The organism is Prevotella koreensis, from assembly GCF_003977605.1.
Lineage (GTDB): Bacteria > Bacteroidota > Bacteroidia > Bacteroidales > Bacteroidaceae > Prevotella > Prevotella koreensis.
This window is the reverse complement of the sequence record NZ_RYYU01000001.1, coordinates 937,876-984,563: the sequence shown is the minus strand read 5'-3', so window position 1 is coordinate 984,563 and position 46,688 is coordinate 937,876. Positions and strand designations below refer to the sequence as shown.

Here is a 46,688-nt window from a genome sequence, read left to right as displayed (position 1 = left end):
CTTTAACAAGGTCTTTGCAGGTTTCGCCAAGAGTGGAAAGGGTACCATGGGTTGGTGCCATGGATTCAAACTGCATCTGCTCTGCAATGATTCCGGTGAAGTGATAACATTCTGTCTTACAGGAGCAAACGCAGATGACAGGGATAGCAGAGTGTGGACGGTATTTGCAAAGGTTCTCTACGGAAAGGTATTTGCTGACAGAGGATACATCAAACAGGAACTTTTCGAGAATCTGTTCAGTCAAGGTATTCAACTTGTGCATGGACTTAAAGCAAGAATGAAGAATAAACTTATGCCTATATGGGACAAGATTATGCTAAGAAAAAGATATATCATCGAATGCATTAATGAACTTCTAAAGAACAAAGCAAACCTTGTACATTCACGACACCGTTCCATACATAACTTTATCATGAACTTATGTTCTGCACTTACGGCATATTGTTTTTTTGAGAATAAGCCGGAAGCACTGCCTGTATATGTAGAAAAATCAAGGCAGTTAGAACTGTTTAAATACTAAACTTATCCCGAACTGGCGTCTTATTTCATTGTTCTCCGCATCTAGTACCTCCAGGCGGTAGCCTATCCTCATTTGGTCAATGGCTTCGGTCAAAAGTTTTTGGACATGGAAACGGTCATTGATAAGCGTTGCACGTGGGAATGAGTTCCTAACTGTAAGCATCATGGCCGATGAGGGGTCGGTGGTAACGGTTCTGACTTTACGGCGTTGCTTGATAGGCGCTGATTTCAGAACGGATGAGACGGTATCAGACGCAATACCTCTTACAATGGCGGCCAAAGCATTCTTGCGACCATGGGCTGCCTTGTTGGTAAGTATGGTGTAAACCTCACCATTGGACAGGCATGTTTCATCAAGGCTCATGTCTGTACCAAAGTTCTCGGGAAAAAGAAGGTAGTCTTCCGAATGGGACAATTGATCCCAACTGTGATAATCACTGATTACATCCTTGTATTGTTTGCGAAATGTCTGACCATTGAGACCGTGACGCTCTGCAAGAACACAGATGCTAACAGGCGTGGTTTCAATCTCCTTCTTTTAAAAAAGCAACGAACTCCGCATTAAGACGTGTTTCATCGTGTTCAGAGAGTTCCCACTCATAACTGAATATCTCGCCACTATCCTTATCGAGCCATTTGCGCTTACGAACGTGAAGAAAAGTCGAACGGCCACGAATGGGAAAATCACGGATGGTGCGATATTCACCAAAGCCATGAGAGATAATAGAACTGTTTTTCTTATCATCACGCATTTGGACTTTCTTCTCATCAAGCCAAATATCGAAACTAACATCTGTCTTCTCAAAATTAACAACATCAAAGTTGCCGATCAGTACATCCGGAAGGATAGCACGAAGGAGTTTATCTGATTTCATGATACAAAGGTAACTCTTTATTCTTGAATATCGGCTCAACAACCGGAATTATCCGTTGAGCCCAACTTTTATAAAGGTGTGAAAGGAGATGCTATAAATATAATGTTGGCAGCGGCGGCATATAACTTCAAAAGAGCAATGAGAGTTCCTACTGAGCCCAAGAATATGGTGACTGCTTCTTTTAAAAGAGTGCCCCTGCATCGAGCGAACTCTGATACAGGGGCGGGTGAAAGGAGGAGGTGGTACCACCAGGAATCGAACCGGGGACACACGGATTTTCAGTCCGTTGCTCTACCAACTGAGCTATGGTACCATTCATGTTTCTTTTTTGCGAGTGCAAAGGTACGTTTTTTTATCATATAATCCTTATTCCTCTACTATATTTTGTTTTGTATTACCTTTTTTTAACAGATGGATATAATAGGGTGAATGGGTTTCGGTTATCGGTCATTTAAAAATATGTTCTTTTTTTTTGTTATCCCATTTTTTTCGTATAACTTTGCGGTTAAAATGAATGTTTGTTCGTAAATAAAAAGAGAAATATAAAGAATAAGGTGACACATAAAGAAGATATACAGAACGCTGTGAATGTGATGAAACAGGGGGGAGTGATACTTTATCCCACTGATACGGTGTGGGGTATTGGTTGTGATGCGACTAATGCCGAAGCCGTTGCAAAGGTATATAAAATGAAACAGCGTGACGATTCTAAGGCCATGATATGTTTGGTCGATTCGGATGTCAGGTTGCAACGCTATGTCAGGAATGTTCCTGAAGTGGCTTGGCAACTGATGGAATATGCAGAAAAACCGACAACGGTGATTCTGGACAATGCTGTCAATCTCGCCCAAAATCTTATTGCTGAGGACGGGAGCATAGCAATTAGAATAACTCATGAGGAATTTTCAAAAGAACTTTGTTTCAGATTCCAGAAACCAATAGTTTCAACGAGTGTGAATGTCAGCGGTGAGCCGGCAGCACAGAATTTCCGAGACATTGCCCCGGAATTTATAGAGGCGGCCGATTACGTATGCTTCACAAGGCGACAGGAGCATAAACCACACACACCTTCGTCAATAATAAAAATAAAGGAAGACGGAGAAGTTACAATAATAAGGAAATAGGAATCGTAACGAATGAGCGGTGCTGTATTGCAGAAGTTAGTAGAATGGCGTGGGCGACATATTAGTGACCGTCAGTTTACGCTATTGCTAAGTTTTGTAGTTGGTTTTCTTGCTGCAGTGGCAGGCTATGTTCTACATTGGATTATATCCGAGATACAGTTATTGCTAACTGCCGGATTTGATATTACTTCTTTCAACTGGATGTATCTTGTCTTGCCTGTTGTTGGAATCTATCTCACTTCGCTTTTCGTGCGTTATATCGTGCGTGACGACATCGGGCATGGCATAACGCGGATATTATACGCGATAAGTTCCAAGAAAAGCAGGATAAAAGGGCATAACTGTTGGAGTTCGGTAGTAGCGTCGGCCATTACCATAGGTTTTGGTGGTAGTGTCGGTGCCGAGGCTCCTATAGTTCTCACCGGTTCGGCAATCGGCAGTAATCTCGGTAAACTGTTCCGCATGGACAACAAAACGATGATGCTGCTTGTGGGATGTGGCGCATCTGCAGCAATAGCCGGGGTCTTCAAAGCACCGATAGCAGGCCTTGTTTTCACTCTTGAGGTATTGATGGTTGATTTGACCATGGCCTCTCTTCTCCCAATACTTATCGCGAGTGTAACAGCCACGTGCTTCACATATATTTTTACCGGTTCTGCATCGCTTTTCAATTTCTGTCTTGACGGCAATTGGATGCTCGAAAGAGTACCTGCAACAATACTTCTTGGTGTGTGTTGCGGACTTTTCAGTCTTTGGTTCATACGTGCGTCTAATATGTTTGAAGGAATATTTGAGCGTCTCGGAAAGAATCATTTGGCGCGTTTGGCACTTGGTGGAGTGGTTCTATCATTGCTGATATTCCTTTTTCCGACACTTTTCGGCGAGGGATATAGCAGCATTGACATACTGCTTAACGGAAAGACCGAGGCTGATTGGCAGACGATAATGAACAACTCATTATTCTACGGACATAGCGACATGCTTGTGCTTTATGTCGGTCTTGTGGTGTTTACCAAGGTTTTTGCAACAACTGCAACAAACGGTGGAGGAGGTTGTGGTGGTACGTTTGCACCATCATTATTCATGGGAGCGTTTGGTGGATTCCTTTTTTCACGTGTTTGGAATATGTATCAGATAGGGATTTATGTGCCGGAGAAAAACTTTACTCTTCTTGGTATGGCAGGAGTTATGACCGGCGTTATGCATGCCCCGCTTACAGGAATATTCCTTATTGCCGAACTCACGGGAGGTTACGCTATGTTCATTCCGTTGATGATAGTCTGTATATGTTCTTATCTGACAATCATTATTTTCGAACCACACAGTATATACGGCATGCGACTTGCACGTCAAGGTAAACTTATAACTCATAACACCGACCGTGCCGTGCTCACGCTGATGAGTCTTGACAGTGTGATAGAGCGTGAGGTGACAACCGTTTCGCCTGATATGGAACTTGGAAAACTTATTCATTTCATAAGTCGCAGCCGCATGAGCATAGTTCCTGTTGTGGACGAGGCCGGGCATTTGTTGGGTGAGATTGACGTTACCAAGATCAGACACATTGTGTTCCGTACAGAACTATATGGACATTTCCGCGTGTCGCAACTTATGACTGAACCTCCTGCTGTGCTTGGAGACAATGACCCTATGGACGAGGTGATGAAAAAATTCGATAGCACCGATGCCTCAATGCTACCTGTAGTAGATTCTCTCGGAAATCTGAAAGGATATGTTGAACGTGCACATATATATAGTCAGTATAGGCAAATGGTTGCAGACATGTCGGCAGAATAATCTTTACTCAATAATACTTGTTCTTGTTCCGTTCAGGAAATCTTTGGCAGACATTCTCTTTTTGCCGCTAAGTTGTACTTGTACCAGTTCGAGCATCTCTCCACCGGCCGATACCATGAGTCGTCCGTTGTGCTGAAAGAAAGTGCCTGCCGGTTTCTCTGTGGGTATGTTTGTGGTTCGCGAGTCGTATATTTTTATTGTCTGTTTACCATCATTGCCGAATTGAGCCCATGCTCCAGGTATTGGAGACAGACCGCGTATGAAATCATGAACCTGCTGTGCTCTCTTATTCCAATCTATTTTACAATTTTCTTTAAATAGTTTCGGGGCATCATGCAGTTTTCCTACACTCTCTATCATTTGTTCTTGTGGCATGCTCTCTACATAACCGTTTCCTTCTATGATTTTGTCGATAGTGTCAATAGCAATCTCGGCACCGAGTTTCATGAGATGGTTATAAACCGTTTCTACATTATCTTCCGGTCCGACTGCGATTTCTCTTTGCATAATGATTCTTCCGGTATCAATGTCGTGGTCGAGGAAGAATGTTGTTACTCCGGTTTTCTTCTCGCCGTTTATGATAGCCCAGTTAATGGGTGCTGCACCACGATATTGCGGTAACAGTGCGGCATGAACATTGAAAGTGCCGAAGCGCGGGAGTGCCCATACTGTTTCGGGGAGCATACGGAATGCTACCACCACTTGCAGGTCGGGACTGTAAGTATTAAGTTCTTTAATGAAATTCTCATCCTTCATCTTTACAGGTTGTAGCACCGGTATGCCATGTTCAGTGGCATAAACCTTTACGGCAGGCGGTTGTAGCGTGTCATGATGTCGTCCTACAGGTTTGTCCGGCTGTGTAACAACGCACACGACATTATATCCATTCTCAACCAATGCACTAAGCGTACCTACAGCAAACTCCGGTGTACCCATGAATACTATTCTAAGTTCTTCTTTCTTCATCAGTTCCTTTTTTTATGATGTAAAATCGTTGCAAAGGTACATAAAATCATTGTGAAACTAATTCTTTTCAATTATTAATTAGTATTTTTGCACTTACAATGAAAAATGGTGAATACCAAACGAATTATGGGTATAGAACAATTCTACGAAGAGTGGAATAATGATAATGAATGTATAGAAGTTCAGACAAGCGGGTCTACGGGAGAACCTAAGAAGATGATGGTGAGAAAGAGTCGGATGTTGGCTTCTGCTCGCCGTACAAATGATTTCTTTGGGCTTAATCACAACGACAGGGCATTGCTGTGCATGAGTCTTGACTATATTGCAGGTAAGATGATGGCTGTCAGAGCGATAGAACGAGGCTTGCGACTTGATATTGTTGAGCCTTGTAGCAATCCGTTGGCACGGTGTTGTGGGCGATATGATTTTATTGCTATGGTTCCGATGCAGGTGTGGAACTCGTTACGCAATGATGATACGAGGAAACGTGTTGCAGATATAGGCAATCTCCTGATAGGTGGCGGTGCAATCAATAATGATTTAGAGAAAGAGTTGTCTGCAATGCCATGTCGTGCTTGGAGTTCATACGGAATGACCGAAACACTCTCACATATAGCGTTGAGGAGGGTGGGGAAGAGTCTGTGGTATGAGCCGCTTAGGCAGGTTTCGTTATCGCTTGCCGATGATGGTTGCCTTGTTGTCACAGATGAAGCAACAGGTGCATTCAATATGAAGACCAACGATATTGCCGAGTTTTCTGCCGAAGGTAGGCAGTTCCGTATTCTCGGTCGTAAGGACAATGTTATTTGTTCGGGTGGGATAAAGATTCATGCTGAGGAGGTGGAGCGTATAATTGCAACCGCTTTCTCCCGGCCATTCATGATAACTAAGTGCCATGATGAGAAGTTTGGAGAGGCGGTTGTTATGGTGATAGAAGCCTGCGATGATGCAATTGTTGGTAAGGCTCGTACTGTTTGCACGGAGATACTTCCGAAATATTGGCAGCCTCGTCATTATATTGTTATAGAAAAGTTGCCAAGAACAGAAACGATGAAAGTGCGTAGAGGTATAGTTGTTGACTTGGATAAAAAGGAATTGTGTTATAACGATTATAAATAGGAATAATATGATTTCGTTTCAAATGATAGATATGTCTTTAATGTGTTCTATTTCCGGTCTTTCTCCTATCTGACCGACAATCGTAACTATATCAAAACGCACATTGTTATTTAAACGACGATATTTTATGTAATTACTTATAGCCTGCTTCAAGTACTGCATTTTATAATAGTTGACTGCATTTGCCGGCTCGCCAAACATTCTGTTTTGTCGTGCTTTAACCTCTACAAAAACATAAACATCATTGTCTATGGCAATGATATCTATGTCCTTTTTTCCTGATTTCCAGTCTCTTTCAATGATTACATAACCTTTCTCTTGCAAATACCTTGATGCAATCTCCTCTCCCCATTTTCCGAGTTCGTTATGTTCTGCCATACCATTGTTTGGATTATAATTACTGAAACGTTATCGGTAAAAGATTATACTATTATCCAAAAGGGTTTTCCTCTCAAAGCAAAATCGGCGAAATTGCATCACAATTTGGGCGAAATTGGTCGGCAAATTGGGCGAATTTGCATTATAAAAGAGCATGAAATGCAATGCCGTTCAGAAACTATCTGAAACTGTCTGTTAGAAGTTTTATTTCTATCTGCGGACTGATACGCTCGTAAAGAATGTTATAGACAGCATCAAGTATAGGCATGTTTACGTGCATGTGACGATTTATTTCCTTCATACACTTTGTTCCGAAATATCCCTCGGCAATCATTTCCATTTCTATCTGTGCCGACTTTACGCTATATCCTTTGCCAATCATTGAACCGAATGTGCGGTTTCGTGAGAAATTGGAATATCCCGTGACAAGCAGGTCGCCCATATATACGGAATCTATTATTGCCCTTTCGATAGGGTGAACGACATTCATGAATCGGTTCATTTCCTGAACAGCATTCGACATGAGCACAGATTGGAAGTTGTCGCCGTATTTCAGTCCGCTGCATATACCTGCGGCAATGGCATATACATTCTTCAGTACCGATGAATATTCTATACCTATTACATCGGTAGATGTCTTTGTCTTTATATAGTCGCTTGCTATTAAGTCGGCAAATGCCTTTGCCTTTTCTGTATTCACACAACCGATAGTGAGATATGACAGTCGTTCGAGAGCCACTTCCTCGGCATGCGAGGGACCGCCGATGCACGCAAGGTTCTCGTGAGGGACATCATAGACTTGATGGAAATACTCTGAACATACGAGGTTCTCATCGGGAACGATACCCTTTATTGCAGTAATCACAAACTTATCTTTAATGCGTGTCTTGAGTTTCTTCAAGTGATTTTTAAGATATGGTGAAGGAGTAACGAACACAAGGGTGTCATAATTATCCACAATCTTATTTATGTCGCTCGAGAAATCTATCTCGTCCATGTTGAAACGTACGCTGACAAGATAAGCAGGGTTATGTCCGAGTCTGCGGAAGTCCTCGATACGGTCGTCGCGTCGCATATACCAACCGATGTGGTGTGTATGTCCCACCACAATCTTTGCTATTGCCGTAGCCCAACTTCCGCCGCCTATTATCGCTATTTTACCACAGTCAAACATAGTATTCCAATTTAACAGTCCTTGATTTTAAATAGACAAATTGATGATTGAAGGATTAGCAGTTGATTGACAATTCACTATATACATTTACTTAACGCGTCGTGTATGTCGTGAATTGTCAATCGCAGGTTGTCAAATATTTGCTTTTTTAATCCACTGTTGTATTTCATCAACAGATGGCTTTTGCATATCGAGTTTGTATTTCTTCACAATGTCTCCGATTTTTTGTTGCAGACCTTGTGCTTTTTCATCCTTTATATTTGTCACGAGGTTGAATCCCGCCTTTCTGAGTACCGGTATCCATTCTGCCGTAACACCAACTTCTGCCCATTCTGCCTCATTGCTTTGAGGTATGGTCTTTTCCGGTTTCATCTGTGGGAAGAACAGAACTTCTTGAATGAATGTCTTACCGGTCATGAGCATTACAAGGCGGTCAATGCCGATTCCGATTCCTGAGGTTGGGGGCATTCCATATTGTAGTGCGCGCAAAAAGTCTTTATCGATTATCATTGCCTCATCATCACCCTTGTCTGCAAGTTTCATCTGTTCGACAAAACGTTCTTCTTGGTCGATTGGGTCGTTAAGTTCTGAGTAGGCATTGGCAAGTTCTTTACCGTTAACCATCAGTTCGAAACGTTCCGTAAGTCCGGGTTTTGAGCGATGCATTTTTGTTAGCGGTGACATTTCAACAGGGTAATCTGTTATGAAAGTCGGCTGTATGTAAGTACCTTCACAGAATTCTCCAAAAAGTTCGTCAATGAGTTTGCCCTTTCCCATGGTGTCATCAATATCAAGTCCTTTTTCCTTGCAGAATGCGCGTATTTCCTCTTCTGTCTTTCCGTTGACATCGAAACCGGTCTTCTCCTTGATAGCATCAAGTATAGGCAAACGTCTGTAAGGAGCCTTGAACGAAATTATCTTACCGTCAATTTCTCTTTCTGCCTTACCATTCACGGCAATACAAATTTTTTCGAGCAAATTCTCGGTAAAGGACATCATCCAGTTGTAGTCCTTGTATTGCACATACAGTTCCATACATGTGAACTCCGGGTTATGGTTTCTGTCCATTCCTTCATTGCGAAAGTTCTTGCCTATCTCATAGACACCTTCAAAACCGCCAACGATAAGTCGTTTCAGATACAATTCTGTTGCGATACGCATGAACATATCTTGGTTGAGTGCATTGAAGTGTGTTATGAACGGACGTGCAGATGCTCCTCCTGCAATGGTCTGTAGGGTAGGTGTTTCCACTTCGGTGTATCCGTTGTCATCGAGCACTTGTCTTAATGTTCTCATTACAGTGGCACGGTGTAGGAATGTTTCTTTCACTCCTTCGTTGACAACGAGGTCAACATAACGTTGGCGATAGCGTAGTTCAGGGTCATCAAACTTGTCGTATGCCACACCGTCTTTGTATTTCACGATAGGCAGCGGCTTAAGACTCTTGCTGAGTAACGTCAGTTCTTTTGCATGAATGGAGATTTCTCCCATCTGTGTACGGAATACAAAACCCTTTATTCCGATAAAGTCACCGATGTCAAGAAGTTTCTTGAATACCTTATTATATAGATCTTTGTTCTCGCCGGGACAGATGTCATCACGCGTGATATATACCTGAATTCTTCCTTTCGAGTCTTGTATCTCAGCAAAAGAAGCCTTTCCCATAACTCGACTACCCATCATTCGTCCGGCAATACATACCTCGCGTGGTTCGTCTTCGTCGTTGAACTCATTCTTTATATCTGTACTGAAAGCATTCGTAGGATACTCTGCTGCGGGGTATGGGTCGATACCCATTTCTCGAAGTTCCTGAAGACTCTGTCGTCTTCCTATTTCCTGTTCGCTCAGTTCTAAAACGTTCATGTGATTTTTATTTATTGATTTCCTCTTTTATATTTCGTGCAAAGATAGTAATTATTTCTGAGATAGCGTGTATTTTAAGTATTTTTTAATAGACATATACTATACTCTTTTACGAAATTCGGCGCATGTGATAGCCGTGGCTATGGCAACATTCAGCGAATCCGCACACTTACGTCCTTCCGGATAGTTTGGTATCAGTATTCTGTTCGTTATCACCTTGGCCACTTCCTTGGATATTCCTCGCCCCTCGTTGCCCATTACAATGATTCCATCATTGGAAAGATTGCTTTTGTATATATTATCTCCATTAAGAAAAGTGCCATATATGGGTAGGCTTTCGGAAAGATGCTTCAGTGTTTTTTGCAAGTCGGTGTAAATAACCTTCACGCGAGCGATACTACCCATTGTTGCCTGTACTACTTTTGGATTATACACATCGGCAGTCTCGTGACTACAGATGATTGTTTCAATGCCGAACCAGTCAGCGATGCGTATTATCGTACCGAGGTTTCCTGGGTCTTGAACTGAGTCAAGAGCGAGTGTCAGTTTTCCTTTTAACTCTTTTGTGTAATCTTCCGATTGATTGTTTGAGAGAATAGGGAATACTGCCAACACTTGTTGCGGGTGTTGCAAAAAACTTAACCTTGCGAGTTCCTCTTCGGTTACTATATCAATCTCTATTCCACCTGTTTGCTTATTGTTAATCCATTCGTTTGTGGCTATCAGCCTTTTAGGACGCATTACTTCCATTAAGTCTTCAACAACTTTAGGACCTTCTGCAACAAATACTCCTTCCCTTGTTCTGAACTTTTTCATCTCAAGAGAGTGTATATATTTTATGAGATTTTTGCTTAACACTTATTCTGATTGAAAATGTAATTTGGACGATTATTTTTTCGTTTCTTTCTTTATCCATCCCAAGCGATGAGTTTTCCCTTTCTTACCAAGCGAGTGAAGAGAGTAGAACCCATCCGGAAGCGTTCTGATGTCAATCATGTCTTCGCTATAAGCGCGTGTGGCAATTGGTACACCTGACAATGATTTGAATACTATATATTCTGCATCAAGAGTGTTTGGACGTGGTGGGAGTTGTACGCGATAATCATCATTGAATATCAAATGTGGGGTCTGCGGCTTCGGTTTGGTTTGACCAACCCTTGCCGGTTCGCTCTCATTGCCAAATCTGTCTATTGCACAAACGGCATAGTTGAACGGCCGTTGCGTATCAATGGTTAATGAAGTTCCGCTTACGAGTTGAGCAATAAGGTTTCTCGCATCGTTTACATCCACTGTTTTCTCTTGAGAGGCATAGATGTTGTAAGTGACATTGGGACTTTCATTTCTGCTCCTTGCTTCGTCCCATGTAAGTATTTGCTTGCCCTCCATATCGGTAATTCTAAGATTTGACGGAGCGGTGGGAGGCATTTTGTTAAGCCATGACATTGCAGGGACAATGGCGGAAAAGCGGTCGAATTCATTGATTGTAAAGTCATAAAGCCCTTTTGTGTTTTCTGTGAAGAAGCGACTTCTGAAATATGTATGACCTATTCCTATTTGTCTTAGGTAGTTCATTTGGCGTTGAACATCTATTAAATTCCATCGACCTTCAGACGGATGCATGAAATATATTCCAAGTCCAGGTGCCATTATCCTGCCGTATGATTTTTCTTTCCAGTCAAGAGCAAAAGGATAGAAATTGTCTCCCTTGAAATAAATCATTGGGAATTCTGCATCCATCAAGCCGTCTTTCAACCATTGTTGCGCATCTTGTGCTACAGCTGTACGGGCATTCCAACCTCTGCTGCTGAATCTTCTCAGATCATCGTGCTTGCCAACGGGCGAACAACTCAGCATAACCCACGGTTTCTCACGCTTTACTGCATCATTTATTGCCTCAACTATTCTTGTTATGTTTTCTCGACATTTTGCTCTGTTGGCAGGCATTTTCCATGCATCCGGGTATCTTATGTAGTCAAGATGTATTCCATCGACATCATATTTTCTTACTATTTCTGCGCATATACTTGCTATATATGGAGCAGTTTCCGGATTTTCCGGATCAATATAACCGTCTGTTCCTATCTTGCGTAATATGTTCGGACGGTTCTTTCTAAGTTGTTGTGCAGCATAAGAATTCCACGGTCCAATGGGAAGTGTGACAATCCATGAGTGTATCTGCATTCCACGCACATGACATTGTTCTATTGCGAACTGTAAAGGGTCGTAGCCGGGATACTTTCCGGGTGTGCCTGTTATGTTCTGATCCCACGGTTCTATGTCGCTATGGTAGATTGTAGATGCTCTTACTCTTGATTGCATCAACACAAGGTTAACACCTGCTTTCTGAAGTTTATCGAGAATATCTGTCAGTTCTTTTTGCTGCCGTTTGATGCTTTCAGGAGAGTTGGCCTTGGTTTCCGGCCAGTCAAGACTTTTCACTGTTGTCAGCCATACAGCACGAACTTCTCTCTTAGGACTCTCTCCGTAATTGATGTTTGTTTCATGCTGAGCACCCGCAACCAATGAAATCATTGCGGCGATTGATAAAATAATAATTTTCTTTTTCATATCGTTTGCAAAGTTAACGATATTTTCGGCATTCTTTTGCATGTTTGATAAAAAATAGTATCTTTGCACTCAGTTTTTGATAAATTAAGGATATGTAAAGGTGATATGGTAACATTTATTGTTAGCCTTGTTGTACTTGTATTGGGTTATTTTATCTACGGTAAAGTTGTGGAGAAAATATTCAAACCCGATAATCGAGAAACCCCAGCCGTAAGGATAAACGATGGAGTTGACTATTTGGTGCTACCATCATGGAAAGTTTTCATGATACAATTCCTTAATATTGCCGGAACAGGACCTATTTTCGGTGCAATTATGGGCATGTGGTTCGGACCTTCTGCCTATCTTTGGATTGTATTTGGATGTATATTTGCCGGTGCAACTCACGATTATTTTTCCGGTATGCTATCTATGCGCTATGATGGCTGCGGTCTTCCCGGACTTATCGGACACTTCCTTGGTAACAAGGTGAAGCAGGTTATGCTTGTTTTCTGTGTCTTTCTGCTTGTCATGGTAGGAGTGGTGTTTGTATATAGCCCGGCCATAATACTCGGAGATATTTGGGCAAACCGCATCTTATGGATTTTCGTTATTTTCATTTATTATATCATAGCGACACTACTTCCGATAGACAAGATAATAGGTAAGATATATCCATTGTTCGCATTTTCGCTCCTTTTTATGGCAGCTGCGCTTATGATTGGGTTGTTTATAAAACATCCCCAACTACCGGAATTATGGGACGGATTGGATAATCTCGGTGCAGAAAAGTTCGGAATGACTAATTCGATATTCCCTGCGTTGTTTATAACGATTGCATGTGGTGCAATCAGTGGTTTCCACGCGACACAGAGTCCACTTATGTCACGTTGTTTGAAGAGTGAGAAAATGGGGCGTCCGGTATTCTATGGTGCAATGATAACAGAGGGTGTGGTTGCTTTGATATGGGCAACCGTCTCTTCTTATTTCTTTTTCTATGATGGATGGAAGGAAGTTGCTCCTGCCGATTTGCTTATCCAATATGAGCAGAGTGGTAAGACTTTGATACAGTTCTTTGATGCTCCTACGGTGGTGAAACTGGTGTGTAATAGTTGGCTTGGAGCGTTAGGTGGCGTACTTGCGTTACTTGGTGTAGTGGCAGCGCCCATAACCAGTGGTGACACAGCATTCAGAAGCGCTCGTTTGATAATAGCGGAGTTTCTACATATCAAGCAACGTTCCATGATAAAGCGACTTGTAGTAGCGATACCTATATTTGCCGCATCAATCGCTTTTCTTTTCTGGCAGATAGAAAATCCTGATGGTTTCAATACTATTTGGCAGTATTTCGGTTGGAGCAATCAGACATTGTCTGTATTCACTTTGTGGGCAATAACCGTTTATCTTGTCCACGAGAAGAAGCCATATATTGTCACTCTCATACCGGCCGTATTCATGACAGTGGTCTGCATCACATTTATTTTGGTATCGAAGAATGGTTTCGGTATTCCGATGGAAATTGGCTACGGCATTGCCGGCGCAATAATGGTATTATCGTTTGTATGGTTTTTTATATGGAAAACGAAGAATAAAGGTGTTAGATAGAGGATAATTATTAAATTAAAAGAAAAAAACATGAAGAAAATTGCAATGTTTATTATCGCTTTGGCAATGTCTATTACGGCCAATGCACAGTTTGAACAGGGAAAGATTTACGTAGGTGCATCACTCACCGGACTTGATCTCAGTTATAGTGGTCTGGACAAACTTCACCTCGGTTTGGAGGCACAAGGAGGATATTTTGTTATGGACAACATTCTCTTAAAAGCAAATGCGGCATTTGAATATTCAGGTAGAGAAAATGCGCCAACAGATTTTATCGTAGGTGTTGGTGGTCGTTACTATATACTTCAGAACGGACTTTATTTCGGAGCAAATGCAAAATTGTTGCATGCCAACCATAATCACAATGACATTATGCCAGGGATAGAAGTCGGCTACGCGTTTTTTGTAAACCGCACGGTGACAATAGAACCGTCTATATATTACGACCAGTCATTCCAAAAACACTCTGATTACAGCAAGTTCGGTGCACGTCTTGGTATAGGAGTATATTTGTTCAAAGATTAAAATGCTTTCTTGTTTTCGTTTTTGAAAATGTCTTGTCAATGAGACTTGTACGAACGATTGACGAGAATACATATTCATTATAGCATTTATATATTATGTTATCGGTAGAAGATTTAGAAGACAGACTTATCGACCTCTCTTTTGCAGAGGATATTGGTGATGGCGACCACACAACTCTTTGTTGTATTCCGGAAGATGCGATAGGAAAGAGCAGACTGATTATCAAGGAAGATGGAATACTTGCCGGCGTGGAAGTGGCAAAAAGAGTATTCGCCAAATTCGATTCGTCTATGCAAGTAGATGTGAAGATGGGCGATGGCTCTAAAGTAAAGAAAGGTGATGTGGCAATGATTGTGACAGGAAAGATACGATCTTTGCTTCAGACAGAACGTCTCATGCTTAATATAATGCAGAGAATGAGCGGTATAGCAACTATGACTAACCGTTATGTTGAACTTCTTAAAGGCACTAAAACACATGTACTTGACACTCGCAAGACTACACCCGGAATGCGTATGCTTGAGAAGCAGGCAGTAAAAATAGGTGGAGGAGTGAATCACCGAATAGGTCTTTTCGATATGATTCTGTTAAAAGACAATCATGTTGATTTCTCAGGTGGTATCAACAATGCCATTAGTCGCTGTCATGAATATCTGAAAGAGAAAGGACTCAACCTGAAAATAGAAATTGAGGTGCGTTCTTTTGATGAGATACGACAGGTAATTGAGTGTGGCGGCGTTGACCGTATTATGCTTGATAATTTCAGTGTTGAGGACACTCGAAAAGCGGTGGAGATGATTGCCGGAAAGTATGAGACAGAGTCAAGTGGCGGAATCACATTCGATACTATACGTAGTTATGCCGAATGCGGTGTCGATTACGTTTCTGTTGGCGCGCTCACACACTCGGTCAAGGGGCTTGATATGAGTTTTAAAGCATGCTGACAACGTTATTGCTTAGTGCAGTATTGACATTTTCTCCTCCCGTTCATCATGAAGTGTTATTGGCAGGAAACTTCGGCGAGCCTCGTCCGAATCATTTTCATGCCGGCTGTGATGTAAAGACAGGACAGGTAGAGGGCAAGCCGATATTCTCGATTGCCGACGGATATGTCTGCCGTGCAACGGTTGGCATGTACGGCTTTGGTAATGCTCTCTATGTGAGACATCCCAATGGTTATACCAGTGTCTATTGTCATTTGCAGCGTTTTACGCCACAGATTGCGGCAATGGTCAGAAAGTGGCAATATGGGCACGAGCAATATGTTGCCGATGTGGAATTCAAGCCGACAGATTTTCCTGTTGCCGAGGGACAATTGATTGCCGTAAGTGGGAATACCGGAGCAAGTGTTGCTCCGCATCTGCACCTTGAGGTTCACGACACTCGTACATGGGATGTACTTGATCCGCTTGATTTCATTGGCAAATATGTGAAAGATGCCACTGCACCAACAGCAGATGCAATAATGGCAATGCCGATAGAAGGCGAGGGCGTGTTTTGCGACAAACAGCATAAACAACGTTTCAGCCTGTCCGATAACAATCCAAAGATGACGGCATGGGGCAGGGTAGGCTTTGCCTTTCATGCCGAAGATCGTATGGAAGGCAGTTGGAATCGTCTTGGAATCAGACACTCTGCACTTATTGTTGATGGTGATACGGTCTTTATCAGCGATGTAAACCGCATTCCGGAAATGTTCCACCGCATGGTTAATTCGTGGGGAGACTTTGATTATTATATGGAAAACCGCACTTGGTTCTTGAAATCATTCACCGATCCCGGTAATAATCTTCCGATAATATACACTGATGAGAGACGTGGAATAGTGACGTTTAATGAAGAGCGACCCTACCATATTACATATATAATAAGTGACTATTTCGGTAATAAAAACGAATATCGCTTTGTGGTGAATGGCAAACGACAGAACATTGAACCGCGTAAACCGGTCGGAACATACATATTTAAATGGAATAGTGACAACTCTTTCACGCTTGATAATGTGATGTTGAAACTGAAAAAAGGACTGCTTGCAAAAGACATTGGCATAACTCCGCAAGAGGCGGCAAGCCATTATGGCATATCAATGGCATATTCGTTCTGCGACCGTCAGACACCGATTCTCGACTGGGGTGAGATTGGTTTGAAAGTATTGTCCGGCGTGGAGCACCCCGAAAAACTTTATATCGTCTGCCATGACACGTATGACCGATTTCTTGAAGGTAAATATAAAGGCGGTTGGGTATATGGACGTTTGCGCGACCTCGGGCTTGGTTATGAAGTGGCATACGATGATACGCCGCCGGAAGTGACGCTTGAAGTGTCAACAAGTGAGCATCTGCGATTGAATGTTGCCGATGGAAAGAGTGGAATAGCATCGTTCAAGGCTTATATTGATGGTAAATTCGTGCTGTTTGAAGATGTTCCAAAATCTACGGGTAAGGTTTGTAATCTTAAAACCACACCGATAAAACGTAATGGAACGGCAAGAACTCTCACTGTCTATGCAACGGATAATTGCAATAATAAGGTAAAAGGAGAGTGGAAAATTGAATACTGACCTGAATTATCATACCTATTAAAATAAAGAACGTAATTTTTATATTATATAATTTAAAATTCTAATGTTATGAAGAAAACTTTTTTCTTACTGGCTGCATTATGCAGCGCAAGCATATCTATGGCTTGCACAAATTTTATTGTTGGCAAGGCGGCAAGTACGGATGGTTCTGTCATTTGTACATATAATGCCGACGATTACGGAATGTTCCAAGGACTGTGCCATTTCTCCGCAGGTAAACATCAAAAGGGTGAAATGCGCAAAGTTTATGACTGGGACAACAACAAATACCATGGAGAGATTGCAGAAGCAGCCGAAACATATAACGTGATTGGCAATATAAACGAGTGGCAGGTTACTATCGGAGAAACCACATTCGGCGGACGTGAAGAACTTGTTAATCCTTCCGGCATACTCGACTATGGTTCACTGATTTATATTACTCTGCAACGTTGCAAAACAGCACGCGAGGCAATAAGCATAATGACATCGCTTGTTGAAGAGTATGGCTATAACTCCGGTGGTGAAACATTCACTATTTGCGACCCGAACGAGGCTTGGATAATGGAAATGGTTGGTAAAGGTCCGGAAAAAAAAGGAGCGGTATGGGTTGCTATAAGAATACCTGACAATGCTATATGTGCACATGCCAACCAAAGTCGTATTACCACTTTTGATCAGAAGGACAAGAAAAATGTAATCTATTCAAAGGATGTAATCAAGTTTGCACGTGAAATGGGATTCTTCTCAGGAAAAGATGCAGACTTCTCTTTCAATGCTGCTTATGGCGCACCAGACTTCGGCGGCCGTCGTTATTGCGAGGCACGTGTGTGGAGTTTCTTCAACCACTTTGCCGATATGACACCGTATCTCGATTATGCAATGGGAAAAGTGCCAAATGCAGAACCGATGCCGCTGTGGATTATCCCGAACCGCAAGGTTAGCGTACAGGATATAGAAGAGTGTATGCGTGACCACTATGAGGGAACTCCGTTCGCACTTGATAATGACATGGGAGGCGGTATATGGGATATGCCTTACCGTCCGACACCGTTATCTTTCGAGGTTGACGGAAAGAAATGCTTCAACGAACGTCCTACAAGTACCCAGCAGACCGGATTTAGTTATGTTAGTCAGATGCGTTCATGGCTTCCGAGAGAGATTGGCGGTTGCATGTGGTGGGGAAATGACGATGGAAACATGATTGCATACACCCCGATTTATTGCGGAAATACCGTGCAACCAAAATGTTATAATACTCCGGGTGCCAATGATGTTACATTCTCAATGGATAATGCTTTCTGGGTTTGTAACTGGGTAAGCAACATGGTGTATCCTCGTTATTCACAGATGTTCCCGTCATTGAAAGCAGTACGCGACTCTCTTGAGAACTCATACTTCGCCAACCAAAAGGCGATAGAGGAGCGTGCATTGCAAATGTATAAAGAAAATCCGGCAGAAGCGAAAAAGTTCCTTAACAATTACAGTAACGAGAAAGCACAGCAGATGCTTGAAAGATGGCAGCAACTGGCATTCTATCTGATTGTTAAGTATAACGACATGGCAGTAAGACCGGAAGTTAACGGAAAATTTGAAGTCACACCCGAAGGTCTCGGCGCAAGGGTTAAGCGCACCGGTTTCCCTGAAAAATATGCAAGGAAACTTATAAAAGAGACCGGTGACAGATATGTTCAGCCATAAGGTTTCAATAATATAAACGATTAGTATTACTTTTTGTAATAACCAATTTGGGCGAAATTGCAAACCAAATTGGGCGAAATTGGAAAGTAAATTCGCCCAAATTGAAAAGCAATTTCGCCCAAATTACAAATAGAAATATTTTGTATCGAGTAGATATTAGCCAATGAATGGCATATATTATTTGTCTTATTCATTAGGCTTGCGTTCTTTTTATCTCCATATTTCCGTTTAGCCTTTTATCAGTATCGTTGTCATAAACAATGACATTTTCTGTTGATGTTTGCAAGAAATGTTGTAATTTTGCAGCGATAATGAAAACGAACGGTTTATATATATTCCTTATAATATCAATTTTGCTCGCTTCCTGTAGCACTCAGTCGTCACGAAACGATTTGCCACCGTGGGGCACGGAAGCAAACGACAGTATAACATTGTCGTTAAGTGATATTATTTCTAACGGAGAAATAATAGCCGCGACGCTTTCAGGACCTGATACATATTACGAATATCGAGGTGAAAGACTTGGACTGCATTATCTTTTATGTGAGAAGTTTGCCGCAGAACTTGGAGTAACTCTACGTGTACAGTTGTGTCGTGACTCATTGGAGTTGCGGAGAATGTTGCTTGGTGGGGATGCTGATGTTATAATAACACCGATATTAAATGATGATGCTGACGAACTTCGTTTTTGTGGAGCAATGGGAGTTGATGGGCATCATCAATGGGCTGTTGCCCCACAATGCACGGAACTTGCCGATGCTCTTGACCGTTGGTACTCTAAAGAAGGAAAGGGTTTACAGGCAAAGGGTGACATCGCATTGCGAAATACCGATCGTTTGTCATCTCCATTCGGAATGTGGGGTGGAGAGTCACGTAACTCCGGTGGTAATACCGGCAGACGTGCGAGTCGCTATGGCGGCAATTCTGATTTGCCCTCATTTGCCCATGTAGATACTCCGCCAACGCCTCCCGGTGCTATCTCGCCTTGGGATAATCTTTTCAAGAAGTATGCTTCGGTGGCGCGGTGCGATTGGGAATTGCTTGCGGCACAGTGCCATCAAGAGTCTGGTTTTGCCCCGATGGCACGTTCTTGGGCCGGTGCATGCGGACTTATGCAACTCATGCCCCAGACTGCAACATCGCTCGGTGTGCCTCGCGACAAGATATTCGATCCGGAAACAAATGTTTGTGCTGCAGCCAAACTTATGTCTTCTCTGTCATCGTTATATTCTAACATCAATCCTTTTGAGGAACGTTTGTGCTTTATGCTTGCTGCATATAATTGTGGTTCCGGACACGTTTCTGACGCTCAGGCATTGGCTCGAAAGGATGGTAAAAGCGGTGATCGTTGGAGTGATGTTGAGCGGTATCTGTTGTTATTGAGCCAACCGGAGTATTACAATAATCCGGCTGTGCGTCATGGATATGTGAGAAGCAGTGAGACGGTGGGTTATGTACGTGCCATACGCCAGCGTTATGCACAATATACTGGCGGCAGAGTTCCCACTTTGGGTGTTTCGTCAGACCGACATCGTAAGGCCACAAGGCCTCATCGTTTCAAATAAGTCAGAAATTATACAACTTCCACTTTGTCAATCTCCTGTTCCACGTCACAGTAGTGGCATTTTAATACGCCATTTGATTTATCTACGACATGGAACACAGTTCGCATGGGTTCATTGTTTGTGATACACTTTGGATTGTTGCATTTCACGATGCCGCGTAGTTCATCGGGGGTCTCAACTGTTTTTTTCTCAACTACTTCGTAGTCTTTTATTATGCTTAAAACGACATTTGGTGCAACAACAGACAGTCGGGATATTTCTTCGTTGGTAAAAAACTTGTTCTCAACTTTAATGATACCCTTTCTTCCTAATTTGTTAGAGGCGTAGTTATTGCCTATTGTCACGATGGTTTGCAGTTCGAGCAATCCCAAAAGGTTTGCCACCATGAATGTTTTCTCTGCAGGTATATGGTCGATAACTGTGCCGTTCTCTATCGCGGCAACCAATCTTTCTTTCTTGTTCTGCATATCGCTGTGATTATTCTTGTTTATTCGATTATTGTCTTGTCTGCCTTAACTTCTTCAAGAGTGATGCCTAAAACATCGCATATTATTGCCTCTCTGGCATACAGACCGTTGCGTGCCTGCTGTATGTAGTATGCGTATGGAGTTTCGTCCACATCGTATGCAATTTCGTTAACACGCGGCAATGGGTGGAGTATCTTCATATTGGGCTTTACACCTGTCAGCATATCGGCTTTCAAAATATAAACGTTCTTTACCCTTTCATATTCCATCAGGTCACTGAATCTTTCTTTCTGCACTCTTGTCATGTATATAATATCCGCATCAGCTATTATCTCCTCGTTGAAATCTGTATGTTCTACGAATTTTATGCCGTTCTCTTTGCAATATAACTTATATTCGTTAGGCATGGCAAGTTCTTCCGGTGCGATAAAGTGGAATGTAGGATTGAAATGACGCATTGCCATTATCAGCGAATGTACTGTGCGTCCGTACTTCAAGTCACCCACAAGAAAAATATTTAGGTTTTCGAGCGTTCCCTGTGTCTGGTATATTGTATATAAGTCGAGCATACACTGTGATGGGTGTTGGTGTGCTCCGTCTCCTGCGTTTATAATCGGTATTGGAGCAATTTCGCAGGCGTATTGTGCTGCACCCTCTATGTAGTGGCGCATTGCAATTACATCGGCATAGTTGCTTACCATCAATATAGTGTCTTTCAACATTTCGCCCTTTGTCCCACTGGTAATTTTGGGGTCGGCAAATCCAATCACTCTTGCGCCAAGCCTGTTGGCTGCCGTTTCAAAACTCAACCTTGTTCTTGTTGAAGGTTCGAAGAACAAAGTTGCTACGATCTTGCCTTTTAGGAGTTCGCGATTTGGATGTTTCTCAAATTGCTGTGCCATCTCAATCATGTACATGATTTTTTCCTTTGACAGGTCGGCAATGGTGACAAAATTACTTTTTTTCATTGGGAAGAATGTTGTTTATAGATTTTTCCGCGAAGTTACGCATTATTTTTTATTTCTTGATGATAAATTAAAAGAAATGTTGTATTTTTGCGTTCGATAACAGAAAAATAACATTATTGATGAGAAAGAAATTTGTAATATCGCTCTGGTTCATTCTGCTTTCAGTATTTGGCTGTACTGTGCTTGGCTTCTTTGCTATATGGTTTGGGCTGATTGGTTATATGCCGGATATGGAAGACTTACAGAACCCCATAAGCAGATATGCATCGCAAATTTATTCTGATGAGGGAAAGATTATTGGTACTTGGAATATCAACCGTGAGAACAGAATCATGGTGGAGTATAACGAACTTTCTCCCGACCTTGTGCATGCTTTGGTATCTACAGAAGATGAACGTTTCTATGAACATTCGGGCATCGATTTCATTGCATTGGGACGTGCTGTCATTAAGCGCGGACTGTTTAGGCAGGCAAGTGCGGGCGGTGGTTCTACGATAACACAGCAGTTGGCGAAACAGTTATATAGCGAGGCGGCACATAATTCAGTAGAACGATTGATTCAAAAGCCGATAGAGTGGGTGATTGCCATAAAACTTGAGCGCAATTTTACCAAAGAAGAGATAATCGCAATGTATCTCAACTATTTCGACTTTCTGCATAGCGCAGTGGGAATTAAGCGTGCGGCAAATACTTATTTCAATAAGGAACCTAACAAACTTTCGCTTGCAGAGTCGGCAACACTCATAGGATTATGCAAGAATCCGTCTTATTTTAATCCCGTAAGACATCCTGAAAGATGTAAGGAAAGGCGTGATGTGGTGCTTGGACAAATGTTGAAGACGGCTTACATAACGCGTTCGCAATATGAAGAGGCTTGTGCAGAAGAATTGAAACTTGATTTCCATCGTACAAGTCATAAGGATGGGGAAGCTCCTTACTTCCGTGAGTTCCTTCGTCAGTACATGATGGCCAAGAAGCCTGATTTGAAAGATTATCCGTCGTGGAACAGGAATCAGTATTCCATTGACTCGTTATATTGGGAAACAGACCCACTTTATGGCTGGTGTAATAAGAATTTCAAGAAAAACGGTGAACCATATAATGTTTATACCGATGGCTTGAAAATACACACGACCATAAATACTAAAATGCAGAAATATGCTGAAGAAGCAATGAGAGAACATCTTTCAAAGACTTTGCAGCCTGCATTCAATTCGGAAATAAAATATAAAAAGAATGCACCATATAGTTCTACGGCATCTTCCGACAAAGTGAAACGTATCTATGAACGTTCCATGAAACAGACCGACCGTTACAGAATGTTGAAGAAAGCCGGTGCGTCAGACGAGGAGATAAAAAAGGATTTCAACACTCCTGTAGAGATGAGTGTGTTCACATATCATGGAGTTGTAGATACGTTGATGACACCTATGGATTCCATAAGATATTACAAACGTTTCTTGCGTGCCGGTTTTATGTGCGTTGATTCGCACACAGGAGCAGTGAAAGCATACGTAGGAGGAATAGATTTCAATCATTTCAAGTACGACATGGTTACTCTCGGCCGTCGTCAGGTTGGTTCTACGGCAAAGCCATATCTATATGCGCTATCGTTGGAGCATGGATATACTCCTTGCAATATTGTTCCCTGCGTTCATCATAATTATGGAAACTGGTCACCAAGAGGTAGTGCTCGCGGAATGGTGACATTGAAATGGGGCTTGCAAAACTCAAATAACCTTGTTTCTGCATACCTCATGAGTCGCCTTGTTCCAAATGATTACAGGCAGTGTGGCATAGTTTATATGGATATGCTTAACAAGTTTGGTGTATGCACTCCTGGCATTCAGCCCTCCCTTGCTCTTTGTCTCGGTGCATACGAGGCGAGTGTCAGAGAGATGGTATGTGCCTATACGGCGTTTGCAAATCATGGAATACGTTCTGCGGCGATGTTCGTAACAAAAATAGAAGACAGTAATGGTGACGTTATTGCTACTTTCCAACCACAGATGAAAGAGGTAATAAGTGATGAAAATTCCTACCGTATGATTGATATGCTCAAGGCTGTTGTCGATCATGGAACAGGTGCACGCATGCGTAACAGATATAACATCAAGTGTGAAATGGGAGGTAAGACCGGTACAACCAATGATAACTCTGATGGCTGGTTCATCGGATTCACACCTCGGCTTGTATGCGGAGGCTGGGTAGGCGGTGAAGACCGTGACATTCATTTCGACTCAGGTGGTATTGGCCAGGGTGCAAGTATGGCATTGCCTATATGGGCATATTTCATGAAGAAGGTTTTTGCCGATAAAACTCTCGGTTATAATGAGACTGACAAGTTTGATATTCCTGAAGGATTTGACCCTTGTGGTTCAGAGGATATGGGCATGAATGGAATAGAAGAAGTATACGAATAAGTGCAGCATATATTTGTAAATAAAGATGTAAAGCATAAATATTTGTAAGTTTAAAATAAAATTACTACCTTTGCACATCTACCCAAAATTTAATTAAAATAATAAAATAGAATGAATTTAAAGATTTACTTATTGGCTTTTTTTGCCATATTTAATTTTATAAGTGTATATGCACAAGGCCCCAACAATACAGGCAAATATTATAAGGATGCCGATGGGAAAAAAGGACGTTCTTTGAAGACGGCTCTTTGTGGCATAATTGGAAGAAACTATAATCAGCAATCATATAGTGCTTTATGGACTGCATTCCGTACAACAGATACCAAACCGGGAGGTAATAAAATATATGACATATACAGTAATGCCACAGATTATACATACGGAGTAGATCAAGCCGGAAACTATAGTAAAGAAGGGGATAACTATAACAGAGAGCATACTTTCCCGAAAAGTTGGTTTGGAGGAAAGGTTTTTCCTATGTTTACAGATCTTTTCCATATCATGCCTTCTGATAGCTATGTAAATAACAAGAGGAGCAATTATCCTTTTGGAGCGAACAATGGTGAAAAATATTCGAGCAAAAATGAATATAGTAAACTTGGTCGTTGCACTACCACCGGATATTCAGGTATTGTGTTCGAGCCGAATGATGAATATAAAGGTGATATGGCACGCAATTACTTCTACATGGCCACACGATACGAAAACGAGATAGCAGGATGGACCAAAGACGGAGGTGCTATTCTTGCTCAGGATTCTTACAAACCATACAAGGATTGGCAAATGAATATGCTCATAGAATGGGCAAAGAACGACCCGGTAAGTCCTAAAGAGATTGCAAGGAACGAAGCCGTTTATGCCATTCAGCAAAATAGAAATCCGTTTATCGACTATCCCGGACTTGAAGAATATATTTGGGGTGAAAAGATGAATTTGTCTTTCTCTTACGATAATTACAATTCTGCTACTCCGATTGTTCATGTTGAAACAGATGAGCAGAAGCCAAATACATTTATATATGACTTGCAAGGGCGTAAGGTTGAGAACCCTACACATGGCATTTATATAAAGAACGGTAAGAAGATTTTCATAAAATAAAAAACATACTACCATGTCTAAGAAGAATCATCTTGTTATTATGGCAGGTGGAATAGGCAGCAGATTCTGGCCTATGAGCACCGATGAGTGTCCAAAACAATTTATTGATGTGCTTGGAGTAGGACGGTCATTACTTCAACTTACAATGGATCGTTTCTCTGGAGTTGTTGATGCAGAAAATATCTGGGTCGTTACTAATGGCAGATATGCCGACATGGTAAAGGAACAGTTGCCGGGTATTCCTTCAAACCATGTGCTTTGTGAGCCATGTAGAAGAAATACCGCTCCATGTATCGCATACGTAAGTTGGCGTATAAAGAGCCAAGACCCTAAGGCTAATATTGTTGTAACACCAAGTGATCATGTAGTTACAAATGTAGAAGAATTCAGAAGAGTAATAAAACATTGCTTGAATTTCACAGAGGATAACGATGCCATCGTTACTCTTGGAATGAAACCGACGCGCCCTGAAACAGGGTATGGCTACATACAGGCAGACCTATCGCAGAGCAGTGTTCGCAACAAGGAAATTTTCAGAGTAGATAGTTTCAAGGAAAAACCTGATTTGTCAATAGCAAAAGAATATATCAAAGATAAAAGTTATTTCTGGAATGCAGGTATATTTATATGGAATGTAACAACTATTGTTAATGCATTCAGAATATTCCAGCCTACTTTAAGCAAGATATTTGAGGGCATGCAAGATGTTTTTGGTACTGACAAGGAGCAGGAAATAATAGACAAACGCTATCCTGAGTGCCAGAACATATCTGTTGACTATGCAATAATGGAGAAAGTAGAGGAAATATTTGTGTGCCCCTCTGACTTTGGCTGGAGCGATCTTGGAACATGGGGGGCTTTGCTCATGCAGACAAAGCGCGACTTATATGGTAATAGCGTAATTGGAGAGAATGTGCAATTGTATGAAACAAAAAACTGTATAGTCCACACTTTACAGAATAAGAAGGTCGTAATACAAGGGCTTGACGGATATATTGTGGCAGAACAAGATGGGAAATTGCTGATATGCAAGTTGTCGGAAGAACAGAGAATAAAAGATTTTAAATCATAAAGAAACAAATAAAACATGGAAAAGAAAGTTGCACTTATTACAGGTATTACAGGGCAGGATGGTTCATACTTGGCAGAGTTCTTGATAGATAAAGGATATGAGGTTCATGGATTATTGCGTAGAAGCAGTTCATTCAATACAGGAAGAATAGAGCATCTGTATCTTGATGAGTGGGTGCGTGACATGAAGAAAAGACGTCTTGTCAATCTTCATTGGGCAGACATGACCGACTCTTCATCGCTTATACGTATCATCGGTGAGACACGTCCTGATGAGATTTACAATCTTGCAGCACAAAGTCACGTGAAAGTAAGTTTTGATGTTCCGGAATATACTGCTGATACAGATGCTATTGGTACGCTGCGTTTGCTTGAGGCAGTGCGTATCTGCGGATTGGAACATAGTTGCAAAATCTATCAGGCATCTACATCGGAACTTTATGGAAAAGTTCAGGAAGTTCCTCAGTCAGAAACAACTCCGTTCTATCCACGTAGTCCATACGCAGTCGCAAAACTTTATGGCTTTTGGATTATTAAAAACTATCGTGAGTCATACAATATGTATTGCTGCAATGGTATTCTTTTCAATCATGAGAGTGAGAGACGTGGAGAGAATTTCGTTACCAGAAAGATAACACTTGCAGCTTCGCGTATAGTGCAAGGGATGCAGGACAAACTTTATCTTGGTAATCTTAACTCGCTGCGCGACTGGGGATATGCCAAAGACTATGTTGAGTGTATGTGGCTTATCTTGCAGCAACCGGAACCGGAAGACTTCGTAATTGCCACAGGTGAATACCACACTGTTAGGGAGTTTGCAACGCTTGCATTCCACCATGTAGGCATAGAACTTGAATGGCAAGGAGAAGGTGTTGACGAAAAAGGTATTGATAAGAAAACCGGCAAGACGATTATTGAGGTAGATCCGAAATATTTCCGACCGGCAGAAGTAGATCAATTGCTCGGAAATCCACAGAAAGCCAAGGATACATTAGGTTGGAATCCACGAAAGACATCATTTGAGGAACTTGTCAGAATCATGGTAGAACACGATATGAAATTTGTGAAGAAACTGTATCTCAAGGCTCAAGTCGAAGAATAAACAATAATAGAAATGCTGGGAAAAGATTCTAAAATATATGTTGCAGGTCACAATGGACTTGTTGGCTCGGCAATATGGAACAACCTGAAAGGGCGTGGTTACAATAATCTTGTGGGAAAGTCACATAAAGAACTCGACCTGCTCGACCCTGTTGCTGTACGTTCGTTCTTCGATGAAGAAAACCCTGATGCCGTAGTACTTGCAGCAGCACATGTTGGCGGTATAATGGCAAACCTGCAATATCGTGCAGATTTCATATATCGTAATCTACAGATACAGCAGAACGTGATAGGAGAGAGTTTTAGGCATGGCGTAAAGAAACTTTTGTTTTTAGGCTCTACGTGTATATATCCACGCATGGCACAACAACCGATGAAAGAAGATGCACTACTCACGAGCGAGTTGGAATATACAAACGAACCATATGCAATAGCAAAGATTGCCGGTCTTAAGATGTGTGAGAGTTTCAGTATTCAATATGGCTGTAACTACATCGCCGTGATGCCGACAAATCTTTACGGTCCGAATGACAACTTCCATCTTGAGAATAGTCATGTGCTTCCGGCAATGATACGCAAAGTGCATCTTGCCAAGTGCTTGAACGAAGGTGATTGGGCATCAGTGCGTAAGGATATTAACTTACGTCCGATAGAAGGTATCAACGGCTCCAACAGCGATAAGGAGATACTTGAGAAACTTGATAAGTTTGGTATCCGTCCTGATAGTGTTACTTTGTGGGGTACAGGTTCTCCTATGCGAGAATTCCTATGGAGTGAAGAAATGGCAGACGCGAGTGTACATGTTCTTCTAAATGTTGATTTCAAGGACACATACAAGGCCGGACAAGAGGAAATTCGCAACTGTCATATAAATGTTGGTACAGGTAAGGAAGTCTCCATACGTGAAGTTGCCGAAAAGATTATGCTTGAAATTGGCTTTAATGGAGAACTGAAATGGGATGCAACTAAACCTGATGGAACACCTCGTAAACTTACCGATGTTACTAAATTGCACAATCTCGGTTGGCATCATAAGGTTGAAATAGATGAAGGTATACATCGTATGTACGAATGGTACAAGCAAGGCATTTGTATAAATCATTTGACTTGACAAACAATCATTGTGTAATTTGGGCGAAATTGCTTTTCAAATTGGGCGAAATTGAAAAGTAAATTCGCCCAATTTGTTTTCCAATTTCGCCTAATTTGGTTATTGCAAGTATTTATATAATACTGCCGTATGTTTCTTAAAAGAGATTCTTTCCTTGCCTTATGTATTCTGCTCAGTGGAAAGTATAAGTCTATGCTCTGAAAGATTCCATATTCATATAACGTCTCGCCATGAAACGTTTATATATGTTACGTAGCCACAATTCATGGAATACAACAAATAACAGTCCTGTTGAAAGAAGTATTATATAAGTAACGGTATCGCTGAAAAATATTGAAAGCAGACTGATGATTATAACAGGAACAAACATCACTACAAATTCAAAAACAACTTGAAGCCAATTTGTTTCCATACTGCCCTTGCTTATCATCTTTGTGTTAAGTGGGGTAGGCTGACGGTTGTATACTGCCATTTGCATTAGTATGCAAAACTCAGGCCCGGCAGTGAAGAAGGCAATTGCTGTCAGTTGCAACAATGTGTATTTACCTGTAAAAACAGTAGGCAGCATAAGTAACATAGGAAGGGTAAGTAATGATAAATAGAAATAATATTTTGCACGTAGAAGCACCAGAATGTTCTCCTTGTGCACCATAAGTCCATCTATGTAATTTCCCTCGTAACTCATAACCTTTATAAGTGTTATTGCACCGTAAAGTACAAACACATATACAATCCAGAACTTTGTGGAGAAAGAGTCACTGTAAAGGTCTGTATATGACATGATAAGGCTTAGCATACATGTGATAGCCATACCCATTATGAAAGAATTTCTCACATTCTTATTTCTCATAATACTCTTTACTTCAAGTTTCAAGTATTCCCCGGTCTCACCGAATCGGTTCAAGAAATTGAATCTGGAAACGCTTTTTAGTTGTTTTGCTCCTTGTCCTGTAACCTCCTTATATATATAGTACCCCTGTACTTTTATATTGACAATGAATAAAAATATCAGTACACTGAACAAGCATAGATATGCCAAAGGGTTGGCGTATGTAAAAAAGTCGCCGCCATGAGCATAGAACTCACAGAAATAACCAAAGTCATTCAATATCCAGGGTAGAAATATCAACGCATAAACAGAAGCCGGAACAACCCACCATAACAAACTGCTGTTTATCAGTGTTCGGCAAAGAATATACCAAAGACTGTTCATGAGAATGAACAACTGCAATGCTATCAGGAACGATAATGTCTGTAGTAAGCCTACTTGAAACAGTACGCTCATTATTGAGAATGGCAAAAATAGAGCGAGCCACATAAGATTTCCCCAACTCAGAACCGAAAAGATGATAAAAGATTCTACACATGTATCTTTAGGCATCGGAAGAAGCAAGTAGGGGTGTATTAACTGTGTGGGAGTCTGTTGCGCCATGAAACGAAACAAGAAGTCTGCGGCAAGAATAAAAGGGAGTGTTGCGAACATCAGTTCATATCCCTCAATCCACGAACTTTCGTTCGCTACCATCGAAAGAATTATTGCGAATAAAACAAGATAGAGTACCGTGAAAGCAGAACCAATTCCGACAAATACCTTTGCCACCATATTTTGTTCGAATATCGGGCTACGCCTGCTTCTTAACTTTTTATGTTGATATAGTAAGCGGTAAATCTGTAAACGGTTCATTTTTGTTTCTTTTTATTTTATCTTAAATCAATTACTTCTGCTTTTGGAAAATCCTTTGCGTTGAATCTGAAAGAAGCGTCAGTCTGATTTTCTGCCTTGAAATTACTTATGTTTATTGTTGTCCAGCCGTTGGCTTGTCGCATCTTTACCTGTTTGGGGAGATTCGTACGTTTATCTATAGTGATATACATTTCTTTTATTGTGCGTCCTTGGTTTTGTGAAACAAGATGTACCTTGTATTCTGAAGCCGATGTTGTCATACTTAGATTGAATCCATTCTTGTAGATTGTAATGAACTTATATGGATTCATAGATTGCTGTTGCGCCTCTGTGGGATTGCTGACATTTACCTCCTCGTTTTTCTTTATGTATGTCCATTCTGTTTTCCCGTCAAACCATACGATAGCATCGGAAGTATTTGCACGGAATTTATTGCCTTTTATGGCAATGGTACCATTTGCATTACCATATTTGCCACTTATAGTGAAATTTGCCGTTGCTCCTCCTTTTCTACCTATTATGCCGGCTGTTTTATCAAGAACTTTACGTGCCTGAGTTGCGTTCTGCGCGAAAGAAATTGTGATGGCAATAGCCAATAATGCAATTATAAGAAGACTCTTTTTCATAATCTTTTCTTTTTTTAAGTTTACTATTAGATAATGACCAGATGCAATAGGATTAACGGTGAATACCCGTAAGAAGAGTGTTTAGCGAGTTCTCATCGCTTATCAATACTTCTCGTGGTTTACTTCCTTGTGCCGTACCCACAATTCCGAGTTTTTCCATTTGATCCATAAGACGACCGGCACGATTATAACCTATTGAGAAGTGTCGCTGTATCATACTTGTAGAACCTTGCTGGTTAATTGTAATGAATCGGGCAACCTCTATGAATAGTGGATCAAGATCGTCAGTGCTTATAGTGCCGGAACCAATTCCTATCTCATCAGATACTGGCTCCGGGAGTTCCATTGGTACCACCGGACCTTGCTGGTTTTGTATGAATGTATTTATGTTTTCCACCTCCGGAGTGTCAACAAACGCACATTGTACGCGCACCGGTGTACTGCCATTCAATATGAGCATGTCTCCTCTGCCGATTAGTTGTTCTGCTCCCTTTTGGTCAAGAATGGTTCTTGAATCAATCATTGCACTGACTTTGAATGCCATTCGTCCTGGGAAGTTTGCCTTGATGTTACCGGTAATAATGCTTGTTGTCGGACGCTGTGTTGCTATTACCATGTGAATTCCAACGGCACGTGCCAACTGAGCTATACGAGCAATAGGCATTTCAATCTCTTTGCCCGCAGTCATGATAAGATCGCCGAATTCGTCTATTATGACAACGATATACGGCATATACTCATGGCCTTTGGTAAGGTCGAGTTGGTGATTTACGAACTTTGCATTATACTCTTTGATGTTTCTCACAGTAGCCATTCTTAGCATATTGTAGCGATTATCCATGAGGGCACAAAGACTGTTCAGTGTTCGTATGACCTTAGTCACATCGGTAATGATTGGTTCTTCATTGTCATCCGGAACCTTTGCAAGGAAGTGGTTTACTATCGGATTGTAGATGCTGAATTCCACTTTCTTCGGGTCAATGAGTACAAATTTTAGTTCGTTCGGATGTTTTTTATAAAGTAGGGAGGTGATTATTGCATTAAGTCCCACTGACTTTCCTTGACCGGTTGCTCCGGCAACAAGCAGATGAGGAATCTTTGCCAAGTCAACCATATAGACCTCGTTGGTAATGGTTTTGCCGAGAGCGATTGGCAGTTCCATCTTTGTCTCTTGAAATTTGCGTGAATTGAGGATACTCTCCATTGAAACAATATTCGGCTTTGCATTAGGCACCTCAATACCTATTGCTCCCTTACCGGGTATCGGAGCGATTATACGAATGCCAAGTGCCGACAAACTCAATGCGATGTCATCTTCAAGTCCTCTTATTCGCGAAATTCTTACGCCCTCTGCCGGTGTTATTTCATATAGTGTTATGGTAGGACCTACTGTTGCCTTGATTGACTTTATCTGAACACCGAATGTTGCCAAAACATCAACAATGCGTTTCTTGTTTGCAAGTTGTTCTTTTTCGTCAACATATACTTTTCCTCCGTCGTCATATTTCTTGAGCAGGTCGAGTGTAGGATATTTATATTTTGTCCAAGGTTCTTTCGGATTTATCGGAGTTGTCAAGTCAATTTTGCCAACAACAGTCTTGCTGGCAGCCTTTTCCTCAGCATCTCCGACAGTTATTTCTATTTCCGGTTCGTTTGCATTACCGGTGTTGTTAGAATCATGCTTATTGGTGCCTCCTTTTATATCAGTATTGACCGGGGTATGTACTTCTATTCCATCGTCTGTGAAATCCACAGTTTGAGGAGCAGGATCGTCATATACGTTTATATTGTTTTCATCTTGTTCGTCGTCTTCTTTGATAATGTCGTCAGTCTTTTTCTTTAGGTTTGTGATAGTGAATTTCACTTTGTCCGAAAGATAATTGGCCGGATTGAGAACCTTTCTCAGTACTTCGATTGTTTCTGTACTTAGATAAGTAAGGAAAGCAATGGCAACAAACAGTAGAACGACATAAAGACCGGGTATGCCGATAACATTCTCAACCCACTGACTTATGTATAGACCATGACCACCACCCGGGTTGAATATGCCGTTTTCAAATGCAATAGAAAGAAACTCTGCAAATGCGACGGAACACCATACAGTTATTATGGATAGACACAAGAACCATTTCAGAAGATTTACCTTATAAACCTTCATCATGCTAAGACCTGTAAGACAGATGAATATAGGAATGGAGAAAGCGGCAAATCCGAAACATTTTGCAATGAAGAAGTCAGATATTATTGCACCAATAGAGCCACAAATGTTTTGGAACTCCTTATTGCTGTTAAGCCAATCTCCATGTCTCATTTCCGAAACAAGACTTTGGTCGGCATCGCCTGTGCTGAAATATGAAATGAAGGCAATAATCATAAACACTGCCACCAAAACAAAAACAAGGCCGAACAGAAAATTGAAAATATAATTCCTGAATATGTTTTTTAAACCAACAGTTTCCATCAGGGTCTTTGGCTTTTGTTCTTTCTTTTTCTTAACCATTATGATATGTCTTGTCTCGAAACTTCTTATTATTTGGTGCAAAATTAATTGAAAAATATAAGAAAAGCGTATATAATCGCTTTTTTTTGCTAATTTTGCACTTTGTAAAGTCGAAAAGATGAAGAAAACAATATATAACAAGTTTGATAAAAAATTAATCTCATCACTTCCGAGAGTTTTATTTGAAGGAAGAATAATTACGATATTGACTGCCGGAGAGACAGATAAAGCAGTTGATTACCTATTATCAATGCCTATACTTGGCATTGATACAGAGACAAGACCGTCATTCAAGCGTGGAATCACGCATAAAGTGGCATTGCTGCAAGTATCTACTTTTGACACTTGTTTCTTATTCCGATTAAACCATACCGACCTTACTCCCGCACTCATAAGACTGCTCGAAGACAAGAACGTGCCTAAAATTGGTCTTTCTCTTAATGACGATATTCATTCTTTACAAGGTAGAAGACTATTTAAACCGGGATATTTCATAGATTTGCAGAAGCATGTCAACGAGATTGGAATTGAGGACATGAGTCTTCAGAAACTATATGCCAACCTTATTGGACAGAGAATAAGCAAAAGTCAACAACTTTCAAATTGGGAAAATGATATTCTTCAGGAAAAACAGAAACGATATGCTGCTACTGATGCATGGGCTTGCATAATGCTTTATGAGGAACTCGTAAGACTGAAAACCACAGGAGATTATACTTTGATGAAAGTCACTGAATAAGAAGAGATAATACAAATAGAGAAAATGTATAAGACAATAACGATAAAGAAAGGAAAAGACGAAAGTCTGAAGAGGTTTCATCCTTGGATATTCTCTGGTGCAATAAAGCATTGTGAGGATGGGATTGATGAAGGTGATACGGTGCGCGTAATTAAAGAAAATGGCGATTTTATCGCTATTGGGCATTATCAGATAGGCTCTATTGCTGTTAGAGTGTTGTCTTTTGAAGAAATTGAAATTGATGAGAATTTCTTCACAGAACGACTTGTAATGGCTTTCGCAATGAGGAAAAGTATCGGTGTGGCTGATAATCCGGCCAACAATACCTATCGCCTTGTTCATGGAGAGGGGGATAATCTTCCCGGATTAGTGATAGATTGTTATGGTGAAACGGCTGTTATGCAGGCTCATAGCGTTGGTATGCATGTTTGTAGGAATATTATTGCAAAAGTTCTAATGAACGTTATGGGAGAACGGATAAAGAACGTATTTTATAAAAGCGAGACAACATTGCCATTCAAGGCTGAACTCGGCCAGGAAAATGGTTTTATTTATGGAAGAAGCGAGAATAATACTGCTGTAGAGAATGGATTGAAATTTAATGTTGATTGGCTAAAGGGACAAAAGACAGGATTTTTCATTGACCAAAGAGAAAACCGCTCTTTGCTTGAACGTTATTCCAAAGGTAAGACAATATTGAATATGTTTTGTTATACCGGAGGTTTTTCTGTCTATGCAATGCGTGGCGGTGCAAGGGTGGTTCATTCCGTGGATAGCAGTGCCAAGGCTATTGAATTGACCAATGCTAATGTCGAACTGAATTTTCCGGAAGACAAACGCCATGCTGCTTATTGTGAAGATGCATTTAAGTTTCTTGATAAGGCAGATGATGTCTATGACCTTATAATTCTCGATCCTCCTGCTTTTGCGAAACATCGCAATGCTCTGCATAATGCGTTGAAAGGATATACAAGACTTAATTTAAAGGCTATGCAACGCATACGACCGGGAGGAATATTGTTTACGTTCAGTTGTAGTCAAGTGGTTACAAAGGATAATTTCCGTAACGCGGTGTTTACTGCTGCAGCATTGGCCGGAAGGGAAGTAAGGATTCTTCATCAATTACATCAACCTGCCGATCACCCGATAAACATCTATCATCCGGAAGGAGAATATCTGAAAGGACTTGTTTTATATGTAGAATGAAGACATGCTAAAAAAAATTGCCCATTTCATCGCTTCCAATAATCTGCTTGTAAAGGAAAAAAAATATTTGATTGCCTTGTCGGGTGGTGCAGATAGCGTATGCTTACTTCTCGTTCTGGATAAATTAGGGTATAATATAGAGTCGGTTCATTGTAATTTCAATCTAAGAGGTGATGAGTCTTTACGTGATGAACAATTTTGTATCGAATTATGTAAGAAAAGAAATATTAAAATACATCTTGCCCATTTCGATACAAATTCTTATGCTTTGTTGCACAAGACAAGCATAGAAATGGCGGCACGCAACCTGAGATATTCTTTTTTCGAGAACCTAAGGCATGATATTGGGGCAGATGGTGTATGTGTTGCTCACCATCAGAATGATTGTGCCGAAACGCTTATTATGAATCTTATACGTGGCACCGGAATAAAAGGATTGGCTGGAATAATGCCGAAAAGGGACAGTATTATCAGACCTTTGCTCTGTGTTTCACGCGATGAAATCGAGGATTTCTTAACGAAAGAGTCACAAGATTATGTAACAGACTCTTCTAATCTCGATGATTTTTGTGTAAGGAATAGTATTCGGCTCAATATAATACCGATGATGGAAAAGATTAATCCTTCTGCGGTGCAAAACATTGTTAGAACAGCGATTAGGATGAATGAGGCAAACAAGGTTTTCAAAGAATCCATCGAAGCATCTTCTTCAAAAGTGTCCGACTTAATCGATGGCTCTTTATATATTGATATACGTGCTCTGAAGAAAGAGGCTTCTCCCGAATACACATTATTTAATATATTAAAGAATTACAGATTCAATCCCGAGCAGATAGAGTCAATAGGTTATAACCTTGATTTTCCTACGGGTACAAGATTTCTTTCCGATACTCATCAATTAGTGTTCGATCGTGAAAAAATGATTGTTACAAAGATTGAAAACAACAGAATAAGTCTTAAAATACCAGAACATGGAAAATATATAATCAATGATGTTAAGTCTATTAGAATAGAAAAAGTTATAGTTAACAACGAATTTAATATTTCAAAGGATAATTTTACGGCAACACTTGACTCTGCAAACGTGAAATTTCCGTTATTGCTTAGGAATGTTGAGAAAGGGGATCGCTTTTTCCCATTTGGCATGAAAGGTTCTAAACTTGTAAGTAAATATATGACAGACAAGCGTTTCTCTTTGATAGATAAACAAAAACAAATGGTGTTAGAGGATGCTTCTGGAAATATAATTTGGCTTGTAGGTGAGAGAACGGATGAGAGATTTAAGATAACTAATAAAACAACGTATGCACTTGTCATATCAATAAACGTTCATTAAGAACTCCTTCAATTATATGCCCGTATTTCATAATGCAGGTAACTCAAGTTTCTTGCTTAACAAATAAAACCCCGAAAGTTAAACGAGTAACTTTCGGGGTTTACTTATGTTTTGACACTTCCGGATTTTATTAGATGTGTTTTATGGTTATGTTTATTGCTGATCAGAAGTTATGCTTTGACTACTACCATTGGTGAAATATTGTTCCAGTTCTTTGGCAGCAGCACCTTCTTTGTTTTCCAAGTCATTGATTATAACTCCGTGCTCAAGCAATGCTATGCGTGTGCATACATCAACCGTATGTGCAAGGTTATGGCTTGAGAGTAATATCGTTGCATTTGTGTCACGGTTATATTCCGTTAGTAGGTCTTTAAGTATGTTTTGACTTGTAGGGTCGAGGAAATTGAAAGGCTCATCAAGTATCAGAAGTTGTGGTTGAGCAAGCAAGGCTGCAATTATTCCAACCTTATGTTTATTGCCTGCCGATAGATTCCTTATGAGTTTCTTTTCCCCCAATATTTCGCCGGCCATGAAAACATTGAACTTTTCAAGGCGAGTCTTCATTGCTTCTTCACAGACATTGCCAACCATTGCAACGAATTGAAAATATTCTTCAGGTGTCAGAAAATCTATCAGAAATCCCTCGTCAATATATGCTCCGGTATGGTTTTTCCAATCTTCGCTTCGTGCAGGATTGAGAGTTACCGTCTTTCCTTCACCATTTATGTATGACAGCGCGACTTCTCCTTCATCTGCTTTCACGAGATCGACAATCATTCTGAATAATGTAGTCTTTCCCGCTCCATTATTTCCCACAAGACCAAGAAAATCGCCGTCGTCAACTCTAAAAGAGTCAATTGAGACGACGTTTTTCTTACTATATGTCTTTATGAGATTGTTTATATCAATTCTCATGTTCAAAAAACTTTTTATGACACACCTCGTCCGTGGCAGTTCTTGAACTTCTTTCCGCTTCCGCAAGGACATGGATCGTTTCTTCCCGGCAGTTTCTCGCGCATTATCGGCATGCGTCGTTTCTGCTCTGCACTTTCACGTGTGTCGTGTTGTGCGGCTGCTTGCTGGTCGTGGTCAACAAGATCTGATCCTTTCTGCTCATTGTATCGTTGTGAGCGTTGTTCTGGAGCAGCCTCGCGTACCTCTTCCTGTTGCAGTTCCGGAATCTGTCCACGCATCAGAATACTGAGAATGCGATTGTTGTTTTGGTCAACCATATTCTCCTTAAAGAGTTCTGCACTCTCAAGTTTGAATATCACGAGCGGGTCTTTCTGTTCATAACTTGCATTCTGAACACTGTGCTTCAGTTCGTCAAGTTGCCTTAGATTTTCTTTCCAACAGTCGTCAATGATATGCAACATGATAGATTTTTCAAACTGTCTTATCACGCTCTTGCCTTCTGTCTCGTATGCTTCTTTCAGTTCGCATGGTATTTGGAATACTCTCTTTCCGTCCGTTACCGGTACCATTATGCGCTCGTACATTGCACCTTGGTTTTCATATACCTGTTTTATTACCGGCCATGCCACGCTTTGTATTCTTTCAGTCTTACGTTCGAATGCTTCTATTGCACTTTGGTATGTTTTTTCTGTGAGTTTGTCGTGGTCATCGTTCAGTAACTGCTCTTCAGTGAACGGACATTCCATTGCCATCACTTTTATGAACTGTTCCTTGCATCCTTCATAGTCGTTGTTTTCAATGATGCTTTCAACGCGGTTCCATATCAGATTTGCAATGTCCATTCCAATGCGCTCTCCCATAAGTGCATGTCGTCTGTTCTTATAAACGATGGTACGCTGAGTATTCATCACATCATCATATTCGAGCAATCGTTTACGTATTCCGAAGTTATTTTCTTCGACTTTCTTCTGTGCTCGCTCAATACTGTTTGAAATCATTGAGTGCTCAAGGCGTTCGCCGTCATCGAAGTGCAGGCGATCCATGATTTTTGCTATTCTCTCTGATGCAAACAAACGCATAAGTTTGTCTTCAAGCGATACGTAGAATACTGACGAACCAGGGTCACCTTGTCGGCCTGCACGTCCTCTTAACTGTCTGTCAACGCGACGACTTTCGTGTCTCTCTGTACCGATAATCGCGAGACCTCCGGCATCTTTTACCTCTTTCGACAATTTGATGTCGGTACCACGACCTGCCATGTTTGTTGCTATGGTCACTGCTCCGAGTCCATCAATGCTCTGTCCGGCATTTGCCACAATGTCGGCCTCGCGTTGATGCAGTTTCGCATTGAGCACCTGATGCGGAATCTTACGCAAATCAAGCATTCTACTGAGCAATTCTGAAATCTCTACGCTTGTGGTACCAACGAGGGTTGGTCGGCCGGCCTCTCTCATCGCTTGTATCTCGTCGATTACGGCATTATATTTTTCGCGTGCAGTTTTATATACGCGGTCGTTCATGTCGTTCCTTAATATAGGCTTATTCGTAGGAATCTCAACTACATCAAGTTTGTATATGTCCCAAAATTCTCCAGCTTCTGTACTTGCAGTACCTGTCATACCTGACAGTTTGTGGTACATGCGGAAATAATTCTGCAATGTTATTGTTGCAAATGTCTGAGTGGCTTCTTTTATCTTAACATGCTCCTTTGCCTCAATGGCCTGATGCAGTCCGTCGCTCCACTGTCGACCTTCCATGATACGTCCGGTCTGTTCATCAACGATTTTTACTTCACCATCCATAACGACATATTCGTCATCCTTGTTGAACATCGTGTATGCTTTCAGTAGTTGCTGCAAGGTATGTACACGTTCGCTCTGTACGCCATAGTGGCTGAGCATTTCGTCTTTCTTTGCCACTTTCTCCTCATCACTCATCTGCTGTGCTTCGAGTTGTGACATCTCTGTGGTTATATCCGGAAGCACGAATAGTTCTCGGTCGTTCACCTGTTTTGCCAGCCAATCTGTACCTTTATCGGTCAAGTCAACGCTATTTAATTTCTCGTCAACAACGAAATAAAGTGGCTCTATTGCTTCAGGCATATGACGATTGTTGTTCTCCATGTAATACTCTTCGGTCTTGAGCATTCCTGTCTTGATACCCTCTTCCGATAGATACTTTATGAGAGGTTTGCTCTTAGGTAGTGCTTTGTGAGAACGGTATAGTGCGAGGAAGCCTTCTTCAAGTTTCTTTTGTCCTTCCTTGTTTCCTTCTTCGGTCATTCTTGTTCCCTCGGTAATAAGTCTTTTTGCATCTGAAAGGTATTGTGACGCAAGTTTTCTCTGTACTTCAACGAGACGTTCAACGAGCGGTTGATATTCTTCGAACATTTGGTCGCCTCCATTAGGTACCGGACCGGAAATAATAAGCGGAGTACGAGCATCATCGATAAGCACTGAGTCAACCTCATCGACGATTGCATAGTTGTGGCTTCTCTGCACAAGGTCAGCCGGGCTAATAGCCATATTGTCGCGCAGATAGTCAAATCCGAATTCATTGTTTGTTCCGAAAGTGATGTCTGCCTGATATGCTTTGCGTCTTTCTTGTGAATTTGGTCTGTGTTTGTCGATACAGTCAACAGACAATCCGTTGAACATATAGAGAGGTCCCATCCACTCAGAGTCACGCTTTGCGAGGTAATCATTCACTGTAACAACATGCACGCCGTTACCTGTCAAAGCGTTCAAGAATACCGGAAGTGTTGCAACAAGTGTCTTTCCCTCACCGGTTGCCATTTCTGCAATCTTTCCTTGATGCAACACAATTCCGCCGAATAACTGCACATCATAGTGAACCATTTCCCACTTGAGATCGTTTCCTCCGGCCATCCAATGGTTTTTATATATAGCCTTATCCTCCTCGATTCTTACGAAGTCCTTTGTTGTTGCAAGTTCACGGTCGAACTCTGTTGCAGTGACAACCACTTCCTCGTTTTCCGAAAATCGGCGAGCCGTTTCTTTTACTATACTGAATGCCACAGGCATTACCTCATCAAGGGCTTTCTCGTAAATTTCGAGGATATCTTTTTCTAATTTGTCTATTTGATTGAAAATTTCTTCACGTTCATCAATCGGTGTTGATTCAATCTTTGATTTCAGGTCGGCAATCTTTTGTTGTTGTTCTTTTGAAGAACCTTGGACGTATGATTGTATCTCCTTGGTCTTGGCGCGAAGTGCGTCATTATCGAGTTTCTTAATTTCCGGATAAACCTGTTTTACCTTTTCCACGAGAGGCTTCACAAGTTTCATGTCTCTTGTTGACTTGTTTCCAAACAACGAAGTTAACAATTTGTTTAAGTTCATATCTTATATTTAATTTGTTGTTACATAATAAAATCGAGCGGCAAAGTTACGAAATATTTCGCTATTTGCGCATAAAATAAATACAAAAGTGGAATTTGAGGTATTAAAATTATCTCAAAGGAATAGCCATGCAGGCATTAGGTGCCCTTATTCTTATTGCTTTGGATATTGTGGGTGATATTTGTTCTGCTGAAACCGGAATGTCTATTCGCTCTGCTTTAGTACCGGCTCCCCAAATGATAATCGGGAATACTGCTGATGCGATATGAGTCTTTATCTCTTGTTTTACTTCTTCGTTAACCAATGTCCAGCCTGGTTGTGTAAAGACTATCAAATCTCCTCCGGTATTGCTGTTGAATGAATTTCGCATTGCCATAAGCATATCCGAACTTGCCGTTTGTAAACCGTGTCTTGTAAAGACATCACTTACACCGGAACTCTCAAGCAAAAAGGATTGTGAACGAGTAAACAATTCTCTTAATTCTATTCTTTTCTGTTCGGCAAGTTTGGTGTTGAGATATATCTGATTATTCAGGCATCCCTCAACATATTTTCCTTGTCCGTATATGGCATTAAGATATAGTTCAAGCAGTTTGGCAGAACGATTTATATAGTATTTCCCATTCGGTATTCTTAATTGTTCGTAGTCGATGTTCCGTTCCGGATACAAGCCTGTTCCGGTCGTAACAATAAGCAGATGCTCTTCTCCCACTGCACTTTTTGCCATTTTAATAATACGGCTTATGTCTTTGTCAAGTTCTTTATAAGAGCTGAGTTTGTCTGCAACATCGAATGTCAGTGCCAAAATGTCACTATCATCATCTTTTCCTAATGAATAATTTGCAATACAACTTATTGCTGCATTTGCAATAAGATAATTATTATCAGATAATGTTGATGTGTTTTCCTTTTTTTCTATGTTGGGAAGCCAGTTAGGAAGCCCTTCTGGATAATATGTGGAAGTGCTCCAACTTCTTGTTTTGTCGTTAATCCAAAAAGCACAATTGGCAGAGTGACATGCAGACAAAATGGCTGCTTCACGATTTGAGGCAATAGAATATACCATGCCTCGATTTTCGCTCTTTGCTTTCAATTCATCGCCAATCATCGATGATAGCACGTTCGTTGCCGAACCGCCATCACTTGAGCCTATGCCACGATACTTGTTGTCGTCAACACAAGAAACCGTTCTTAGCGAATTTCTGTCAAGCCACTGTGCGTTGGCTATACCATTATAGTATGGTGTTGTACCTGTATATATTGTAGTTATGGCAGATGCAATGTCAGCAGGTGCGAATGGCATTTTTGCTGAAGTATATACTTTCCCATATTCAATAAGTTGGCGTATTCCGTCGCTCTCAAGATCGTTGCAGTAGTCTTCAATACTTTCTGATGTCATTCGGTTAATTGCGATACTTATCACAAGCCTCGGCTTTGAGGTTTGTTGTGCTTGAAGTCCTGTGGATATAATCGCAAGCAGGGTTGCCGCCAAGTATCGTCTGTTTAACTTTAATAAGTCATTTCGCATACTATAAAGTATTGTTTTGATGTTCCTTGTTTCGTATCCGTGTCATTCCTTAGATGTAACGGAAGCATTTCTGTAATACAAAAGAATGCCTTTCAAGTTTCTAATGAGCAAAGATAATGCCAAAATATACATTCCTTCTGCATACGACTGAAAAAAGCCCCCGACAAAGAATAGGCAAATCAGCATAGTCCATATTATATATTGCCAATCCTTAGTATTATTTTTTTGTCTTTTAAGCATTCTTCTTATGAAGAAAAGGGGTAGGGGATTTAATAGCAAAATTTGGAGATTAACTCTCACCGTGGGGTGCTGTGAGAAAATCATGAGAAAAAGGAGTGTTCCAATTATTGAAGTGAATAGCATTAAAAAAGCATCGAAATATCTGAGATTCTTTTTCTTTATAATTTCTATTGTTGTGATTATAATAGTAGTTATCAGTAAAAAAAGTGCGCACTGTGTAGGTGTGAACGGAAATTCATTTTCTATGATTTGTGTCCCTCCTTCAAGAATTACCATTGTAGTATCTGTCAATGGGGTATGATTATCGTTTCTTGTTGCTTTATCGAAGTCGCGCATCAAGTTTTCCGGTAGGAATTGACGTTGCTCTTGTGTCGTAACCATGTCGGCTCCGATACCAAGCAATAAGTCATTTCCGAATCGTGCCCAGGGGTGTTGTTCGTTCTTTTGGTGTATAATATCCCTGTAAGTTCCACCTTCATGAGGCATGTATGTCACGCCACCGTTTATGTTTCTTGTAAGAATATCACGTGCTCTCGTGGTACAATTATCGTAGAAAAAGTTATATCTGTAATATTTGTTTTCCGGCAACATGTTTGTTTCTATCGCATCAAAGATAAGCATCTTCTCGTCCGATGTAAGATTAAGCACTTGTTGGGTAATACTGCTTCCTGCCTCTCTATATTCGGCAATAAAATATTTAAATGGTATTACACCTATTTCATAATCGGTTATGCCCAAAACAAAACGTGGTATGAATAATGGTTTGTCGAATGAAAACACACCATAGTTAACTGCAACGTCAAGTCCGGTGCGCACGTCACGGAGTCTTATTGCGGTATGCCCATATAGACTATAAACTTTTTGACGTGGCGAACATGTTAGCAAACTTATCTCCAAAGAGTCTGGTGATAGTCCTTTTTTTTGTCCATATAAAAGCATTGTATTGAGCATTGTTATTGCCAATATAAACACTTTCAATATACTTATTATCTGTTTCACGTTGCAAAATTACTTTATATTTTCCACTTTGCATGCTTTTGTTTCAAAAAAAAACAATAATTTTGCACCCGATATAATTTATCTGTAATAATACTAAGAGTTTTTATCGGTTGTGATAAGTGATTTACGTCTTGTTATCGATGTTGGTAATACATCAATAAAAATGGTGTGTTTCGATGGCAGGAATGTCATTGAGGAAGTCAGGGTCAATAATATTTCCCAAAAAGAGTCGTTGGATTTCATTTCTAAATATAAGTTTTCTTACGGCATATATTGCTCAACAGTAGTTCTTGACGATTATTTCAATTGTTTTGTTAATAATCTATCTATACCGATGATGCATTTTGTACCTGGTATAACACCAATACCCATAAAAAATTTATATAAAACACCTTTGACATTGGGAGCCGACAGGCTGGCAGCTGCTATTGGTGCATCGGTTAACAATAAGGGGGCAAATATACTTGTAATAGATGTTGGGACATGTATAACATACGATTTTGTAAACTCGAAAGGAGAATATGAAGGGGGGAATATTTCACCGGGGATAGAAATGAGGCTGAAATCACTGAATGCATTTACTTCTAAACTTCCACTCATTTCGGCAGAAGGATACATTCCGGCAATGGGAGAGTCAACCGAAACCGCCATTAGAAGTGGTGTAATAAACGGTGTATTACACGAAATAGAGGGGTATATCAACATGTTTATAGATAAATATTCTCAACTTTACGTTTATTTAACTGGTGGAAGCCGCGTAAATTTGCATTTTTCAGAAAAAAATTACACCTTTGCACCTGCAAAGCCGGTTGGTACAAATATCAGTCTTATAGAAGACAAGTTGTTGGTACCTGAAGGACTGAATGCTATACTTGAATACAATAAAAGATGATGAAAAAGATAACTTTCGCCATATTAATAATGGCAACGGCACTTACGGCAAAAGCCCAAAGCGGTACCAATTCCCCATATAGTCAATATGGATTCGGAGTATTAGCCGACCAGACAAGTGGTTTTAATAGAGGCATGAATGGTTTGGGAATTGCTTTTAGGGATGGTAAGCAGGTTAATTTCCTTAACCCTGCTTCTTATTCTGCGATGGATTCGCTTACGTTTATATTTGATGCCGGAGTAAGTGGACAACTTACGAATTTCTCAGAAAATGGGGTTAAGAAGAATGCAAAGAACGCAAACTTTGAATATGCTGTTGCAGCATTCCGCCTTTTCAAAAATGCCGGTTTGAGTTTTGGTATATTGCCTTTCTCCAATGTGGGATATAATTACACTTCTGCTGGTTATATGAACAATGATAAAACCTCAGGGTATGTTAATACATATTCTGGTGATGGCGGTATTCATCAAGTTTTTCTCGGCATAGGTTTACAGCCATTGAAAAACCTATCAATAGGTGTCAATGGGTCTTATCTTTGGGGAGGCTATAATCGTTCTATTATAAATTCATATACAGATGCATATATCAATACCTTGTCTAAATATTATTCCACAGATGTAAGAAGTTACAGGTTAGACTTTGGTTTACAATATACTATCCCGTTTGACAAGGCAAACTCTATAACCATTGGTGCAACATATGGATTGGGACACAAGTTGAATGCAGATGCAGAATGTAAGATATTGTCAATGAACAACCAAACCGGTATAAAAGACAGTACAATATTTATTGTTAAGAATGGGTTGGAAATTCCGCATTTTATTGGTGCCGGATTGATGTTTAATCATAAGAATAAAGTAAAAGTAGGTCTTGATTATTCTTTGCAGAAATGGGGAAAAACTTCTTTCCCTGTTTATAGTGATAATGCCGGAAATGCAAGTTACGCAATGAACGACAAGTATTTTAATGATAGACATAAGATTACTTTTGGAGGTGAATATTGTCCGGCAATAATGAGTAGGAAGTTTTTTAACAGGGTTAGTTATAGATTTGGTGCATCTTACGCTACACCTTATTTAAATATAAACGGATATGAAGGTCCTAAAGAATTATCTGTAAGCGCAGGCTTTGGTATTCCAATAACCAATGGATATAACAATAAGTCAGTACTTAATATTTCTGCACAATGGGTACGTACTGATTCTAAGCAGTTTATTACAGAGAATACTTTCAGAATCAATATCGGACTGACGTTCAATGAACGTTGGTTTATGAAGTGGAAAGTTGAATAATATTCATAGATAAAATGGGCATGAGAAGGAAAATTCTTTCCTGTTTTTATAGTTTTGCTATGACCTTTATGAAAGGTCGTAGCAAAATGTATTTTTTGCCCTTTTTATTTGCTTTACTCGCAACTTCGTGCGAGCAGGGCGTAGAACATACTGCTCCAGCCATAAGTGACAAGGATTCTGTAGCACTTATGGTTACTTATGGTGTTAATACGCTGATAAGCGATTCTGGAGTAATGAAATATCGAATTGTAGCAGAAGAGTGGGAAATAAATCAAAACAGAAATCCGTCGCGATGGATATTCCGGAACGGACTGTTTCTTGAAGAGTTTGATAAGAACTTTCATGTAGAGGCTTATCTTCAGGCTGATACGGCTTATTATTACGATTTAAAACGTATATGGGAACTACGTGGTAGAGTTCGTGTGCGTACAAAAGAAGGTATGCATTTTACAAGTGAGGAACTTTTCTGGGATCAGAACAATCACGAGCTTTATAGCAATAAATATTCACGTTTGGTAACACCGACAAGAGAACTTGAAGGTTCTTATTTTTTGAGTGATGAACGGCTTACACATTATATTGTTAGCAATTCAAAGGGTTCTTTTATAAAAGGAAAGAATGGCATCGGAAATTCTGAGGCCGACACAATATTGTATGCACCGGATACTGTCAAATCTAAACTTAGGACACCCACAAATCCTAAAGCCAAAACATTACCTGTGCCCAGTACTTTAAAGCAAAAATAACATTTATGGATGATATTGGCATACCATTAATAATAGGAATTCTTGTAATGATGCTCCTTTCTGCAT

General features: G+C 40.6%; 39 protein-coding genes and 1 tRNA gene (1 of these 40 running past the window's edge). 22 read left to right on the top strand and 18 right to left on the bottom strand.

Features of this window, described 5'->3' with window-relative positions; all coding sequences use genetic code 11:
- Positions 1–520, top strand: a 520-nt coding sequence (locus tag EHV08_RS11625; protein ID WP_238988003.1) for an IS982 family transposase, incomplete at its 5' end; no start/stop codon positions are given.
- Here EHV08_RS11625 and EHV08_RS11620 read toward each other — a convergent pair.
- The 3 genes from EHV08_RS11620 to EHV08_RS04245 form a co-directional block, all read right to left on the bottom strand.
- Positions 500–883 (bottom strand): transposase, encoded by a 384-nt coding sequence (locus EHV08_RS11620; RefSeq protein ID WP_238988002.1) that lies wholly within the window; start codon positions 881–883, stop codon positions 500–502. The genes EHV08_RS11625 and EHV08_RS11620 overlap by 21 nt on opposite strands.
- Positions 884–1,043: 160 nt before the next feature.
- Positions 1,044–1,394, bottom strand: a complete 351-nt coding sequence (locus tag EHV08_RS04250; RefSeq protein WP_126678230.1) for an ISAon1 family transposase N-terminal region protein — start codon at positions 1,392–1,394, stop codon at positions 1,044–1,046.
- 240 nt (positions 1,395–1,634) lie between these two features.
- Positions 1,635–1,707, bottom strand: a tRNA-Phe gene (locus EHV08_RS04245).
- Positions 1,708–1,948: 241 nt separating this feature from the next.
- Here EHV08_RS04245 and EHV08_RS04240 point away from each other — a divergent pair.
- Positions 1,949–2,518 carry an L-threonylcarbamoyladenylate synthase gene (locus EHV08_RS04240; RefSeq protein ID WP_126678229.1) on the top strand — a complete coding sequence of 190 codons (570 nt, stop codon included), beginning with the start codon at positions 1,949–1,951 and terminating at the stop codon, positions 2,516–2,518.
- A gap of 12 nt (positions 2,519–2,530) precedes the next feature.
- Positions 2,531–4,315: a chloride channel protein gene (locus EHV08_RS04235; protein WP_126678228.1), complete on the top strand. Its 1,785-nt coding sequence runs from the start codon at positions 2,531–2,533 to the stop codon at positions 4,313–4,315.
- A 3-nt stretch (positions 4,316–4,318) separates the two neighbouring features.
- Here the strand turns inward: EHV08_RS04235 and fmt are convergent, their stop codons facing one another.
- On the bottom strand, positions 4,319–5,281 hold the full coding sequence (gene fmt, locus EHV08_RS04230; protein ID WP_126678227.1) for a methionyl-tRNA formyltransferase: 963 nt from the start codon (positions 5,279–5,281) through the stop codon (positions 4,319–4,321).
- Between the two features lie 126 nt (positions 5,282–5,407).
- On the opposite strand from fmt, the gene EHV08_RS04225 reads away from it, so the two are divergent.
- Positions 5,408–6,400 carry an AMP-binding protein gene (locus tag EHV08_RS04225; protein WP_126678226.1) on the top strand — a complete coding sequence of 331 codons (993 nt, stop codon included), beginning with the start codon at positions 5,408–5,410 and terminating at the stop codon, positions 6,398–6,400.
- An 18-nt stretch (positions 6,401–6,418) separates the two neighbouring features.
- Here EHV08_RS04225 and EHV08_RS04220 read toward each other — a convergent pair whose 3' ends face one another.
- The 5 genes from EHV08_RS04220 to EHV08_RS04200 all read right to left on the bottom strand — a co-directional run bounded on the left by EHV08_RS04220 (position 6,419) and on the right by EHV08_RS04200 (position 12,383).
- Positions 6,419–6,778, bottom strand: coding sequence for a YraN family protein (locus EHV08_RS04220; RefSeq protein ID WP_126678225.1), 360 nt, complete (start codon positions 6,776–6,778; stop codon positions 6,419–6,421).
- Positions 6,779–6,956: 178 nt separating this feature from the next.
- Entirely contained in the window at positions 6,957–7,952 is a 996-nt protein-coding gene (locus EHV08_RS04215; protein ID WP_126678224.1) for an NAD(P)H-dependent glycerol-3-phosphate dehydrogenase, read from the bottom strand.
- A 132-nt stretch (positions 7,953–8,084) separates the two neighbouring features.
- Entirely contained in the window at positions 8,085–9,815 is a 1,731-nt protein-coding gene (lysS, locus tag EHV08_RS04210; protein ID WP_126678223.1) for a lysine--tRNA ligase, read from the bottom strand.
- A gap of 99 nt (positions 9,816–9,914) precedes the next feature.
- Positions 9,915–10,673: an RNA methyltransferase gene (locus tag EHV08_RS04205; RefSeq protein WP_203227050.1), complete on the bottom strand. Its 759-nt coding sequence runs from the start codon at positions 10,671–10,673 to the stop codon at positions 9,915–9,917.
- A 30-nt stretch (positions 10,674–10,703) separates the two neighbouring features.
- Positions 10,704–12,383 carry a family 10 glycosylhydrolase gene (locus tag EHV08_RS04200; RefSeq protein WP_126678221.1) on the bottom strand — a complete coding sequence of 560 codons (1,680 nt, stop codon included), beginning with the start codon at positions 12,381–12,383 and terminating at the stop codon, positions 10,704–10,706.
- A gap of 105 nt (positions 12,384–12,488) precedes the next feature.
- Between EHV08_RS04200 and EHV08_RS04195 the strand changes: the two genes are divergently transcribed.
- The 6 genes from EHV08_RS04195 (at position 12,489) to EHV08_RS11855 (ending at position 20,318) form a co-directional block, all read left to right on the top strand.
- Positions 12,489–13,967 carry a carbon starvation CstA family protein gene (locus tag EHV08_RS04195; protein WP_126678220.1) on the top strand — a complete coding sequence of 493 codons (1,479 nt, stop codon included), beginning with the start codon at positions 12,489–12,491 and terminating at the stop codon, positions 13,965–13,967.
- Between the two features lie 30 nt (positions 13,968–13,997).
- Positions 13,998–14,492 (top strand): outer membrane beta-barrel protein, encoded by a 495-nt coding sequence (locus EHV08_RS04190; RefSeq protein ID WP_126678219.1) that lies wholly within the window; start codon positions 13,998–14,000, stop codon positions 14,490–14,492.
- 95 nt (positions 14,493–14,587) lie between these two features.
- Positions 14,588–15,436 (top strand): carboxylating nicotinate-nucleotide diphosphorylase, encoded by an 849-nt coding sequence (gene nadC / locus EHV08_RS04185; protein ID WP_126678218.1) that lies wholly within the window; start codon positions 14,588–14,590, stop codon positions 15,434–15,436.
- A complete protein-coding gene (locus EHV08_RS04180; protein WP_126678217.1) occupies positions 15,430–17,052 on the top strand; it encodes a M23 family metallopeptidase in 1,623 nt (540 codons plus the stop codon). The genes nadC and EHV08_RS04180 overlap by 7 nt, the downstream gene beginning before the upstream one ends.
- 69 nt (positions 17,053–17,121) lie before the next feature.
- Positions 17,122–18,753, top strand: coding sequence for a dipeptidase (locus EHV08_RS04175; RefSeq protein ID WP_126678216.1), 1,632 nt, complete (start codon positions 17,122–17,124; stop codon positions 18,751–18,753).
- Between the two features lie 311 nt (positions 18,754–19,064).
- The gene (locus tag EHV08_RS11855) at positions 19,065–20,318 is read left to right on the top strand and encodes a transglycosylase SLT domain-containing protein (RefSeq protein ID WP_126678215.1); all 1,254 of its coding nucleotides are present in this window, start codon (positions 19,065–19,067) and stop codon (positions 20,316–20,318) included.
- Positions 20,319–20,326: 8 nt separating this feature from the next.
- Here EHV08_RS11855 and pyrI read toward each other — a convergent pair whose 3' ends face one another.
- Together pyrI and pyrB are read right to left on the bottom strand one after the other, a co-directional pair.
- A complete protein-coding gene (gene pyrI / locus EHV08_RS04165) occupies positions 20,327–20,785 on the bottom strand; it encodes an aspartate carbamoyltransferase regulatory subunit (RefSeq protein ID WP_126678214.1) in 459 nt (152 codons plus the stop codon).
- A gap of 20 nt (positions 20,786–20,805) precedes the next feature.
- Positions 20,806–21,753, bottom strand: a complete 948-nt coding sequence (gene pyrB, locus EHV08_RS04160; protein ID WP_126678213.1) for an aspartate carbamoyltransferase — start codon at positions 21,751–21,753, stop codon at positions 20,806–20,808.
- Positions 21,754–21,872: 119 nt separating this feature from the next.
- On the opposite strand from pyrB, the gene EHV08_RS04155 reads away from it, so the two are divergent.
- The 5 genes from EHV08_RS04155 (at position 21,873) to EHV08_RS04135 (ending at position 28,557) form a co-directional block, all read left to right on the top strand.
- Positions 21,873–24,176: a transglycosylase domain-containing protein gene (locus tag EHV08_RS04155; RefSeq protein WP_126678212.1), complete on the top strand. Its 2,304-nt coding sequence runs from the start codon at positions 21,873–21,875 to the stop codon at positions 24,174–24,176.
- Between the two features lie 111 nt (positions 24,177–24,287).
- A complete protein-coding gene (locus EHV08_RS04150; RefSeq protein ID WP_126678211.1) occupies positions 24,288–25,274 on the top strand; it encodes an HNH endonuclease signature motif containing protein in 987 nt (328 codons plus the stop codon).
- Positions 25,275–25,287: 13 nt separating this feature from the next.
- A complete protein-coding gene (locus EHV08_RS04145) occupies positions 25,288–26,346 on the top strand; it encodes a mannose-1-phosphate guanylyltransferase (RefSeq protein ID WP_126678210.1) in 1,059 nt (352 codons plus the stop codon).
- 15 nt (positions 26,347–26,361) lie between these two features.
- Positions 26,362–27,447: a GDP-mannose 4,6-dehydratase gene (gene gmd / locus EHV08_RS04140; protein WP_126678209.1), complete on the top strand. Its 1,086-nt coding sequence runs from the start codon at positions 26,362–26,364 to the stop codon at positions 27,445–27,447.
- Positions 27,448–27,459: 12 nt separating this feature from the next.
- The gene (locus EHV08_RS04135; RefSeq protein WP_126678208.1) at positions 27,460–28,557 is read left to right on the top strand and encodes a GDP-L-fucose synthase family protein; all 1,098 of its coding nucleotides are present in this window, start codon (positions 27,460–27,462) and stop codon (positions 28,555–28,557) included.
- 190 nt (positions 28,558–28,747) lie between these two features.
- Here the strand turns inward: EHV08_RS04135 and EHV08_RS04130 are convergent, their stop codons facing one another.
- From EHV08_RS04130 to EHV08_RS04120, 3 genes are read right to left on the bottom strand one after another with little or no spacing between them, the layout of a single operon-like run.
- Complete coding sequence (locus EHV08_RS04130) at positions 28,748–30,241, bottom strand: DUF5687 family protein (RefSeq protein WP_262707380.1); 1,494 nt, start codon at positions 30,239–30,241, stop codon at positions 28,748–28,750.
- Positions 30,242–30,258: 17 nt separating this feature from the next.
- The gene (locus tag EHV08_RS04125; protein WP_126678206.1) at positions 30,259–30,867 is read right to left on the bottom strand and encodes a LolA-like putative outer membrane lipoprotein chaperone; all 609 of its coding nucleotides are present in this window, start codon (positions 30,865–30,867) and stop codon (positions 30,259–30,261) included.
- Between the two features lie 52 nt (positions 30,868–30,919).
- On the bottom strand, positions 30,920–33,367 hold the full coding sequence (locus tag EHV08_RS04120; protein ID WP_126678205.1) for an FtsK/SpoIIIE family DNA translocase: 2,448 nt from the start codon (positions 33,365–33,367) through the stop codon (positions 30,920–30,922).
- A gap of 118 nt (positions 33,368–33,485) precedes the next feature.
- On the opposite strand from EHV08_RS04120, the gene EHV08_RS04115 reads away from it, so the two are divergent.
- From EHV08_RS04115 to tilS, 3 genes are read left to right on the top strand one after another with little or no spacing between them, the layout of a single operon-like run.
- Positions 33,486–34,106 (top strand): 3'-5' exonuclease, encoded by a 621-nt coding sequence (locus EHV08_RS04115; RefSeq protein ID WP_126678204.1) that lies wholly within the window; start codon positions 33,486–33,488, stop codon positions 34,104–34,106.
- Positions 34,107–34,130: 24 nt separating this feature from the next.
- Positions 34,131–35,312, top strand: a complete 1,182-nt coding sequence (locus tag EHV08_RS04110; RefSeq protein ID WP_126678203.1) for a class I SAM-dependent rRNA methyltransferase — start codon at positions 34,131–34,133, stop codon at positions 35,310–35,312.
- A 4-nt stretch (positions 35,313–35,316) separates the two neighbouring features.
- Positions 35,317–36,648, top strand: a complete 1,332-nt coding sequence (tilS, locus tag EHV08_RS04105) for a tRNA lysidine(34) synthetase TilS (RefSeq protein ID WP_126678202.1) — start codon at positions 35,317–35,319, stop codon at positions 36,646–36,648.
- Between the two features lie 153 nt (positions 36,649–36,801).
- Here the strand turns inward: tilS and EHV08_RS04100 are convergent, their stop codons facing one another.
- The 4 genes from EHV08_RS04100 to EHV08_RS04085 form a co-directional block, all read right to left on the bottom strand.
- Complete coding sequence (locus tag EHV08_RS04100; RefSeq protein ID WP_126678200.1) at positions 36,802–37,563, bottom strand: ABC transporter ATP-binding protein; 762 nt, start codon at positions 37,561–37,563, stop codon at positions 36,802–36,804.
- A gap of 14 nt (positions 37,564–37,577) precedes the next feature.
- Positions 37,578–40,925, bottom strand: a complete 3,348-nt coding sequence (gene secA, locus EHV08_RS04095) for a preprotein translocase subunit SecA (RefSeq protein WP_126678198.1) — start codon at positions 40,923–40,925, stop codon at positions 37,578–37,580.
- A 109-nt stretch (positions 40,926–41,034) separates the two neighbouring features.
- Positions 41,035–42,453, bottom strand: a complete 1,419-nt coding sequence (locus EHV08_RS04090) for an alkaline phosphatase family protein (RefSeq protein WP_126678196.1) — start codon at positions 42,451–42,453, stop codon at positions 41,035–41,037.
- A gap of 42 nt (positions 42,454–42,495) precedes the next feature.
- The gene (locus EHV08_RS04085; RefSeq protein ID WP_238988001.1) at positions 42,496–43,692 is read right to left on the bottom strand and encodes an Lnb N-terminal periplasmic domain-containing protein; all 1,197 of its coding nucleotides are present in this window, start codon (positions 43,690–43,692) and stop codon (positions 42,496–42,498) included.
- Positions 43,693–43,804: 112 nt separating this feature from the next.
- Here EHV08_RS04085 and EHV08_RS04080 point away from each other — a divergent pair, with 112 nt between their 5' ends.
- The 4 genes from EHV08_RS04080 to EHV08_RS04065 form a co-directional block, all read left to right on the top strand.
- The gene (locus tag EHV08_RS04080; RefSeq protein WP_126678194.1) at positions 43,805–44,584 is read left to right on the top strand and encodes a type III pantothenate kinase; all 780 of its coding nucleotides are present in this window, start codon (positions 43,805–43,807) and stop codon (positions 44,582–44,584) included.
- Entirely contained in the window at positions 44,584–45,876 is a 1,293-nt protein-coding gene (locus EHV08_RS04075; RefSeq protein ID WP_203227076.1) for a hypothetical protein, read from the top strand. The genes EHV08_RS04080 and EHV08_RS04075 overlap by 1 nt, the downstream gene beginning before the upstream one ends.
- Positions 45,877–45,962: 86 nt before the next feature.
- Positions 45,963–46,622 (top strand): LPS export ABC transporter periplasmic protein LptC, encoded by a 660-nt coding sequence (lptC, locus tag EHV08_RS04070; RefSeq protein WP_126679411.1) that lies wholly within the window; start codon positions 45,963–45,965, stop codon positions 46,620–46,622.
- A 5-nt stretch (positions 46,623–46,627) separates the two neighbouring features.
- Positions 46,628–46,688 carry the 5' portion of a hemolysin family protein gene (locus tag EHV08_RS04065; RefSeq protein WP_126678190.1) on the top strand. The gene runs 1,208 nt beyond the window's last position, so 61 of the gene's 1,269 nt are visible here — the first part of the coding sequence; it begins with the start codon at positions 46,628–46,630; the stop codon falls past the right edge of the window.

Bases quoted from the DNA above. Each gene is read 5' to 3' on its own strand.
- EHV08_RS04100 (WP_126678200.1), bottom strand. From the start codon at position 37,563: ATGAGAATTGATATAAACAATCTCATAAAGACATATAGTAAGAAAAAC.
- EHV08_RS04200 (WP_126678221.1), bottom strand. From the start codon at position 12,383: ATGAAAAAGAAAATTATTATTTTATCAATCGCCGCAATGATTTCATTG.
- EHV08_RS04135 (WP_126678208.1), top strand. From the start codon at position 27,460: ATGCTGGGAAAAGATTCTAAAATATATGTTGCAGGTCACAATGGACTT.
- EHV08_RS04145 (WP_126678210.1), top strand. From the start codon at position 25,288: ATGTCTAAGAAGAATCATCTTGTTATTATGGCAGGTGGAATAGGCAGC.
- pyrI (WP_126678214.1), bottom strand. From the start codon at position 20,785: ATGCAGAACAAGAAAGAAAGATTGGTTGCCGCGATAGAGAACGGCACA.
- EHV08_RS04115 (WP_126678204.1), top strand. From the start codon at position 33,486: ATGAAGAAAACAATATATAACAAGTTTGATAAAAAATTAATCTCATCA.
- secA (WP_126678198.1), bottom strand. From the start codon at position 40,925: ATGAACTTAAACAAATTGTTAACTTCGTTGTTTGGAAACAAGTCAACA.
- EHV08_RS04090 (WP_126678196.1), bottom strand. From the start codon at position 42,453: ATGCGAAATGACTTATTAAAGTTAAACAGACGATACTTGGCGGCAACC.
- EHV08_RS04125 (WP_126678206.1), bottom strand. From the start codon at position 30,867: ATGAAAAAGAGTCTTCTTATAATTGCATTATTGGCTATTGCCATCACA.
- fmt (WP_126678227.1), bottom strand. From the start codon at position 5,281: ATGAAGAAAGAAGAACTTAGAATAGTATTCATGGGTACACCGGAGTTT.
- EHV08_RS04155 (WP_126678212.1), top strand. From the start codon at position 21,873: ATGAGAAAGAAATTTGTAATATCGCTCTGGTTCATTCTGCTTTCAGTA.
- EHV08_RS04190 (WP_126678219.1), top strand. From the start codon at position 13,998: ATGAAGAAAATTGCAATGTTTATTATCGCTTTGGCAATGTCTATTACG.
- EHV08_RS04235 (WP_126678228.1), top strand. From the start codon at position 2,531: ATGAGCGGTGCTGTATTGCAGAAGTTAGTAGAATGGCGTGGGCGACAT.
- lysS (WP_126678223.1), bottom strand. From the start codon at position 9,815: ATGAACGTTTTAGAACTGAGCGAACAGGAAATAGGAAGACGACAGAGT.
- EHV08_RS04120 (WP_126678205.1), bottom strand. From the start codon at position 33,367: ATGGTTAAGAAAAAGAAAGAACAAAAGCCAAAGACCCTGATGGAAACT.
- EHV08_RS04130 (WP_262707380.1), bottom strand. From the start codon at position 30,241: ATGAACCGTTTACAGATTTACCGCTTACTATATCAACATAAAAAGTTA.
- EHV08_RS04215 (WP_126678224.1), bottom strand. From the start codon at position 7,952: ATGTTTGACTGTGGTAAAATAGCGATAATAGGCGGCGGAAGTTGGGCT.
- EHV08_RS04175 (WP_126678216.1), top strand. From the start codon at position 17,122: ATGAAGAAAACTTTTTTCTTACTGGCTGCATTATGCAGCGCAAGCATA.
- EHV08_RS04150 (WP_126678211.1), top strand. From the start codon at position 24,288: ATGAATTTAAAGATTTACTTATTGGCTTTTTTTGCCATATTTAATTTT.
- EHV08_RS04220 (WP_126678225.1), bottom strand. From the start codon at position 6,778: ATGGCAGAACATAACGAACTCGGAAAATGGGGAGAGGAGATTGCATCA.
- EHV08_RS11620 (WP_238988002.1), bottom strand. From the start codon at position 883: ATGAGCCTTGATGAAACATGCCTGTCCAATGGTGAGGTTTACACCATA.
- EHV08_RS04225 (WP_126678226.1), top strand. From the start codon at position 5,408: ATGGGTATAGAACAATTCTACGAAGAGTGGAATAATGATAATGAATGT.
- lptC (WP_126679411.1), top strand. From the start codon at position 45,963: ATGTATTTTTTGCCCTTTTTATTTGCTTTACTCGCAACTTCGTGCGAG.
- tilS (WP_126678202.1), top strand. From the start codon at position 35,317: ATGCTAAAAAAAATTGCCCATTTCATCGCTTCCAATAATCTGCTTGTA.
- pyrB (WP_126678213.1), bottom strand. From the start codon at position 21,753: ATGAAAAAAAGTAATTTTGTCACCATTGCCGACCTGTCAAAGGAAAAA.
- EHV08_RS11855 (WP_126678215.1), top strand. From the start codon at position 19,065: ATGAAAACGAACGGTTTATATATATTCCTTATAATATCAATTTTGCTC.
- EHV08_RS04250 (WP_126678230.1), bottom strand. From the start codon at position 1,394: ATGAAATCAGATAAACTCCTTCGTGCTATCCTTCCGGATGTACTGATC.
- EHV08_RS04195 (WP_126678220.1), top strand. From the start codon at position 12,489: ATGGTAACATTTATTGTTAGCCTTGTTGTACTTGTATTGGGTTATTTT.
- EHV08_RS04110 (WP_126678203.1), top strand. From the start codon at position 34,131: ATGTATAAGACAATAACGATAAAGAAAGGAAAAGACGAAAGTCTGAAG.
- gmd (WP_126678209.1), top strand. From the start codon at position 26,362: ATGGAAAAGAAAGTTGCACTTATTACAGGTATTACAGGGCAGGATGGT.
- EHV08_RS04180 (WP_126678217.1), top strand. From the start codon at position 15,430: ATGCTGACAACGTTATTGCTTAGTGCAGTATTGACATTTTCTCCTCCC.
- EHV08_RS04075 (WP_203227076.1), top strand. From the start codon at position 44,584: ATGAAAAAGATAACTTTCGCCATATTAATAATGGCAACGGCACTTACG.
- nadC (WP_126678218.1), top strand. From the start codon at position 14,588: ATGTTATCGGTAGAAGATTTAGAAGACAGACTTATCGACCTCTCTTTT.